Consider the following 57,671-nt stretch of genomic DNA (forward strand, 5'->3'; position numbering starts at 1 on the left):
CGTCCCGGTACCCAGGCCGCCACCGCCAGAACCGGCCATGCCGCTGCCCTTGCCCGCGCCGACGTTGAACCCGTCGTTACCGGCCTGGGCGTCGCCATCGATCTGCATCGGGTTGGCCAGGTCATCCGCCGGTGACGGCGGCGCTTCTTCCTCGGGCTTGACGTCTTCGGGCTCCGGTGACGGCTCGGGCTCAACCACCTTTTTTTCCACCTGCGGCTCAGGCTCCTTGGGTTTTTCCGGCGGCGGTGGCGGTGGTGGCGGCAACGGGATAATTGTTGGCACCTTCGGCGCCTCCCGGCGTACGCCACTCATGTCATTGGCCCACTGCCAGATAAACCAGGCAGCAACACCGCCCAGCAGCAGGCCTGCGCCCCATTTCAGCGGGCGCAAGAGCGTGTTTGGAGTCTGTGCGCTCATGTCATATCAGCCCTGACTCGGTTTGCCGGTGACCAGACCGACCTGGGACAACTCCAGGCGGCGCAGCAGGTCGAGCACTTCAATGACTTTCTGGTACTGGACCATGGCGTCACCGCGCACGATGACCGGAAAATCCGGGCTTTGTGCCTTCTCGATACGCAGGCGCTCTTCCAGTTCGCTCAAGGTGACCGGGTAAGCGTCGAGGAACACCTGCCCGGCATCGTTCACCGAAATCGCCTTGGTCTTGGCTTCGGATAACGACACCGAAGCACTGGCTTTAGGCAGGTGGATCTGGATGCCCGACACTTGTGCGGTGGCGGTGAGGATGAACATCACCAACACCACCATCAGCACGTCCACCAGGGGCGTGATATTGATGCTGTCGACGGCGGCATCATCGTCATCGTCGTGGGCGGCGTTTACAGAAGCCATGACGTTTCTCCTCAGGCCGGCAAGGCGGCGTTGGCGTGATGGCCGCGCTGATGCGCTGCTTCACTGAATTGGCTCTCGCCGTGCATTTCCGCCAGGCGGGTGATGAACTCATCGACGAACACCCGCATGTCAGCGCTGACTTCCTTGTTGCGGGTAATCAGGCGGTTGTAGCCAAACAGTGCCGGGATCGCGACGAACAGGCCCATGGCCGTGGCCAGCAAGGCGGCCGCCATACCCGGTGCAATCGCGTTGATGTTCACGTCACCGGCCATCGCGGTGCCGAGGAACACCACCATGATCCCCATGACCGTACCGAGCAGGCCGATGTAAGGGCCGCCGGCGATGGCATTAGAGAGGGTCGAGAGCTTTGAGCTCAGTTGCTGGTTTTCACGGGTGCGCACACCGTCCATGGAGCAACGGATGGCTTCGATGGTGGCGGCAGACACCGACGAGGTATCAGCGCCCTGGGCACGGCGGGTACGGATTTCCTTGACCGCCACCAAGTACAGGCGCCACAGCGGCGAATGGGTCAGACGCTCGGCCAGGGCCTTGTCATCGGCAAACATTTCCAGACGCGTACCAACTTGGGCGAACTGCTCGCGGAACACTTCGTTGGCCTTGCTGACGCGAGTGACCATGCGGTTCTTGCGGATCATGATGATCCACGACTGAATCATCATGCCCACCAGCACCAGAATGATGATCCAGGCATCCATCGGCACGGCATTGAACAGGAAACCCAGGCTGCCGAAGCCGAAGCCCGACTGTTCTTCATCAACGCCATAGGCAACCAGCTTGGACTCGGAACCCTGCGCAGTCGCATCTGCCAACAACAGGCTGGCCGGGCGTGCGACCTTGGACAGGCGCAATTCGTCAATGGCCCCGTTCAACGGTTGGTAGTGGCTTGGCTCAGCGTCAGCGGCCTGCGGCACATCAGCACCAATGGCCATCGGCGAGTTGAAGGCAGGCATGGCCACTGCCAGGCTGGCGGCTTCACGGCCGTTGACAAACAACGAGGTTTTTTCGCCTTCGCTAGTCAGTGCCAGGTGTTGCCATTGGCCCGGGTTCAGGGGCTGGTTCGAGACGGCACGGTGGCCGTCGATTTCAACAAAAGGCACGCCCTGATCGGCACCGACCAACAGGCTGTGACCGGCTTCACGGCGGGCCAGCAACAGTTGCTCACCGGCCGGCTGGTCCAGACGCAACCAGGTGCTGAAGGTGAACGCAGCGCCCGCGTTGTGTTGCAGCGACGGGCTGGCAGGCAGCAACACAGGTTGGCCGCCAAACTGCAAGGCACGCCCGATAACTCCGTCAATGCTGGTGCCGGTGGCGTTTTGTGCAGTGTTGCCGTACGCCGTGGTGTCACGTGCCGGTGTGCCGTTAGCGCCTTCAAAATGGTAAAGCGCGGTGTAGTTCGGATCGAATGTCAACTGACCGTTCGAAGTGGCCGCGGCTTTCTGATTGCCGTAGTACATCCACAGGTCTTGACGCTGGCCGCCTTCGACCTTGGGTACATCGACCCAGATCAGCGCCATGCCCATCAGCGGGTCAAAACTTTCGATCTGGTGATTGAACACCGTCTTGTCGTCAGCACTGACAAAGCGCAGGTCTGAACCGTCTTCCTTGACCCCGTCAAAGGTGAAGTTGCCGGTGTGCAAACGAACCAGCAACGCTGTGCGGCCCAGCGAGTCATTAATGGCCGCGCCTTGTGGCGTGGTGTCCACCGAAATCTGTTTGCGGTAGTGCCAGTCATCCTGCCACCAGGCATGGGCAGTGGCCGGGAGCGCGAAGCCCAGGCAAATCAACAGACTCATTAATATGCGTTGCATGTGAACGGATCTCCGTGAAAGCGAATCAGAAAGTCGCCTGCACACTGAAGTGCAGTCGAGAGTCATGTTTTTGGGTGTTCGGGCCATCGACCAGCGGGTAGCCCCAGTCCAGGCTGCCGGACAGCCACTTGCTCAAACTGGCGCGGGTGCCGAGGCCGACACTGGCCAGGCGGTAGTCGTCTTCTTGCTCTTCCAGCGCGTCGCGCAGGTACAGCTGTGCCGCGTCGGCAAAGGCGTAAAAGCGCCATTCCTGCACGTAACTGCCGAGGTATTTGGCCAGCGACGGGGTGCGCACTTCTTGCGAGAGCAGGTAGCCTTCGTCACCGGTGCGCTCGGCGGCGAGGTAACCGCGCACCGAGGTGGCGCCGCCGGCGGAATACTGTTCGTTGGACACCAGCGGGCCAGAGGCCAACTGGAAGCCGACCTTGGACGCCAGTTGCCAGTCGTTCTTGAACGTAGAAGTCAGGTTGGCGTCGCCCTTGAGCACGGCGAAGCTCGGGCTGGCATCCCAGCGCTTGTCGCGAAACTCCTGGGAGTCGCTGCCGTAACCGAAAAAGGCCCGGGTGCCGATCACCAGGTTCAGGCCCAGCCCCAGCTGTGTTTGCTCGGTGTAGTTGTAACCGTTGTAGCCAAAGGTCAGCGGCGCGTACTTGAGCGGCACCTTGTCGTTGCTTTCGCCAAAACGCAGTTGCTCATCGAAGTCTTTGAAATCGACCCCGGCCGACAGCGAGTTGGCCCACGTACCGCTCGACGGCAGGCTGTAGATAGCCGACACACCGTAAGAATGACCTTTACCCAGGACGTTGCTGCCGCCGATGGTGGCAATGTTGCTGTCCGACTGATAACCCGAGAACTGCAGGCTCCAGCGTTCGCTCAAAGGCGCGGTATAAGAACCGGACCAGACTTTGGCGTTATCCATGTCTTGCGGGGCGGTGAAGAACGTCAGGGAAACGCTGTGGCCCAACTGCCAGAGGTTGTCGTAACCCACGGTGGCGACGCTGCGCAGCCTTTTGGTGTCGGCGCTGTAGTCATTGTTCAGGCCCAGGCTGGCATGCCAGGGGCTTTGGTCTTCGACTTGCAGGTCAATGTCCATGGTGCCGGGGCGTTGCCCTTCGTGGACCAGTGGCGTGACCTGGCGCCCGGCGTTGCGGTTGATGCCCGCGAGCTGGGTTTGCACGCTGGTGAAATCCGGCACGGTGCCTTCCTTGAGGCCCGGCACTTCTTCCCGGATTTCGACAGGCGAATAGTGCTTGGCGCCCACCACCCGGACCCGCCCGACTTTGGTTTCGCTGACTTGCAGGTACACGATGCCGTCGTCGACTTTCTGCTCGGGCAGTTCGATAAACACCGATTGATAGCCGCGGTCCTGGTAAGTCTTCTGCAGGGCATCGCGGGCGCCCTCGATATCACTCAAGGTTTTTTGCGGCCCCAGGAAGGGATACACCGCTTCTTCGATGGCCTGCGCGTCGAGCACGGTATTGCCGCGTACGAAGTACTCGTTGACGTCTACCCGCCGCTCTGCACCTTGCGCCTGCGCGCCTTGCTCTTGCGCCAGTACCGGCTGCGCCAGCGCCAGCCAGCACAGCGCTGCGCCGCCGACCGGCCTGATTGACTTGAACAAATGCTCCACACCGCCCCCTAAATTGCCGTAATAAAACCCGTTGCCTAGCGCGTTACACAGGTAAGACCGGCGTGGTCGGGGGCTACCGAACTGATGTCATAAAAGCTTCATTCATCTTTTTAAACAGGACCCAAAGTCCCTGTAGGAGCGAGCTTGTCTCGCGATCTTTTGATCGTTAAAAGATCGCGAGACAAGCTCGCTCCTACAGCGAAATGAGGAGCCCAAAAAAAAGGGGTGATCAATGATCACCCCAAGGTCGAACTACAAAAATGTGCTGCGGTTACAGGCTGATCTGACCCCGCTCCTCGTCGGTCAAGCTCGCACGTGCCTGTTCACTCAATGGCCCGGCGCCCAGCACCTGCACTGGGCTGTTGGGGTTGTAACCGGGCTGCGCCCGGGTTTGTTCCGGCCCGTGTTGCACCGGCTCACTGCCAAAGCTCAAGACTTCAACGGTGACGATTGATGCACGTTGCTGCCGCGCCGCCGCCTGCTGGTTGCGCGCGGCGTTGTCGGCTGCCTGGGACGCTGCCGCGCCCGCCGAGCTGGCAGAAGACAAGGCTCCAGTGTTGACGGTTGCCGACACCGGCACCCCGGACGATTTGCCTTGGGTCTGGATGTTCGCAGCGTTGACGACACGCAAGGCGGCGATGTTGATGTTGCCCGATACGCGAATCCCCGCCTCGCCCGCGTCAATGGTGCCCAAGGGTGCAATCAGGTCGATGTCGCCTGCCGGGACTTCCGGGATCGGGTTAAGCGTGGCAATACCCGCACCGGTACTTGGCACCGAAGGCGACAGGGCGACGTTGCCCCAGTTGTCATAGGTGCGTTTCGGCGGTGTGTAAACCACAGTGGTTTTCGAGCCCCGGCCGGCGTTGATGTCACCCTCGGCTGACCAACCCATGATCGAACCCCCGAAGGTGGTCATGATCCGGCTTTGGCCCAGCAGGATGCTGCCCTGTGAGTACAGCTGGATATTGCCCGCGCCCTGGGTGATGACGCCCGCCGAAGCTGGCGGTGCGACACCCTCGATGCCGAATGTCTGGCTGCCGCCCGGGGTGAGCATCTGGATGGCGCCACCGAAGTCGGTGTGAACCCCGGAGCCGCCAAACATGCGGATGTCACCCTGATAAGCGATTGGGTTACCCGCCACGTCCTTTTCCGGGAACAGCGCCGCAATCGCAGCCCGGCCACGGGCATAGCTGCCTTCACGCACGCCACCGGCCTGGTTGTACTCGCGACCGCCTGCCTGCAGCTCGGCAAAATACACCTCGCGGGCAAACACGCGCTGCTGCTCGCCTGGCAATTGGTTGAAGTAAGCCACTGCCTGCGCGCTGTCACCGGCAAAACCGAAGCGTTCAGCCAACCATGCCACCAGCTCTTTCTCGTAGGTCTTGGCCACTTTACCGCCCGACACTGACAACGGTTCACCCGCAGCCAATTGGTTAGCCGGATTGAGGTAAGCCTCGACAAAACGCTGGTAGTCCACACCGTTGGCGCCCGTACCGGCCTGCATGGCAATGCTCGCACCTTGACGCAAATCACCGGCAATGATCGGCCCGATGCTGGTCACGCTGACCTTGTCGTCCATGACGATGCTGCGCCCGGCGGTGATCTCCAGCCCGCCCGGGCCGGCAATGTTGAAGCTGCTGTAAATGATGTCGCGCCCGGCCGAGACGATGGAGATGTCGGTCGCGTTGTTATGAACGAACAGGTTACCCGTGGTGATCACACCCGGATAAATCTCGCCATTGTCACCCGGGTTGGCACCGCTGCTGACAATATCGCGCCCTGCCATCATCCACACCGGGCGACTGCCTTCGTACCAGGTCTCGCCGACATGGGCCACGTTGGCGTTTTGGTACGCAATGATCCGGCCGCTGTTGACGCCCACAAGGTCACCCTTCACTGCATAGAAGCGCGCAGGATCAGCGCTATTGCTCAACGCTTCAGAGGCTGTACCCGGACCAAACGTAAACAGTGACAGCCCGCCATTGCCGTAAGTGCCGTAGTTGCCGGTTTGTGACAGGTTGCTGTAGTTCTGCCGCCCAAGTGTGGCAAAAAAGGCCGGATTCCACGGGGTAGCGATGCTGCTGAGCGCTGTACTGGATTGGGTAACGCTAAAGCCACCGGCGTAAATCGAGTCCTGCGCAAGGAACTGCAGCTGCCCGTTTTTGCCCGGTGCCAGGAGCAGCGGGTAGGTGTAGCTCGCGTAATCACGGGTGGTGCCGGCCTTGCCGTAGTAAAAACTGCCGCTGGCGGCGGTCGCCCTGAGGATTGATGGGTACACCACTGCCATGTCGGTGTTCGAGCCCACCATGAACGGCGTCAGGTTGCCCCCTTCGGCATACAGGTCGACGGCCGTATCAGGCGTCCACAAGGTAAACCAGCTGCTGGAGCCGCCATTGAGACCATCACGGCTGAAGGCCGATCGGTTGTACTGCGTCACACGCCCTGCATCCTCAACCGTTTGTACCACCAGGTCGCCCAAGGTGTGCAGGCTGAACGTGGCATCGCCTGCCACCAGGGTTATCCCGCCTTGCGGTTTGCTGCGGCTGGCGCGCAACGGTTCTGCTGCACGTACATCACCCGGCACCTGGGCCGAAGTGCCGTAGACAGTGTCGATGCGCCCGATACTGCCGGCCTGCACTTGCACATTGCCTCGCGTGTTGACCAGCACACCGTCACGATTGCCGAGCGTTTCGATGAGAGCCTGAGGGTTAAGCGCACCGCTGACTTGCAGACGCAGGTCGCCGCCACCGGTGAGTTGCAAGCTGCCATCGCTGCTCACCCGGCCCGTGCTGCCAACGGCCAGCACCAGGCCCTGGGTGCGTTTGTTATTGCCATCGGGCGTGGGTGTCGGTGCTTTCAAGGAGCCCGCGTCGCCCCCTACGGTCACGTCCAGGTCACCGCCACCCAAGGTACCGAAGCCGGTGAAGCCAATCAGGTTGTCAGAAATGATGTTGGTGTACGTACCAAAGTTGATCCACCAGGCCGTCGGCTGCGCCTGCCCGCCCGTAGCCACGTCGCCGCTGCCCTGACGCCAGAGCCAGTTACCGACATCCGCCCGGTTGTTGCCGTAGTCATCGGGGTTGGGTCTGAACTGGCTATAGCGCCCGCCGTTGTCGAGGTTGCCGGTGAGGTTGCCATTGACGTTCAGCGTCAGGTTACCGCCCGCCTCGGGGTACCAGGCGCGGTACAGGCTTTCGCTGCCACCGTTGACGAACTGCTCGAAGTAGCTGGGGTTTTCCTTGAGCACAGTGCTGCCGCCCAGCAACGCCCGTGGCTGGTTGAAAGGATCGCCCGCGTAAGTACCGGTAGACGAAGTACCCGCCGTGTAAACGCCGTAAGACGAGTCCACGCTCAGGTTGCCACCGCTGAGCAATTGCAGGTCGCCGGTGCCGGTACGCACGACGCTGAAGCTCGAACTGGTAGGCAGCGGTGCATACTCCTTGGGGCTCTTGGACAAGCAATAGTCCGGTGAATCTACACAGAACTTAGACGCGCCGCCTTCAACCCCCAGGTCCGCAAGGAACTGGTCATCGATCACACCGCCCACCTCAACGATGATACCGATGCTCTCAAGGTCGGCCGCGGCGTACTCGGTCCACACATAGGTGGTTTTGGCCTGGCAATACTCCGCAAAGTTGCTGCAGAACTCGGCAATCGTGCCCAGACCAAACTCATCCAGAACCGATTGATCTATCGGATCACCTTCCTTGACCACAACCCCCGCATCACCAAGATCATTGACCGCGTAGGCAGTCCAGACCAGCACGCCTTTAGGTGGCAACTCTTTGGCAAACATGCCGTAGTGGCTGTCGGCCAGGCGCAATGTACCGGTACTCGGGTGCGGCTGAAGCAGGCGGCTGTCGGCTGCCTCCGTGTCCGCCCCGGCAACCAGACGCAACGACCACGACTGCGAGCCCTCGGCCAGCATCGGTGCAATGGCCCAGACTTTACCCTGACGCCCGGCCACTTCAGGGCGCAACTGAATCGAATCCACGTCGCCCACCAACTTGACGTTGGTGCCCACCGGAATCAGCGCACCGCGCGCCAAGGTCATGTCGCCATCCAGGGTGACGGTATTTTCAATCGTATTCAGGGGCCGTGCCATGCCAGGCAATGGCACCCCTTTAGGCCAGGTCATGGCGTGCAGCGAAGCGGACTGACCCAACAAGGTCCCGGCTTCCAGTTGAGTACCGGCTTGCAAGGTGTACGGCTGGTTCAGCAAGGTGCCTGCTGCCAGCAGCGTGTTGCCCGAAGCGTCGAGTACCGCAGCCGCCAACACGGTGCCGGCAGGCAAGGTCAGCGCTTGTGCCAATGTTGCCCGCGCAGGCAAACGCGTACCGGCCTCCACGGTCATGGCTTTGATCGGCAAATCGTAGTTCAGTACCGAGCCGGCCATGTAGGTGGTGCCATCCGCCAGAACCACGCCATTGCCCGGCACGATGGTATCGCCGCTGGTAAAGTCTCGACCTTTCAACAACACCCAGCCGTTGTCATCCATTGTTTCCGGCGGTGGCGCGAAGCCATCGTTGATGCTGCCGTAGATGCTCAGGTCGCCCCCGGCACGCAAGGTCAGGCTGCCGGACTCACCCGAGCCGTACACCGAGGTTTTCTGGCTGTTGCGGTTGAGACTGGCGTAGCGATAGCCGGACAGGTCGACATCGCCCTGCACCACCAGATCGCCATTCGCGGTGTTGCTGATGATTTCCACACCCGGACGCAGGTGGAAAGCGTCGGCGTAGGTGGCGTTGTTCAACCCGGCCAGCTTGTTGTTCAGCAGGTTGCTGTTTTGCAACGCGGCATTGATAAACGCCGTGCTCAAGGCGTGCTTGCCATCCAGATACGCCTGATCAATCACCTGATACGGCCTGCCGCTGGCGGTCGGATCGGTCATCACGGGGGCGTCGTCGTAGGTCGCCATGCCGTTCAGGGTGATTGCCCGCGCGCCTTGAATGTCCAGACGCCCGCTGGCATCAATGGCGATGTCGTTGTTGTTCAGGCGCGGCGCGTTCATTTCCAGGGTGCCGCGGTTGCGCCCGTCATTGCCCGGCGTGCCCGCAGTGCCGTGACGCAGGTCGATGCGCACGCCGTCCGCCAGGGTCAGTTGTCCGGTGCCGGAACCCAGCACCACCATCGCCCGGTTCGGTGAATCGATGATTTTGCCGTAGCTGTCGACACGCACCTGGCTGCCGTGGGCATCGAGTACCGCGCTGCCGTCCAGGGTCAGGCCATGCTTGCCCGCAAGGTTGATGCTGCCTACGCGTTCACCGCTGGCGTCCACCATGCCTGTGACACGCAGCGTGCCGTTGTCGACCGAGACGTTGATGGTATTGGCTTTGAGTCCGTTACCGATGGTCAGGTCACCCTGCTTGAGCTGGAAGCTGCGGGCGCCGAAAACTTCGCCGTCATTGAGACGCTGGTTGAGCGCTGCAAACTGCTGATCCTGCGAGCCTGTGGCAACCAGGCGCTGGGCCTGGACTTCGACGCTGCTGCCCTGATACGGCACAAGGGTGCCACCGGCATTGTAGTAACCGCTGTTGCCGCCCAGGATCTTGCCTTGCAGATCGACCATACCGCCCGCCGCGTCAAGCGCCACGGCGCGCAGTTTGCCACCCTGGTTGTGTTTGGCTGACAGGTCGATGGTCGAGCCCGCCGCCTGGCGGATATTACCGTGACGGCTGTCGAGTAATACATTTCCGCCTGCGCCGTATTTAGTGATGTCGTTGAACACCACGGCACGACCGGCCACGTCGATCAACGATTCATCGGTCAACACCACATCGCCTGTGGCGTCCAGCGTGACTTTGCCGCTCGGCAGCACCACCGCCGAGGCCAGGCGAAGGGTGTCGCCCTTGAAGGAGAGCTCGCCACCGTAGCCGTTGACCGCGCCACGAGGGCCGCCAGATGAAGAGATATCAATCGCACCGCCCGCGGTAATGCGGTTCAGTGAACCACCTTCACCGGTCATTAATGGCGTCACGATGTTGAGATTGCCGCCGCTATAAGCAAAGCCTGTGACCGGGTCATACGCGCCCTGGCGTTGGTACACCGACAGGCTGCCTTTGTAATTGGCGGTGATGCGATCGCTGGCATTCAGGTTGACGTTGGCAAAACCCAGCACCAGACGGTCAAACACGGTGTTGCTGCTGGGCTGGGCGAACGGACCATAACCAAACTCGATACGCTCGGCGTTGATATCCAGGCGTCCGCTGCCGGTCCCGGCGCCGTCAGTGATGACCGCGCCCGGTGCGCCCGTGGCACCTTGCCAGATCAGATTGGCGGTGTGGATGGTCGCGACATCTTCGGCATTGCCCAAGCCGTAGATCGCCGGGGTCGACAGCACCAGATTGTTCAGCAACGACTTGCCGGTCTGGGCGTCGTAGGTGTCCAGCAGCGTGCTGCCATAGAAGTTGAACGCCTGGCCCGCCGACAGTTGCAGGGTTTCCAGCGCCGGGGCACCGGTGCTGGAGTCACCGCGCATCAAGCGTTCGAGCACTTGCTGGTTAAGGGTCAAGCCCGCTGGCAATACCTTGCGCGCGGCCGCATCCGCCAGCCCGGCTGTGCTGCCGACGTTGATGTTGCTCAAGGCCAGCGTCAGGTGGCGAGTGCCATAACGCACGGCATCGTCCAGTTGCAGGGATTTATCGGTGGCGGCAACGATACTGCCCTCGGAATAGATCGTGGTCTGGCCCGAACAGTTGCCGCTCGGGCACACACCGATCTGGATATCGCCCGTCGGGTCGCCGGTGCGGTTGACATAAGGCAGCACATTGATCAGGCCATTGGACACGGCCAGCATGCTCGGCACACCCTCGTAAACAAACCCGTCGCGAGCGTCATAGGCGGCTGCACCGCGACCCAGGGTGGTAATCGAAGCCCCCTGCTCGATCACGATGCTGCCGGGGCCTGCCACGATCATCACTTCAGGTGCCGAGAGGGTCGCACCGCTGCGCAGAAACACCGAGTTGCCCGGAGTGTTCACGCCATAAGGGAACTTGACGATATTACCGTTACGGCCATATTCCACTTGGGGCAATCCGCCAACAAGGATGCGCTTGGCATTCAGATTGTTAAGGCTTTGCGCCGTCAGCGTCAGCCCTTCGAAAGCCTCCAGGGGGCTGTTGGCATCGACGATTTGGGTGTACCGGTTCTCGAGGGTCGCGCCGCCCAGGTTGATAACGCCCACGGTGCCGCCGTAACCGCCTTTGGCCGCTTCAAACTTGCCAATGCCGTCGAAGGTGAAGGTGTCTTTGCCGCCACCGCCGGTAAATGCCAACTTGAGGGTTTTAGCGTCCACTTCCAGCATGGGCCGTGGCACACCGAGCCTGGCCGCATCGGCCATGGCGAATTGGGCGTAGCTGGTTTCGTTGAACTGCGAATAACGGCGCAAGGTGTCGGCCGAGGTCAGGATCACCTGGCTGTTAATGCTGTTGTGAATGCCCGTATTGATAATCGACAGTTGCCCTGCCGTTGACCAAGAACCGTTGCGCATCAGTGTGGTGGCACCATCACTGCCCTGCCCGGCAAGGCCGTTGATCTCTACCCGGAAAGCCCCCGGTTTCAAGGCATACGTTGACGGCATCAAGGTGTAGGTGCCTGCGGGCAAGCCCGGTACGCCTGCGCCGATAGTGATTTGCTGGCCCACCAGCGGCGTGCTCGCGCCGGCTTCGCCCGTGGCCGGTGCATAGCCGGCTTGAACGCCCGGGACAATGGCGTAGACCGGGTTGGTCGCGAGGCTCGGCAAGGTAAAGCCGCCGTTGGCACCAAACTGCACCAACGGGTTAAAACGTGCATCGGTCGAACCGCCGCGTCCGGAAATAAAGCCTGCGCCCAACAACTCACCGCCGCCGGACAAATCCAGTGTGGCACCAGGCATTACCGTCGCCTTGGCCCCCCCAAAAATGACCCCGACCGTTAGCTCGCCGCTGCCGGTCAGTCCCAGGCCACCCTGGCCGACGAAGACCACGTTTTTACCCTTATAGCGATAAACCTGATCATCCACGGTGCCGCCATACGGCAGTACCAGGCCTTTGGCGCTGACCGACGTCAGGCTGCCCGGCAACAGTTCAACCCGGGAGTCGCCCACGTTACCGAGCTCAATCATCCCCAACGGCGCACGCAATACGCCGCCCTGCTTGATGGTGTAAGCCCCCAGTTGCAGACGCCCGAACACCGAGTCCGGGGCCACGCCGTGATCATTGCCGACCTTTTCGATGGTCAGGGTGCGGGTCGGATCGAAAACCAACCGATTGTTAATGATGTTGACGTCGCCCACCAACACTTGGGCGTTGATTTCAGAGCCGGGGTAGATTCTTGCGGCACGCAGGGTCAAGTCCCCCGCCGTACGCAATTGGGTACTGAAGCCACTGGAGGTATCGCCGCCATCGCGCCCGGCGAGAAAGCGCAGGTCGCCGCGGCTGTTGAGCTGGACGTTATCAAAGCTCAGCGTGTCGCCGAAACCAACGCGATCGCGAATGTCCAGCAGGTCGCTGTCAACGATTAGCGTGCCCTGGCTGCGAAACCCCGGCGACGTGTCAGCGATGTAAGGCCGCGTCCAGGCTTCCATGCCGGATTTATCCGGTTCCAGCAGGCCGCTGAGGACCACATGCGGGGCACTGAGGTTAACGTGTGACGTCGGGTTGGCGTTGCGTGTCAGGCTGACGCCACCGGTGTACAGGTGCAGGCTTTGCCCCAGGTTCAGCGAAATATCACCGTCAACGCTGAACACACCCCGGACCAGCAACGTCAGGTTGTCGAAACCACCTGCCTTGACCTGATCTACACCCAGTGCGCCGTGGCCGTAGACCAACGAATCTGCCGCTACTTCGGCACTGTCAGCCAAGGCAATGGTTTTATGCTGCTGGCTCAAGACCAGTTCACGCACCGGCAACACCCGGTTGGTGACGTGTTCCTTCAGGTAATACGGAGCTTCCAGGGCCAACGACAGACGCCCGCCTGCCGCACCTGAACCGCCGGCATTGGCGTTGAAGCTGCCGTCCAGGTACAGGCCATTATTGGAAGCGAAGGCAATGTTACCGCCATTGCTGGCCACGTTGACGCGGCCCTGCCCCGGTATGTCCAACAGGGCTTGAGTACCGGATGCATCCAGGCGTGCGCCTTCGCGCACCACCACAAACAGATCGCTGGCCTTGACGATGCCGGTGTCTGGATTGACATCGCCGCCGACAATGATCTGCCCGCCATTGCGCACCTGACCATAGACACGGCCAAGGCTGTCAACACCCGTCACGGCACGCGCGGCTACGTCAATGACCGCCTGCTCGCCGATCCAGATCGAACGGCCATGGCCGATGGCGTCAATTTTATTGGACTCGCTGTTGGCCAGCCCCGCGAGGCTGACAGTGCCGCCCCAGGCGTTGAGCGTGCCATCGACCGTCAGTTGTCCGATGCTGCGCAGGTTAATCGCCTGGCCGGGATCAACGTTTACCACTGCACCTTTGCCCACCGTCAGGGCGGTGCTCGCAGCCAATGCGCCCGAGGCGATGGTGGTGCCCGCATTCAAGTTAAGGCTGGCGCCACGGCGCTGGGTCAACACACCCTTGAGGGCGTTTTCCTGGTACAGCGCCGGGGTCCAGCGCTCCAGCGCGGTGGTCGGGTCGCTGCCCGTTGGCGTGGTCGCAGCCTGTTCACCCTGATGGTAGACCGGCATCGAAACATCAACTTGTGTACCGTCGGTGACCAGCAGGCCTTCGTTACCGGTGATGTCGTAGGCCGAGAAGCCTTTTTTGAAGAAGTCACCGGACACATGCAAGGTGTCGGCATCGGGTGCCGTGGTGGTGTCGCCGATCTGCACCTTGCGCGCCTGTACCGCCAGGGTGCCGCCGCCCGTGATCCCGTAAGCGCGCAGCTCACTGCCCAACTCAAGTGCCTGCATGGCCGCCAGGGTTGCACTGCCGCCCTTACCGCCGATGAGTTTACCGTCCAGGCCAATGGTGGCCCCGGAAGACACATCGATCACACTGCCTTGCGCCAGCTGCAGGTCGCCGGTGGTGCGCAGTGACACCTTGCCGCCATTGATCCAGGCCGCGGCAGGGTTGTTCGCAGCGTCCTGCGCCAGGTTGTTCCAGCGCCCGGTCGCGTCGAGTTTGACCCCGTCAGCCACCTTGACCCACGCCGGTGTGCCGTTGCTTGGCCGCAGGTAAACATCCCCCACCGCCATGTCACGCTCCCTGTCGGCCTGCAGGAAAATGTTGCCGGCATTGATGCTGCCTGCGTGAGCGGTCAGGTTGGCATTGATGGCAGCCCGTGGGGTCAGCAGCGTGATATCGCCGCCATCGGCCACTTTTAGCGCGCTGTTGACCGTGATTTGCTGCTTGGCAGAACCTTTGATTGCGCTCAGCTCAAAGCCATTGAGCTGATCACTGTCGAGAATGATTTTGCCCTGACGCTCAGTCGGCAAGGCAGCCAAAAGGTCCAGGCCGTTGGCGATTTTTTCGACGCCCGTGTCGAACACGATCTCGCCGGTGACCGGGTTCAAGCTGTAGCGCAAGGTCCCTGTGCTCTTGTTGAACACCGGCGTGTAGCTGCCGATGATCAGTTGCGCCCGCTGCGCCGCAGCTTTCTGCGACTGTTGGTAAGCGTCGATGTTGATGATCGGGGTTTTGATCTGGCGATCGCCCTGGAACACATCACTGATCAACTGGCCTTCGAGCACGGCGCTGGTGGTGCCGATGACCAGCTTGCCGGCGTCACTGCCCACGGTATAACCGGCTTCGTAGCGGCGCTGCGAAGCAATCAACGGGTTGTAGTAATAGTCTGTGCGGCCCCAGCGTTGGCTGGCGTCTTCAAAACCTTTGTAAAATCCGGAATACAAAATGTCGCCCGGCGCCCGGGACAGCTCGTACAGGCGGCCGTCCGGGCCTTTGAGCCAGCTCTGTTGAATGTAACCGCCCTGCACATCAACCGTGCCGCCCGACAGGTTGAACTGCGCGTTCTTCTCCGTGACCACTTCATTGCCGGTAAAGGTCAGTGTGCCGCCTTGAGCCATCCACTCGCCCACGGTATGCCCTTGGGTACCGAGGTAGCCGCCCACTTCCAGCAAGCCACCGGCGGTGTACCAACGATCCGTCGCGTAGCCGTTGGTGCCTGCCGGGACAAACACCAGTTCGCGCAAATCAACCCACACATCGTTGTTGATCAGTTTGCCGCCGTCACGGTTGACCGGCGCGTCTCGCTGCTCGTTACCCTGCACGTTGATCTTGATGTTGTTGGATTCCATCGACACCTTGACGCCCACGGCGCCCGAGACGTCGATCATCGCGCCGTCGCGGACCAGGCTGCGCTGAGCCGCGGTGACCGCGACCTGGCCGCCGGTTGCCAAGGTGATGGAACCGTCCTTGAATTCCACCGTGCCGCCGCTGACGATCTCGACCCGGGACTGATCGATGCGGTCGCTGATGGTGCTGAGGTGGTTGAACTGCCCGGTGGGCATATTGACCGCGTTCGGGCGGCCATCAAGGTTGATCAGGCCACTGTCACGCTGACTGTTAAGCGCGGTATTGCCCGTGGCGTCCAGCAGGATCGCGGTGGTACTGCCCTGCCCCAGGCTCACGCTGCCGGTTTTATCGGTGACCGAGTTCAGCAGGTGGATCGTGCCGCGCGTGTCCACCGAGGTACTGGCCAGCGCCACGCCGTTTTGCTCGACCTTGTGCCCGGTCAGCGTCACGTCACCCATCGACGCCATGATCAGGCCATTGTTGACGACCGTGCCTGCCGTGCTGCCCGCCTTGAGGCTGGTCGCGACTTCGTTGCCACGGGTGGTGGAGTTCTGGTTACCCGAGGTCCCGACGCCACGGCGGATATAAAAACTGTCGCCTGCGGCCAGGGTGGTCTGGCCCTTGGCGGTGATGATGGTGCCGGCGTTTTCAACCTCTGAGCCGAGCAGCAAGGCATAGCCACCGGACTCGGTGGACAGCGTGGCGGCGTGGGTCTGAATCACCGCGCCGCGCTGTACTTCAACCTTGCCTGCGGCGTCGGTAAACGTCGGTTTTGAGCCGTCAACATCGACATAAATCCCGCGCTGGGTGAACTGGTCATCCGTGATGCTCGCCGCACCGGCCACCAGATTACGCACGTTGACCTGGCTGGTACCGCTGAACACCACGCCGTTACGGTTCATGATCATGACCGTACCGGCGCCCTTGATCTGGCCCTGAATCTCGCTGGGCTTGGCGTTCGGATCGTTGACCCGATTCAACGCGGCCCAGTTTGACTGCTGCTGGAAATCGACCGTGGTGTTGCGTCCGACGTTAAACGTTTCCCAGTTGAGGATCGCCTTGTCAGCGGTCTGTTCGATGGTCACGGTGGTTTTACCACCGGCCTGGGTTTGCGTCGGGCCTTTGGCGTTGGTCCAGCCTTGGGTCAGGCTGTTATCGACTTGCAAACCCCCTTTGCCCAGCCCGTCCGGGATGTTCGACACCTGCCCCAACGCCGCTTGCCGTCCGGCAGCCTGCGCGGCTTGCTGCGCAGCAATCGCCGCCACACTGGTGTTGAGGGTGGTCAAAGACCGTTGCAACTGCTGATTGGCCTTGGCCTGCTGATTCAGCGTCGGGATCTTCGGCATTTGAGCATTGTTGCGCGCAGCGGTTGCAGCCTGAGACGCACCCTTATCGGCAAACCAGCCGGAGCTGAACGCCGGGGCACCGTGGGCAGTACCCGCCACCATCAGCAAGGCAATGGCATGGGCCAATGGCTTGAGGCGCACGGTGAGTTGGCCGCCAGGGCCTTGGGCTTTCGGGTTAACCGGTGGTTTGCAACGGACCATCTGGAATCATCCTCATTGGTTCTCGCTTGAAAGCGAGCTTCACGTTTAGGAGATAGGCAGTTGGCAGAGGGCGGGACTGAACCATTGTCATTGAAAGTTCATAAACAACGCTGTTGCTTCGGAGTCGATACGGTGCTCAGGTTTACGCCAAGCGTGGCGCAGCAAACAGGCGACTGTAGTCGCTGACGAGGTACGAAGGCTGCGATCGGCCAGCGTGGTTTAACGGAGCCTCTTAAATCAAGATCAAAAGATCGCGAGGCAAGCTCGCTCCTACAGATCTTTTAAAATCAATGACTTAGTTTGTGTTTGATAAGAACTGCCGAAGATTTTAAAAGATCGCAACCTTCGTGCCTCGGCAGTTCCTCAAGGTCTAGGAATTAACTCAACAACACCACGCCACCCGGCAGTTCGGTGCATTTGGCGCCGTAGGCATCGCGGATCATTACGGCTACACCTGGCAGTTGTTGCAGGCTGAAGCGTGCCTGCACGCGCCGTTTTCCCAGTTCAGTGTTGAGCAACACCAGCATGCCGGGGCGGTAGCGGTTGATCTCGTTGACCATGTGCGCCAACGTCGCGTTGTTGAACACCAATACCTGTTCGCGCCAGGCAGTCACCGCTTGGGTATCAACCGCCACAGGCTCGTCGACCTGAGTCGCGGTGTAGGTCAGTTGACGGCCACTGTCCAGACGCAGGTCGCGCCCGTTCACCTGCACCGCAACGGAACCGTCCAGGCACGTCACGCAGACGCTGTGGTCAGTGTTGCGTACGTTAAAACGCGCTTGCGCAGCACTCAGCCAGCCTTTGCCCGCATGTACCTTGAGCGGTTGAGCAGCGTTGGCCAGCACCTCCACTTCGCCTTCCAGCAATTCGATGCCCTGGTCGCGCTGACTGACGCGGGTCTGAGTGTTGAGTTCAAGACGAACACCTTCACTCAGATCAACCCCGCGCTGCTCTCCGACCGCTGTGCGGTAGTCAGCGGTGAGCCCGTCAAAACCACCCGGCACACCGACCCGCACCATGACCACCGCCGCCGAAGCGGCAATGGCCGCGCCCAGAAATGCACGGCGGCCAAAATGCCGTGGCGGCTGCTGGACCTGGGCGGCGGCAGGCGCCATCTGTTGCCACAACACCTTCGCCTGCTCAAATGCCTGGGCGTGCTCGGGGCTCTGTGCGCACCAGTTTTTCAGGGCCTTGGCATCAGCAACCGTGGCCTGGCCGGAGGTCAGCAGGATCAGCCAGTCCCGGGCTTCTGACTGAAGCTGGCTGTTTGACCGATCCCGGGAAGCGGGGAAGCTAAAAATGTTCAAGCGCGTCAATTCTCACGGATTATCAGGGACTCATTACTTAAGACGGTTTTCCGGCCCCGGGACCGAACCGCTGAATGACTTTTCTTTCGAGGCGCTGCGCACAAAAGCCTAAAGCTGCCTTGATTTCCTTTTCAACCATGCGCGTTGAGATACCGTAGCGCTTGGCAATTTCCAGATGCGGGGCTTCTTCGACACGTGCTGCGAGGAGGATTTTGCGCTGGCGGGGTGGCAGCGCATAGAGGGCTTTGACCAGGCTCTGGATTTCTTTTTGGCCGCCGACCACCCGTGAAGGGTCTAGGGCTTCGTCGCTGGGTTGCAACAGGTCTTCGATTTCACTGCCGGTGAGCAGGCGCGCATCGGCCTGACGGCGATCAGCCGCAATATTGAGGGCCATGCGGTACAGGTAGGCGTTGGGTTGCAACAGGTTGGGCGGCACCTCCATGCGGTCTACCCGCAAATAGGTCTCGTGCAGCACATCGCTGGCCAGGTCTTCAGAACCCAGGCGCTTGCGCAAACGCACCTTGAAGTCCTCGTAAGACGCCAGAAACAAGCTGACCATCGTACTCTGCCCGGAATTTTTCATGACCCCGAGGCTCCTTTCCCTGCTGTACATTCCATGCGTGTTCCTGCGGTTTCAGGCATCAAAAGTAAAGTCACCGGTGAGCGCAGTGAGCTGGGAGCCGGTCGATTGACACGGGTGGCCCCCAGGCTGCGAACCAATGCTTCATCGCGTTGTACATCACCGGTGGTGCTGACCAGCCGGCTGTGTTCGATCAAACCTTCACGATTTACCCATACCTGCACCAGCGCACGAAAGGTGCCGGGACGGGTCAGGGGTGAAGCGCACAAGCTGCGCTCAATGGCCGTTTGCAAAGCTGCGGCGTAGCTGTTGTTGATCCGCGCCGCAGCCGCCCTGCCCTTGGCGCCGTGCGGCTCAACCTGGCGACTGACTTCAGGCACTTGCAAGGTAAACGCGTCGCTGCTGGCGTATCGAGCCATCAGACCACTCCCTGTCAGTAACACACCCAATGCCTGCTGGGCGGTGTAACGACCATGCACGCCGATTGAACGCCGCCCGCGGGTCAGTTCCCGGTCCACCAGCACGGCCATGCCAGTGGCCTGGCTGAACGCTTGCAACGCTTGCTCAAGGTTTTGCGCGGGCAGGTCCATTTCCAGCAGCGGCGCGGTCTCTGCCGTCATTGCGGGCGGTGCCCACAGCAACACCCACAGCAATGCCAGGCAACTTGCTGCGTGAGTCCAAGCCCTGCGCTCGCCCTTTGCTCCGCTTCGCTGCACTGCTTGCGCGCCCTAGAAAACCGTCATCCTGAAGCGCGTTTATGAAACTGACGTTACAGTGATGGCAAAAAAACATCGCACGACTGTCACACAACCTGCTCTAGACTTCGCCCTGATAGCGGCCCTCTTTCCTCGGGCCCGCATGGAGGCCCCGATGAAATTGCTCCCCGCCCTCGCCGGTGTTTTTTTGTGTGCTGCGTTGCCTCTGGTAGCCCACGCTGAAGACGCGACCAAAGGCTGCACTGAAGTGAAAGTGGATGGTTACCGCTCGCCGGACTACGACTGTTTGAGCCAGCAGTTGGGCACGGGCCAGAACGCCGACAAAGCTGCACAGAAAAACACCGAAGCCCAGCAGGTGCCGGTGGAAAAGCGCCAACCGAATCAGATCGGGCTGTCGACCCCTGCAGCCACCAGCGTACGCATGGGCAATACCTTTGGTATGTCGGTAAAGCCGCAGAGGCCTTGAGAGGTTAAGCGCTTACGAATGCTGCGCGTAGAACTCGGCGATCCGGCGCCACATGTCGGTCGGATTGGAGTACATGGGGAAGTGTCCGCAGGCCGGTATCTGCGCCAGTTGCACGCCCGCACGTTGAATGGATGACAGGTACGACAACGAGGCGTTCTGTTCGCCATACATAAACAGGCGCGGGCAACTCAGACTGAGGAATTTGCCCATCAGGTCGGCGTTATCAGACAAATCGACTATCGACTCGAATATCCCGCGCACCGCCTCAGCTCGTACCTTGTGGCGCAAGCTTGCTGAATAAAGCGCGCTGGCAAATGCCGGTACCTGGCGGGTGCGTTCGATAAAGGCATTGAAAAACGCCTGCGGATCCTGGGCCGGGTAATCCACGATCTGGCGGCTGAGAAAACAGTCTTCGGGGGCAATATTGCCTTCGATATCGACAAAGCTCAGCACTCGCTCAGGGTACTGGTGGGCCAGTAACAGCGCATTCAGCCCGCCCATGGAATGGCCGACCACGTGAAAGCGCTCAATACCGAAATGCTCCAATACCTGAAGGGCGGTTTGTAGCTGGAATGGAATGCTGACCCGCGACAGGTCATCGCAGCGGGTTTCACCACACCCCGGTGCATCGAAGGCCAGGAATGGATGCCCGGCGAATGCTGGCTGCAGGGCAATGTCTGCGTAGTCTTCTTTGGTGGAGCCAAAACCATGCAGGAACACAATCGGGGCCAAATGGCCTTCGCGGTGGATGGCGGCGACATTCATCGGCACGCCCTGGACGTTAAGCGGCAACTGGTGGTGGGTAAAGCTGGCAAGGGTTGGCACGTAAAACCTCTGGTACAAAAAACAAAGCGCCAATGTCGGGGCAATTGCTGCGGCTGTACATTCCTTATTCCGTTAGTTTTTTATAGGCCAAACCTATCAAAACCACAGACCCGGATTCATACCTTGTCGCGGAACCTGGCAATGATTTCATCGATCAGCGGGTTGGCACGCTCGGCATTCCAGGCCACCGCGGTGGTCACCACATTGAGCTTCTGGCTCAACGGGCGAAACACCACATTGGCCGGGGCCAGTTTTTTCAAGGACGCCGGAACCAGCGCAATGCCCTGCCCATAACTGACAAAGGCAATTTGTGACGCCACCGAGCGTACTTCGTGCAACACCCGTGGCGAAAAACCGCTGGCCTTGCAGGTGGCGATCAGGTTGTCGAAATACACCGGGCTGACTTTGCGCGAGAACATCACCAACGGTTCATTGGCCAGGCTGGACAGGTTTATCCGGCTGCGCGAAGCCAAGGGGTGATCCGCGGCCATCGCCACCACCAGTCGGTCTTCGAGCAATGGCAACGACTTGATCGACGCGCCCAAGTCACCGTCCAGACGGGCAAACGCCAGGTCAATGTCTGACGTTTCGAGGGCCGGTACGGCTTCAACACTGTCGATTTCACGCACCGAGACGGTCAGGTGCGGGTAGTCGTTTTTCAATTGTTCAATCAAGCCCGGCAGTACATCGAACATCGCCGTAGAAATTGCCCCAATGGTCAGAACCCCCGACTGGCCGGCCACGGCTTCTTCAACGGCCAGTTCCAGACGCTCCAGTTGCTCGGCGAATTTACGCACCGCCGGCAGGATCGCCGCGCCCACCGGGGTCAATTTGGCACCGCGCCGGGAGCGATCAAACAACTTGACCTTAAGCGCTTGCTCAAGCACCTGAATCTGCTCGCTTAAGGGCGGTTGCGACATGCCCAGGCGCTTGGCGGCGCGGCCGAAGTTTTGCTCTTCAGCCACGGCGAGGAACAACCAGAGGTGACGGATCAGACGGAAATTGATCATGGTTTATCCATAGGTTTGGCGTATCTAACGCTTATTTGATTCGTAATATACCTATCAAACACACTCCTCGACACTGGGCGCCTTCGTCACCACCGAGGTTCCCCCCATGAAGCCCCTCTGCTTGCTTGACCGTTTGGCCGCATTGGACACCAACACGGTGTCTGATGCCCTCGATTTCCTTGGCATCAAAGGCGCCACCGCTGGCCTGCGGCCCTTGTGGAACTGCCCCAAAATCGTCGGCCGCGCCAGCACCGTGCTGCTCGGCCCCAAAGGCGACAACCTGCCCACCGTGCACCTGATCACCCCGGTAGTTGAACGTATCGACAGCGATGACCGGGTGCTGGTGATCGCCGGAGGCCTTGAGGGCATCTCGTGCTGGGGCGACACCCTGGCCAATGCCGCTGTCAGCAAACGTGTGCGCGGCACGGTGATTGACGGCTTCAGCCGTGACATCGACGGCAACGCGTCCATTGGTTACCCGGTGTTTGGCCGTGGCGTAACCATGATCAGCGCACGCAACCGGGTGGTGCAGATCGACTCGGCGGTGACGATCACGGTCGCAGGCGTCGAGGTCAGTGAAGACGACTACGTGATCGCCGACAACTGCGGCACGGTGTTTGTGCCTCAAGCCTCCATTCAGCAGGTTGTGACGATCGGCGAGCGCATCACCCGACGCCAAAACGCCATGGTCGATGCCATTCGCGCCGGCCGCTCAGTGGCCGAGGTCATGCACGACAGTCAGTTCGATGCCATCAATGCGGAGCACGCACAATGAATGATCAGCAGTTGGTAGCCCTGTTTGAAGGGCTGGACACCCCCGGCGTCTCTGATGCCCTGGACAAACTCGGCTTGCCCGGCCAGTGCCTGGGCATCGCCCCCCTGGCCAACTACACCCAGGTGGTTGTGGGGCCTGCATTTACCGTGCAATACGTTTCGGCCAGCGTTCCGCCGGGGACGGTGGGCGACTTTATTGATGACGTAGCTCCCGGCGACGTGGTGGTGATCGATAACGGCGGGCGCACCGACTGCACGGTCTGGGGCGACATCATGACCCAGTACGCAGGCAGCCGGGCCATCGCCGCCACGGTCATAGACGGGGTTTGCCGGGATGTCAGCAAAGCCTTGCATGACGGCTACCCGGTGTTCAGCAAAGGGCGTTTTATGCGCACCGGCAAAGACCGCGTGCAAGTGCAGTCGGTGAATCAGCCCGTGTCCATCGGCAGCGCCCGTGTGTGCGCCCGCGACATCGTCGTGGCCGACGCCAACGGCGTGGTCATCGTGCCGCGTGCCCGCGCCGCAGAAGTTGCCGCGTGCGCCCGTCAGATCGAGTCGGTAGAAGCCGAAATCCGCCAGCAGATCGCTCAGGGCAAATCCTTGAAAGACGCCCGCGCGGCGCTGGGCTATCACCACTTGCAGAGTAAGCACGGATGAGCCTCAGTACTGACATCCAGCGCCTGAACCAGCGACTGGCCAGCGCCCAACCTTCGGCTACTTACCGGATCATGGACCGCGTGGCAGAACGCCGGGCGCAAGGGGCGACGATCATCTCGCTGTGCGCAGGCGAGCCGGACTTCGACACCCCGGCGCATGTGCGCGCCGCTGCCATCCAGGCCATCGAGGCGGGCCATACCCGTTACACCCAGGTGGCGGGCGTGCGTTCATTACGCGAAGCCGTTGCGGCCAAGTTCCGCCGTGAAAACGGCCTGCAAGTGACCTGGGCCGACACCCTGGTGTGCAGCGGCGGCAAACAAGTGATCTACAACGCCCTGGCGGCCACCTTGAATGAAGGTGACGAGGTCATCGTACCGGCGCCCTACTGGGTCAGTTACCCGGAGATGGTTCAGTTGTGCGGCGGCCAAACCCGTATTGTCACCTGTGATGCCGAGTTCAAATTGACCCCGGACTTGCTCGCTGCGGCAATCACGCCGCACACCCGCTGGTTGATCCTCAACTCGCCGTCCAACCCGACCGGCGCAGTGTACAGCCCGGCGGAGCTCCAGGCGCTGGCCGAGGTGCTGCTGGCCAACCCGCATGTGCTGATCCTGGCCGACGACATCTACGAGCATTTGATATTCGATGACCAGGCGTTCTTCACCCTGGCCCAGGTTGAACCGCGTCTGGCCGCCAGAACCTTGACCATGAATGGCGTTTCCAAGGCCTACGCCATGACTGGCTGGCGCATTGGCTTTGCCACCGGGCCACGCTGGTTGCTGGAGGCCATGGAAAAACTCCAAGGCCAGCAGACGTCCGGGGCGTGCTCTGTGTCGCAACAGGCGGCGCTGGCAGCATTGGAGGGGCCTAAGGATTTCATCGGGCAGAGCCGGGCCGCGTTTCAGGGCCGACGGGATTTGCTGGTCGAACAGTTGAACACGACACCCGGACTGGAATGCGCCATACCGGCAGGTGCGTTTTACGTGTTTGCCAACTGTGCGGGGCTGCTTGGCAGAACGTCTGCCGGTGGGCGCGTGTTGCACACCGACGAAGACGTCGCTCATGCCCTGCTCGACGAAGCCAATGTGGCGGTGGTGCCGGGCAGCGCGTTTGGCCTGGCGCCTTACATCCGCATTGCCTATGCACTGGATGAGGCGTCGTTGCTGGCCGCCTGCAAAGCGATTCGCAAGTTTTGCGAAGCTGTCAGTGACTAGATAACCCTTTTTGTGGGAGCGGGCTTGCTCGCGATAAGGCAACACGATGTAACTTTTACACCGCGTCGGTCCAATCGCGAGCAAGCCCGCTCCCACAACAAGCCCGCTCCCACATAAGTGTTTTGGGGCTGGGGTTAACGCACAAACAGTTGTGAGGTGGTGATGGCCATGTCGCCACCCGGCAATTTGATGCTGCCCACTTGTTTCAGGCTGTCGGCATCAAACACCGCCACGTCGTTGTAGGTCCCGGCGAGGTAGATTTTGCTGCCGTCCTTGTTGAACGCGATGCAGTAGTACGAGTGATCCAGCGGCGCCGACTGCAAGAGTTTTTGTTGCTTGATGTCGTACTTGGACAGACGGTTTAGCAGGCCAAACATCAGGTTCGGGTCTTTCGGTGAACGCATGCCGGTGAAGTAAATTTCGGTCAGCGGGCCAAAATCGGTGGTTGTCGCCTTACCGGTTTTAAGGTCAACGCTGAGCTGGCCGTACACGTAGTCGGCGGTGGCCAGATCCTGTTTGTCATCCTTGAATTTGGCGGCGGTGTAGAGCAGCGAGAAATCGTGCAGGTAGCTCTGATGGTTCCAGAAATACAGCACGTCCGGAGAGCTGTAGCCTGGGCGGTTCCAGTGGCGGGTGGGGAGCAGCACATCGAACTTGCCGGTCTGCGGGTTGACTTTATAAAGGTCTGGCCCGGCCACGTACAAGCTGCCGTCGTCACCCGCCTGCATGATGCTTAATTGCCGGGGTGCCGGAAAACTGCGGATCGGCTTGGCATTCAGACCGGCATCGGTGGCGTACACATCAAGCCGCGGTTGCTGCACCTCGTAATGGTCGTTGAGCATCAACGTCGGGTTGGCGATGGTGTACAGCTCCTTGCCGTCCGGGCTGAGGGTGAAGCTGAACATGGCGCGGGCCTTTTCCCCCGGTTTTTGCGTGATGCTGGCATGGAACACCTGCTTGCAGGTGTCCAGCTCGACGCCATACACATCGGCGTAGTGATTATTGAGCACGTACGCGGTTTTATGGTCCGGCGATATTTGCACCGAGCCCGGCCCGAATGCGTCCGGCATCTTGCAGGTTTTAAACAGCGTGTCGGTAGCCGCATCCACCACGTGCAGGTTGTTCGGGTAGTTGGTGAGCACCATGTACTCATGGCCGGTTTGCAAGGCGCGATTGTCATCGGCCAACACGGTCAGCGAAAAGGCGCTGAGAACGGCAAGCGCGGCCTGGCCGCAGGTTTTGATGCTTGGCATGCTGGAATCCTTATTCTTGTTTACCCAGGCAAGTCATTTGTCTTTTGGAAAGACAGTCCCAAGGTTGCGCCAGTTTTCGTTGGACGCCTGAGCGTCCTTGTTCCAGTCCGGGTAGGTGCTCATCATGTCGGGCACCTGGGCTGGCCACCAACACGGGTCGGAACAGCCGTACAAGTCAGACTCCATGGGCTGGCACAACGACGAGACGCCGCCAAACGCATCAATTTCCCAACCTGGGTCGGTGGTCGAGGTGCACCCCGCCACCGAGTTCATCGCTACCACTTCCTCGATCCGGTTTTCGGCCGCAGCCTCATCGAGTTTCAACGCTTTGTTATTGATTGCCTTGAGATGTTTCATATCAGTGAGCCTTGCGCGGAGTGATGTAACTGCTGATGAACGCAGGGTTTTGGGCCATGATCCGGGTGTACACCTCGATGCCGAAGTCGACCCAGTCACGCATCAGTTCGCAGTAGTGATAAGTCGGGTGCGTCGCATCGCCATAGCGGGCGTAACTCTCGTGGTAGCAGCCACCGGAGCACAGATTACGGATCTGGCAGTCATCGCAGCCCGTGTTGCTGCGGTCCAGGCGTTGCGACAAAAAGTCGTTGAGTTCCACTTGTTTCACCGCGCTGTGTACGTTGCCAAACGTCGGCAAGGTCGAGCCGGTAAAGCGGTGGCACAGGTTGAGTTCGCCCTTGTAATCAACGGCCAGCATTTTCAGGCCTGCGCCGCATGGCAGGGCTTTTTTGTGGCCTTCATGGATGTCGGTAATCAACTGGTGCAAGTTGGAAAAACCAATGTTGCGGTGCTCCAGTGCCGCCTCCAGATAACGTCGGCCAAGGCGTTTCATGCTGGCAAAGACTTCGACCAGTTCGTCATTGCTGAGGTTGAAGCTGCTGATGTCACCGGATGTCACCGGGGCAAAACCGACTTCGGCAAATCTCAGTTCGTTGAACAGGTGGTCCCAGATGGTTTCGACATCGGTGACGCCGGTGGTCAGGGTCACCCTCGCACCGACCGGGCGGCTGTTGTAGCGCGACAAGAGCATTTCGGCCTTGCGCCGCACCACGTCATAGGTGCCCTGCCCGCCCACGGTGATGCGGTTGCGGTCGTGCACGGTTTTTGGCCCGTCAATGCTCACTGACAACCCGAAACGGTGGGCGTTGAGGTAGTCCACCGTGTCTTCGTTCAACAGCGTGGCGTTGGTGGTCATCACGAACTCCACCGACTTGCCCGCCTCGGCAAAGCGCTTCTCGCAGTAATCGACCATATGCTCGATCAGCTTGCGGTTGCTCAACGGCTCGCCGCCAAAAAACACCACGGTAAAGCGCTCTTCGTCCGGGGACTCGCGCAAGAGCATTTCAACCGACGCCACGGCGGTGTCGATGTCCATTTTCTTGCCCTCGGAGGGCTTGTCCAAGTCTTCCTTGTAGCAGTAGGTGCAGCTCAGGTTGCAGCCGGTGTTGACGTTGAGCACCACGGTGTTGATGGCCGTGCGCTCAACCCGCTTGGCGGCTATGTCCGGGGTCAGAGGCGAACCGTCGCTGACCAGTTCCAGGGACATCAGCTCACGCAGGGTTTCGGTGATTTCTTCACCGTTAAAGCGTGAAGCCAAGCGCTGGATCAGGTCATCCGATGAGCAGCCGGGGCCGCGCAGCGTATCGATGATGGTGCCGGTCAGCTCATCGCTGGCAAACAGCGATGAGCTGGGTATGTGAAACAGCATGCGGTCAGCATCCACGTGCACTTCGTGCAGGTTGCGTTCGACCAGATTCAAGATTGCGCCCATGCCAAACCTCCAGTGCGAGCCCCGTCGGCGGGGCTTGCGGTCATTCCGAAAAGTGTTTGTCGCCAGTGCTTGCAAAGGCCTTGCTTAGGGAATGGGCGGATTGTTCCAGCGTTGCACGGTGACGATCATATGGCCCTCGCCGGTCAGCGCGTTGCCTGCGTCGTCGACCGCTGCAATCACTTTGAGGTTGCCGGCATTGTTGGTAGACATTTTGCGTGCCGGGTTAGGCCCGGCATCGCCCGGGGTGAAGATCCCGGTTTCAGCCTGCATGACACCCGCGAACTTGACGTCTTCGTCTTCCTTGGCTTGTTCGTTGAACGCCTCTACATGCCATTTTGCCGGCACTAGACCGATGCGATAGGGCTTGCCATCGGCCCCTTTGCCCCACGCTTCAGCGTCAAAGCGGCCTTGAACCTTGGGCGTCGAACCGCCGCCACCGCCAATTCGTGCTACCGAGAACTCGGGCACCACCTTGACCTCGGCGATCTGGTTGTACACCGCCAGAGCTGGCCCCTTGAGCGCGCCCACGCTGACCTCACGCAAGCCCGGTTGCGCATCGGCGCCAGCCTTGACCTTCAGCTTGATACGCGACGGGCTCTGCTCCAGCACTTCAAGCACCTGTACGCCCTGCCCCAGATTCGGGGTGCCGCTGAGGCCGCTGCCGATCAGGGTGATTTCGCTTTCACTGCCGGCTTTTACGTAGCCCGGCTGCACCGCAAGCACACGGTTGCTGCCCTCTTTGGCGGCGATAAAGTCCAGCCCGCGCTCGTCGTGATCGGCTTCAAACATGCGCCCTTGCAGGGTGTTGTCCTTGGAGGCGAACACCTGATGCATGTTGACCCCGTCGATCTTCACGTTGCCGCGCCATTCGTAGCCGCTGTAGAGCAAGGCGCTGCCTTCGCCGTTGAACGGCGCACCATCGGCATATTGGCCGGTGATCTTGACCTTGAAAGTATCCTCGCCGTCTGGCGCAACAGCCATCACCCCGGCCACTTCCCCTTTGCCCGTCAAGTGCCCGCTAAAGCTCCATTTGCCTGCCAGGGTTTGGCTTTTGGGCGCAGTTTTCAGCCATTGCTGCCAGGCCGGGTTGTCCAGCGGATAACGCTCGGCCAGCATCGGCACCATTTGGGTTCGTGCCAGATCAAACCAGTCACGGTCGCGGGACAAGGCCTGGTATTCCAGCGACGGCCATTGCCCGAGGTGGAAGTTCACCAGCCGTTCCCATTCCTGGGCCGGACGCCGTTGCAGGGCAATCCGCGCGCCGGAGTGGCAACGGGCGCACATTTGCGTGGTTTGTTCGTCGAAATGTTCGACCGTGTTCAAGCGTCGCTCCAGGGCATATCGCACGCCGTCCGTTTCGCTCGGCGCCAGGCCTTGAGTGTCGGCCAGGTATTTGACCAAGGTGCGCCGATCCTCATCGCTGATCTGCAAACCGTGCATGGTCTGCATCCGGGCAATGCTCATCAGCCAGCCTTCCGGGGTTTTGCGCTGGTGGCTGATACGGCTCAGGCCGTTGTTGGCTTCGGGGATATGACAGCCCATACAGTTTTGCTGGAGGATGCTCTTGGCATCGCGGGCAGCCTGGCTGTCCGGTGCATGCAAGCCTGCGCAAACGGCCAGGGCCAGCAGGCTGGCGTTCAAGCCTGATCGGAGTTTTATCTTCATCAACGTCGGACCTCGCACGGTGCTTTCTTATTGTTGTGGCTTATCGTTTTGAAACGTCTGAACGGAGTAATACACGGAGCGTGCCAGCTTACGAAAAGCCCGGTAAATCAGCGAGATGGGCGGCGATACGAGTTTTGCCCCCCGTGTTTACAGGCATTGGGGCGTTTTATATCGAGACAGCTGTTGCACTCTGAGACGCGGCCCGAGGGCGCCCTTGTTGCGAAAAACGTCTCAAACCTGTCGCAGATTGCGACAACTGGCCATGCCGGGCAGAAGCTGTATGGCCTCAAAACCCTGCAAATACGGGGTAATAGCAAACTGGCACAACCGTTGCGAATGCCCTCGGACACTAACAAGACGAGGACTCATCATGTCGCTTGCTGCTCTGCTTCCTGCCACTACGGCTTTTATTCAACGCGCCCCGCGCATGCTGGTTGGCGGCGCCTGGGTCGAGGCCGCAGACGGCCAGACCATGCCCTTGCACAACCCGGCCACCGGCGAAGTGCTTTGCGTCGTACCCAAGGCCACGCCTGAGGACGTTGACCGCGCCGTTCTGGCTGCCCGCCACGCATTCGATGACTCCGCATGGACCCGTACACGGCCACGGGAGCGGCAAAACCTGCTGTGGAAACTGGCCGACCTGATGGAGCGTGATGCGCAGTTACTGGCGCAACTGGAATGCCTGAACAACGGTAAAAGTGCTGCCGTGGCCCAGGTCATGGACGTGCAGTTGTCCATCGATTTCCTGCGTTATATGGCCGGTTGGGCAACCAAGATCGAGGGTTCTAGCGTCGAGGTGTCGTTGCCGCTGATGCCCAACGATCAGTTCCACAGCTTTATTCGCCGTGAAGCGGTGGGCGTGGTCGGCGCTATCGTGGCCTGGAACTTCCCTCTGCTGCTGGCCTGCTGGAAACTCGGCCCGGCGTTGGCAACCGGCTGCACGGTGGTGCTGAAGCCTGCCGATGAAACCCCGTTAAGCGCACTCAAACTGGCCGAACTGGTGCAAGAAGCCGGTTACCCCGAAGGCGTATTTAACGTGGTGACCGGCACCGGGATAACCGCAGGTTCGGCGCTGACCCACAACCCGCTGGTGGACAAACTGACCTTCACTGGCTCCACCGCCGTGGGCAAACAGATCGGCAAGATCGCCATGGACTCCATGACCCGCGTGACCCTGGAACTGGGCGGCAAGTCCCCGACCATCGTCATGGCCGACGCCGACCTGAAAAGCGCCGCTGCCGGGGCGGCCAGTGCCATCTTCTTCAACCAGGGCCAGGTCTGCTGCGCCGGTTCGCGGCTGTATGTTCAGCGCAAGCATTTCGACAATGTGGTGGCCGATATTGCCGACATTGCCAACGCCATGAAGCTGGGCAACGGTCTGGATTCCAGCGTAGACATGGGCCCGCTGATTTCCGCCCGCCAGCAGGAACGTGTCGCGCATTACATTGAAATGGGCCGCGAAAGCGGCGCCACCATTGCCTGTGGCGGCGAGCAATACGGGCCCGGTTTTTTTGTTAAACCGACCGTGATTGTCGATGTGGACCAACAGCATTCACTGGTGCAGGAAGAAATCTTCGGCCCGGTATTGGTGGCGATCCCGTTTGACGACGAGGCTGACGCACTGCGCATGGCCAATGACAGCCCCTACGGGTTGGGTGCGAGCATCTGGTCAAACGACCTGGGCGCGGTGCACCGGATGATCCCGCGTATCAAGTCCGGTTCGGTGTGGGTCAACTGCCACAGCGCCCTCGACCCGGCGCTGCCGTTTGGCGGCTACAAAATGTCCGGCGTGGGCCGTGAAATGGGTTATGCGGCGATTGAGCATTACACCGAGCTGAAATCGGTGTTGATCAAGCTGTAAGGTCAAAAAAACCCTCACCCCAACCCTCTCCCGGAGGGAGAAGGAGCTGATGTGCGGTGTTCTTGAGTCCGCGTGCGCTCAGTTCCCTCTCCTTCCGGTTGGTAGCCCTGGCTTACTAACCAGCTCTTGAGCGCGCGGGTTTGCTCCTGGGTCAGCCCCGCCAACACGTTTTGTGCAGGCTCAGCCTGCAAACGCCGCAGCACAGGCGCGACTTCTACCCCTTGCACATGCCAGATCCCCAGTGGCTGGTCCGGGCTGATCACAACCTCGGCTTCATCGACAAAGCCATCGCGCAACACCGGCGCCCGTTCTATTCGCAGTGCGGCAAAATCTGCCTCGGCATGGGCAATCTGGCTGTCCGGCCAATGGCGCCGTGCAGCCCAAAACGGTTGTTGCGCCCAGCGCTGTTCTTCGGCGTAGAAATCCCGGCCAATGCGCGCAAAGCGCATAAACAGCTGTTCGACCCGCTGCTGGTGAAAGCGCTGGGCCAGGGCCGCTCGTTCAGGTTTACGCAGGAGCGTGTTGATCACCGCCGGTGCCTGCAACGCCGATGACAAGGACTGGAAAATCCCGTTGCCCGACAGCGGGTCAACCGCCATCGCCGCATCCCCGACCCGAATCCAGTTTTCGCCGCACACCTGCGGGCTCAAGATTGCCGTGCTGCTGCGGGCATGCAGTTGCACGTCGTGTTGCCCCGAATCGGCAAAAAATGCTCGGGCCAGCGGCGAGGCCATTCGCTGCTGCTGGCAGTATTCCAGCAATTGCGCCTTGCCCGGCAGTTCGGCACTGGCCACGTCCACGGTCCATTGCCAATAACACTGGCCGTCCGCCCGGCGTGCCATCCATGACCAGCCCTGCGCCAGGCTTTCAACGGCACTGGCGGTGTGGCCCGGCGTCGCTTGCCAGCGATTGAGCAAACTCACCGTCTCCGGGCCGCGCAGGCCTTTGCCTACGGCAGGCGCCTGACGCCCTCGGGCTTCCACCAGAAAATCTGCCTGCAGCGGCTCGCGCCCTTCGAGGCTAATGCTGTGGCCGGTGGTAGATGACGCCACTGCCAACACGCGGGCCTCGACCACGTCTACCCCGGCCAGACGCAGGTCTTCACGCAGCCCGCGATCAAAACACGGTCGATCCAGCAACCACTCGATGTTTTGTGCGTGCTGCTGGCCGTTCCACGACACTTGCCGCTGTGAAGGCAGTACCGCGTCGGCCACCGCCCGCTGTAAACCCGCTGCACGCAAAGCTTCCAGCACTCGCTGCGAAATACCTTCCAGCGCGGCAAACCGGCGCCACTCGCTGACCAGCGTCACCGGGTAGCCCAATCGCCGCAAACCCATGGCCACTGCCGCACCCGCAGGGCCTGCACCCAACACCACAATCGCAGTCATGAGCCCACCCGCCTCTCAGGCCCGTGATAGTGGGCATTGGTTTTGAGCCACTCCAGCAATTGCACATTGGTTGCCTGCGGCTGTGCAAGCAGTTGGCTGGCAAGATGACCGCTCAAGGCCGCGCAACCGAGGCTCGCCCCCGATTGCCCGGCTGTGTTTGAACGTACGCAGGCGGCAAAATCCGCCTGTGCGGTATTCAGCCACGACCATTGGTCTTGCGTGCAACGGGCATCGCCGGTCACTCGCAGCACCTGCGGGTAACTGGCCGGGTACACGCCCTCGCCCTGCGCCGGGCTTGAGGCACACAGCAACACCCCGCGTGCCACCGCCAATTCACACGCCTCGCGCAACAAGCTGCGGTCCTGGCGCAAGCCAAGGCTCAGGTTGATCAGCCGCACGTTTTGCGTCAGCAGCCAGTCAATCGCCGCCGCAATCTGTAAGGTGCTGGTGACCCCGCGCTGATCGAACACTTGCGCCACGCAAAACACGGCCTCTGGTGCCCGCTGGGCGATGGCCTGAATGACCGCAGTGCCGTGCCCCAAGGGATCGTCCTGCAACTCGCTGTGCAACAGTTGCCCATCGAGCAGGGCAAACCTGCGCCCTGCCACCACCTGCGGCTGTTGTGCGGGGGCATGGCCGCTGTCGACCACGCCAATTCTGAGTTCAGGCTTCATGCAGCACCTTGTTTGCTGTCAGTTGGCCGCCCTGCAAATGCAAACACAGGTCGGCGTTGGCAAGGGTTGAAGGCCGGTGGCTGATCAGAATTCGTGTACGCCGCGCAAACAGGCGGTCGATGGCCTCAATGACTTCGCGTTCAGTGGCCTCATCGACGGCCGAGGTGGCTTCGTCCAGCACCAGAATCAACGGGTCTTGCAACAACGCCCGGGCAATCGCGATCCGTTGCTTTTGCCCGCCCGACAACTGCTGACCACGCTCGCCCAACGGGCTGTCGAGGCCTTCGGGCAGGTCGGCAATCAAGCTGTCGAGTTGTGCCAGCCTGGCAACTGCGACCACCGCTTCACGGCTGGCCCCCGGCACCGCGTAAGCCAGGTTATCGGCCAGACTGCCGCGAAACAGCACGATGTCCTGGCTGACCACTGCAATCCGGCGGCGCAGCGCCAGCAAGTCCAGTTCGCGCAGGTCAACACCGCCCAACAACACCCGACCGGACTGTGGGTCGTGGTGGCGTTGCAGCAGGTCAACCAGGGTCGACTTGCCAACCCCGGAGCCGCCACTGAGGGCGACTTTGCTCCCGTAGGGAATATGCGCATTGATCCCGTTCAGGGTGCTGGGACGGCCGGGATGGCTAAAGTGCACGGCCTCGAAACGCAAGTCGCCCTCGTCTGGAAGCGGTTTGGGGTTCGAAGGGCTTAGCACGGCAGGCTGTTCGCCGCGCAATTCCATGACCCGGCCGAGGCTGACGGTCATCCGTTGAATCGCCACATACAGCCCGAGCAGGCTTTGCACCGGCCCGATGGCCATGCCCAGATACGTTGAAAAGGCGATCAGCGCACCGAGTTGCCAGGTGCCCTGCACGACCCAATAGCCGCCAATCAAAAACACGCAGGCCCGTGACAGCGAGGTCAAGGTGCCCGGCACGGCCTGGGTGAAAAACTCGGTGACTTGCAGGCGCAGGAGTTGGCTCATATAGCCTTGGCCCAGGGTTTCCAGGCGCTTGGCTTCGCGCTGCTGCTGACCGGCCGACTGAATAAACTTCATCACCGGCAGCGTCTCGACCATAAACGATGAGACGTCAGCCGAGCGCTCGCGCAATTGCCGAACATCACGTTCCACTTTGCGCCGCATCCAGCGCAGCCAGAGCACATCAAGCGGGATCAGGATCAAGGCCAGCAGCGACAGCTTCCACGACAAGGCCAATAACATGCCCAAGGCCACCAGCAAGCCAATGATGCTGGACACTGCCGAGAACAATGAGTCCACGGCAAATCGCTGGATTTCGGCGACATCGCCGTCGATCCGCGACATCAGATCACCAATACGCCGTTGCCCGTAGAACCCCGGCGACAAGGTTTGTAGGTGCTGGTACAGGTCATCACGCAGGGCAAAAAGAATCCGCCCGGACAACCGGGTGTGCAGGTAACGATTCACCCCCGAGAGCGCCGTGCCCAATAGCCCGGCAACGATCATCAGCCCGGCCACCGTCGCCAGTACCGGGAAATTGCGCGCGAGCAAGCCGTCATCAATCAGTTGTTTGGTCAGCCACGGCTGCACCAGCACCAGTAACGAGGCACACACCGACAAGCCCAGCAGCCCGGCAATCGCCAAGCGGTGCGGGCGAACAAAACCGTACAGCCAGTGCAGCGCCTGATGCAACGCTTGCGGATTGGGGCTGTCGATCAGCCCGACGATAAGGCGCCGCATCACACGCGCAACTGTTTGAGTTTGCGGTACAGGGTGGCCCGGCTGATGCCCAGCGCTTCAGCGGCCGCAGACACATTGCCCTGGTGGTTATCCAGGGATTGGCGAATCAGTTCCAGTTCGTTTTCGCGAATGCTGCCCGCCGGCGGGCGCTCGCTGGCGCTCAGATCATCGAGCAGGCTGTCGGGCAGATGCTCAAGGGTCAGCTCTGACTCGTCAGGCTCGCGCATGGCCAGCAGCGTGCGCAGGACCATTTCCAGTTGGCGGATGTTGCCCGGCCAGTGGTAACCGTCGAGCAAAGCTTGCAAATCGGGGTGCAAGCTCACGTGCGGGGCCTGCAATTTGCCCAGCAAGCGGGCAATCAAGGCGCCGAAATCCTCGCGCTCGCGCAGGGCCGGCAGCATCACGCTGATGCCATTGACCCGGTAGAACAGGTCTTCGCGAAAGTGGTGTTCGAGCACCAGTTGTTTGAGATCACGGTGGGTGGCGCAGATCAGCGCGACGTCGATGTCCTGCTCTTCGCCTGCGCCCAACGGTGCGACCTTGCGGTCTTGCAGCACCCGTAACAGGCGCGCTTGCAGGGCCAGCGGCATGTCGCCGATTTCATCCAGAAACAAGGTGCCGCCGTGGGCCTGTTGCAGGCGGCCGATCATGCCGCCACGGCGCGAGCCGGTGAAGGCCCCTTCGCGATAACCAAAGAGTTCGGACTCAATCAGGCCTTCAGGGATTGCCGCGCAGTTAACCGCAACGAACGGCTTGGCGCTGCGGCTGCCGGCCATGTGCAAGGCGCGGGCGACCACCTCTTTGCCGGTGCCGGTTTCCCCCAGCAGTAACACCGGCAGCTCATTGGCCAGGCCCTGGCGCGCCATGCGCAAGGCACGGGCGTAACGAGCGTTGTTACCGGCCAGCGCCTCCAGATCAGGCGCGGGCGGCATGGTTTTCGGCGCCGTGCGTGGCGCCGTCAGCACATTCGGCGAACGTTGTGGCGCACGCAGGGTTTTGTAGAAGAATTCGCCTTGGGCAGTTTGCAGGCTGCCCAGGGCGCCTTGTTGCAGACGAGCCAGCAGTTGCAGGCCATCGAGCCCGAGGAACGCTTCGCAACGTTGCCCTACCAGCGCCGAGCGTTCAGCGCGCAACAATTGGCAGGCCTGGCCACTGGCCGCGAGGATCTGCCCGCTCAGGCTGACCGCCAACAGGCCTTGCCACGGGGACTCCAGGTACTGGCAGCGGCTGTGGAAGGCCAGCACGATGTGCTCCGAATAGCTGGTGTTGAACACCCGGCTTTCAATCTGGCTGACAGCCATGCCCAGTAACGCGGTGCTGTCGTGCACGCGACCGAGCGGCCCTTCGCGGGTCAGGTCGAGCACGCCGAGGATGTCGCCTTGCGGGCAATGAATCGGCACTGAGGTGCAGGAAAAACGGCTCAGACGATCCAGATAGTGCTCGCCACAGTCGATCAACATGGGTCGGCCTTCGACCAGCGTGGTGCCCAGCGCATTGGTGCCGCGTGCGGCTTCGCTCCAGCAGGCGCCGAGGGTAATGTCCGGCACCCCGCTGCCTTTGAGGCGGTCGGCGCGGCCCTCCACGGCCAGAATAGTGGCGTCGGCGTTGGCCAGAATGATCAAGCCGTCCTTACCCTGACGCTGGTTCAAGTAATCAATGGCCGGCATGGCCGCGTCGATCAGTAACTGGTTGTTGGCCAATAACAGGTCAAGGCTCGCAGTGGTTTGCAGGCTCAGTTCATGCTGGCCACTCACGGGCACACCGTGGTTGAGGCTGCGGCGCCATGAGGCGTCGATTTCGGCACGCAACACGCCACTGGGCACCAAACCTTCGAGGTGCAGTTTTTCCCGGGCCAGGCGAACTTCGCGAAGGGGCTTGGGCTGAAGTGTTTTTGTAAGAGTCATCAGGTGCTCCACAGCAGTGAGCTTTGCGATTTTTATTTTAGATCTGCGCACTGTTACCAATCTTTACGTTAACGTAAGGGGAATGGCAAGATTTGAAATCCAGTAAAGGACGATCACGGTATGCACCACATCTCCCCTTCCTTGCAAGACACCGCTGCGCCTGAAGGCGTTTGCTATGGCTGTGGCAGCAACAATCCCCATGGCCTGCACATCAAGAGCTACTGGCATGAAGACGGTGTTCACGTTGTAGCGGAACATTTGCCGGATGCGCGTTATTGCGGCTGGCCTGATCTGGTGTACGGCGGGTTGATTGCGATGTTGGTGGATTGCCACTCGAACTGGACGGTGATGGCGTATCACTACCGCGCGGAAGATCGCCAGCCAGAGAGCTTGCCGAGGATCAATTGCGTCACCGGCAACCTGGGCATCAAGTTCATCAAACCCACCCCGATGGGCGTCCCGCTAACGCTGCGTGCCTGGGTTGAGGGGGATGTCGGACGCAAGAGCCGGGTGATCTGCGAGGTGTATGCCGGGGACGTGCTGACGGCGGTCGGGGATTCAGTGTTTGTGCGGGTCGATGCCGGGAAGTTGGCGGATAAGGCTCACGATCGCAGTTAACTCTTCACCTTAGATTTACTTCCCATCTATCTGATTTATATAAATCTCTGTAGGAGCGAGCTCGCCTCGCGATCTTTTAAAACATCAAAAGATCGCGAGACAAGCTCGCTCCTACAGTTCGTATGTTCATGAATAATTATTCATGTTCATGGTTGACGCATCGGGTGACCAATGGTCAGATGCGCGCCTGTTTCAGGTGTCCTTGGCCATCGCGCCCAGGGTGAAACGGGAAGCCGGTACGCCTTTTCAGGTCAATCCGGCGCTGCCCCCGCAACGGTATGCGAGCGAAACATTCAAGTAGCCACTGTGCTTTGGCATGGGAAGGCGAATGTTTCATGACCCTCGTGAGCCCGGAGACCGGCCTGATCCAACATATGGCACTCCGCGGTGGGCGGATGCAGGCCTTGGCGCGCGCAAAGTCCCTCCCTGCCCGTCATTTTTCTGCGTGAGTTCCCCTGAGTGCCCGTTTTGGTTCAACCCGACGGCGCCTCCATGACCCCTGCAACCCAACTGCCCGCTGCTACCCCTTTTGTCTGGCCCGACCGTGAGGCTGCGTTTTATGCCGAGCATCTGGCCGCCTCCAATTATGTGGAGCGCGTGGGCGGACGCTTGCTCGAGCTGCTCGGCCCGCAACAGCAATTGCTGGATATTGGCGCCGGCTCGGGGATTCTCGGTCGCCACTTGCTGATGCCCTGTGGGCAGTGGACGGTGGTTGAGCCCAACGCCTTTATGCGTAGCAGCATTGAGCAACTGGCAGCCCAGGCACCCAGTGTTGAACTGCGCCTGCACAACGGCCTTTGGCAGGACTTGCCAAATTTGCCGCTCACCCCGACCACAACCGTGTTGTGCGCGAATATCCCGGTGGCAGACGGCCAGGCACTGGCGTTTGTTCAGCAGGTTAGGCCGCTGGCCACGCGCACCCTGGTGTGGAACCTGCCCGCGCAGGAAGGCCCGCGCACCTATTGCCTGTCCGGCTTCTTGCCGCCGCAACTGCACCGCAGTGACATGACCCCCGGCTACCAACTGACGCTGGCTGAGTTGCCGGATCGCTGGCAACCCGACCAGATCCACTTCACCGACTGGGCCTTCAGCACACTGTTTGCTTCACCGGATGCGGCCTTGATGCACTTTATGGAAAAACTCGGCGCCCTGGATGGCGCGGCGCAAGGGCTGCTTGAACGCCACCTGCAAGACAACCTGCAAAAAGTGCCAGGGGGTTGGCTTGCCAGTGCCCCGAAACGGGCGGCCAGCTTGATCTGGCACGCGTAAATAACTCCTATAAAAATGCCTTCGGACTTCTCCATGCTCAACCTGTGCAACGCCCCCCTGCGCCATTCGTTCAGCGCAGCCGTGCCGCTTTGGCTCGGTGTCAGTCTTGCGGCCTTTGCCGCAGAAAACCCGTCGGTCCTGCATATGGACTCGACCCTGGTCAGCGCCCCCCGCGCCGGTGAGTCGCTCAAGGATGTCACCAGCACCGTGCAGGTCATCGACAGTGATCAGATCGAGCGCTCCTCGGCACGCAATCTCACCGATTTGCTGGCCGAGAACGCCGTGGGCTTTTTCAGTGAATGGACGCCGGGCCAGACCTCGATCAACATCCGTGGCGGCAACACTGATGGCCAGGGCCGAGATTACCGTAGCCAGGTCACGGTACTGGTCAACGGCCGCCGCGCAGGTACGGCGAATATTTCCAAGCTGTCCCCGGCGCAAGTGGCGCGCATTGAAGTGATTCGCGGCCCGGCCTCGGTCATTTATGGGAGCCAGGCGATTGGCGGGGTGATCAATATCATCACCCGCAATGGCCGCAACACCCAAGGCGGTGGCGCAACGTTGCAGGGTGGGTCCTGGGGGCTGGCTCAGGGCAGCGTGTACCAAAGCGGCAGTTCGGGCCCGCTGGATTACTACCTGGGCCTGGATAACGGTCGGCGCAATGACTACCACAGCGCCGACGGCACCCAGAAAAACACCTCATGGAAACGTCGTGGCGGCCTGTTGGCGCTGGGGTACGAGCTGTCAGAAGACCAGCGCCTCGACCTGACCGTGCGTTCAGACGGCATCTATGACGCGGGTTTTCGCGGTTCGCAGTGGAACTATGGCAACTACGACAATCGCTACAACCAGTCGGTAGAGCTCGACTGGGTCGCCAAACCCACCGAGTGGCTGAACTGGTCTTCGCAGGCTTATGCCTTCCGTGACATTGACGATCTGCACTGGGGTTCGCCGGTGCTGGGCAATGGCAGTCCGGGGTTCAGCAAGGACCACATCGAGCGTCGTCTTGAGGCTTACGGTATCAAGCTCACGCCGCAGTTTTTACTGACGCCAAGCACTGATCTGTTGGTGGGGCTGGACCTGGAAAAGAGCAAGCTGCGCAATGATCGCTTCCGTATTGCCGTCAACGGTTCTACCAGCAGTCAGGTGGCGCCCTACGACATCAACTCCGATGACCTGAGCGCGGCGCTGTACGCCGAAGTCGTGCAGCGGATGATGGACGACCGCCTGACCCTGCGCGCGGGGGCGCGCTACAGCTATGGCCAGTCGAGCACGGTCAAGACCGATTACATGCCGCTGCTGGACGAGAAAACCCGAGACTTCGACAAAGTCACCTACAGCCTCGGCGCCGCCTACGAGGCCATGCCGGGGGTCAAGCTGCGGGCAGGCGTTTCGACCGGGTTCCGTGCGCCGCTGGCAGGCGAGCTGGCAGCAGACTTCACCACCATCAGTGGCACACAGACGCTGGGCAACGCCAACCTCAAGCCCGAAACCAGCCTGCAATTCGAAACCGGCGTGACCCTGACCAATGCCAACCAGTTCTTTGACTTGGCGCTGTTCCAGAACCGCATTCAGGACCGCATCACCACGCAGCCGCTGACCAAGAGCATCAGCCAGTACGTCAATGGCGACGGCGACGCGGTGATCCGTGGCCTTGAAGCGCAATGGCAATATGATCTGGCCAGCGCCCTGGCCCTCGGTGACGAACGCATCCTGCGGCTCAACACCAATGCGGTGTGGAACTTCGACATGGACGACAAAGGCGCAGCTTCCACCTTGACCGGCCCGTACCGCGACAAGATCCAGCGCATGTATCAATACCAGGCCAGCCTGGCGCTGACCTATGGCCGCGAACGTGACTGGGATGTCGGGGTCAATGGCATTTTGCGCGGCCCGGTGTACTACCGCACCGAAGAAAAACTGCTCAACCCGGACACCAACTACGTGTACCGCAAGGCACCGTTCTGGGTCTTTAACCTGCGTGGCAATTACCACCTGAGCGAGCAATTGAGCCTGTTTGGCGGGGTCAATAACCTGTTCGATATCGAGCGCAGCACGCTGTTTATCGCCACCGGCAACGATTCGCCCTTGGCCGATCCTCGGGCCTCCAACGGCGGTTTGGGCAACAGTAATCCGGGGCGTGAGCTGTACCTCGGCGCGCATTACCGGTTCTAAGCCGTATGCGCTGGCTTGTGCTGTTGTGTCTGCTGGTGAGCCTTGCGTCCAGGGCCGATGACGGCTTCCCGCGGACTGTGGTCGATGCCCTGGGCCGCGAGGTAACACTGACGCACCCGCCCAAACGGATCGTCGCCATCTTCGCCAGTAACGTCGAGATGCTGGCGGCGATCGGCGCCGGGGATGCCATTGTTGGCGTCGAGGCGTTTACCCGTTACCCCGCCGACATTGCCGAACGGGCCAAAGTTGGCGGACGTCTGGGGTTTTCTGTGGAGGCCATCGCCCGCCTGCAAGCTGATCTGGTGGTCATGACCCCGGCCCGGCAGGCGGCAACCCTGGTGGAGCCGCTGCAACGCATCGGCATACCGGCGCTGGTGCTCAACCACCGCGATCTGGAGGCCGTGCTGGCCAATATCCGCCTGCTGGGCCAGGCCACCGGCCATGAATTGGGCGCCGAACAACTGATTGAACACATGCAGGCGCGACTGGATGCCGTGCAAGCGCGCTTGGCCGGACAGCCTGCGGTGCCGGTGTACCTGGAGACCGGAAGCAATGATCGCGGCCACTACCTGACCTTGCGCGGGCACAATTACACCAGTGATATTTTGCGCCTGGCAGGCGGCACTAACCCGTTTGTTGACAGCCGCCTGAGCCAGGTGGGCGGCGAATCAGTGTTTCAGGCAAATCCAACGCGCATTATCGTCGCGGGCAGCCCGCAACAGGCCGCCAGCCTGGCTGTGCGTCCGGGATGGCAAAGCATTCCTGCCGTCGCAGCCGGCCGTATCGACAGCATCCCCAGTGCCTTGTTGCTGATACCCGGCCCGCGTGTGGTCGAAGGCGTCGAGCAGTTAGCCGCGCTGCTGCACCCTGAACTGTTCCCGCCCCTTGCCGAGACCCCGCCATGAGCGCCGCCAACAGACGCTATCGCCTGCTGTGCCTGACCCCCTTGCCAGCGATTTTTATTGGCCTGTGGCTTGGCGCCGAACTGGCGCACTGGAGTGACTGGTGGGCGCTGTGGCGAGGCGATGAAACCCCGTTCGCGCAACTGCTGATGACCTGGCGCCTGCCCAGGGTACTGGCGGCCTTTTGCGTGGGAGCTTGCCTGGGCTTGGCCGGGGTGATCTTTCAGGGGGTGTTCCGTAATCCGCTGGCCGAGCCGTACTTGCTGGGCAGCGCGCCCGGTGCGGCGGTCGGTGCAGCCATCGCGTTACTGGTGCCCTTGCCCTTGGCGATGTCGTTGAGTTTGCCGCTGCTGGCCTTCGCCGGTGCCTGGGGCGCGACGTTATTGGTGCTGCTGATAACCCGCCTGACCCGCATCAACGACACCAGCGGCTTGCTGCTGGCCGGGATTGCCGTGGCGGCGCTGCTCGGGGATTTGCGCAGCCTGGTGTTGCTCGCTTTGTCTGATGAAACGGTGAATTTGCAGGTGGTGTTGAGCTGGACACTGGGCGGGATTCACACCCCGGACTTTCCCGCACTGGGTTTGCTGGCCTTGCTGACCGGGCTGGCCTTGATCTGCGCACAGCGCCTGGCCCATGGCCTGGACCTGCTGGGCCTGGGCGATCATGTGGCCTACAGCATGGGCTTGCGCCCGCAGCGCTTTATCAATGTGTCGCTGTTATTGGCCGCAGCGATTACCGCATTGGCGGTGTCCTGGGGCGGGCTGGTGGGTTTTGTCGGGCTGGTGGCTCCCCATGCGGTGCGCTGGCTGATTGGCCCCACCCATAAGCGCCTGATTATCGCCAGCGCCCTCACCAGCGGCGCCTTGCTGGCGTTGCTCGACGGCTTGGCGCGCAGTGTCTTGCCGCCTGCCGAAATCCCCTTGGGTTTGCTGACCGCCTTGTTGGGGACACCGTTTTTTCTGCTGCTGTTGACTCGTGCGAGGCCCGCTGCATGAAGGTGAACCCGGTTTTACAGGCGCATGGCTTGAGCGTGCACCACGCTGGCAAAGCCGTGCTGCACGATTTTGATCTCGACTTGATGCCCGGCGAACTGCTGGTACTGGTGGGGCCCAATGGTTCGGGCAAAAGCAGCGCCTTGCGGGCGCTGGCCGGCGTGCAGGCGCTGAGTGCCGGGCACGTGCAGTTGCAGCAGCGGGCGTTTCAGCACTTGCCCGCGCCACAGCGTGCGCAAACGTTGGCGTATCTGCCACAAGACTTTCGCAGCCAATGGGATTTACAGGTCCAGGAACTGCTTGAGTTGGGCGCCCGGCGCAACGCCGCCCGTGTCGGGCAGCCGGTGTCGGCGCAATTGATTGAATCGCTGGATATCGGCCACTTGCTGCAACGGCGACTGTCGCAGTTGTCGGGCGGCGAGCGTGCCAGGGCGGGCATAGGCTGGGCGCTGGCGGCGGATTCACCGATTTTGCTTGCTGACGAGCCGACCGCGGCACTGGACATAACCCATCAGCTCAACCTGCTGAGCTACCTGCGCAGCCGCTTGGCGCATTGCGCGCAATTGCTGGTGCTGCACGATCTGGGACTGGCCATGCGCTTTGCCGACCGTATTGCGGTATTGGCTGACGGGCGTTTACTGGGACACGGCAGCCCGCAGGTAGTGCGGGAAACGGGCTGGCTGAAGCAGGCCTTCGGCCTGGAGTTCGCCTGGCATGACAGCGCTCATGGGTTGTACCCGATTCCGCTGGGGTGAGCCTTTCTGTGCGGCAGTTCAATCTGTAGGAGCGAGCTTGCCTCGCGATCTTTTGATCTTTAAAAGATCGCGAGCAAGCTCGCTCCTACAGTTGAGGTTTATCGGTTTCGAGCATGTCGTTGATCAGGTTGAACACAGTCTGTTTGACCGCGCTGTTCAGGTCCAGCCAGGCCAGGCCGGTGCTGGCTTTGTAGCTGCCCAGTTCCAGGGGCCGGGAGACCACGTTGCTAGGCAATGCGCGGCCTGCGTTGGCTGGGAGCAAACCTATGCCCAGCCCGGCTGAAACCAGCGCCAACATGGTGGTGAATTCGCCTAGCTCGGAACCGATCTGCAGTTGCACCCCCTGGTTGCGCAGGGCTTGCATCAATTCGTCGTAGAACCCCGGTGCGTAGCGTCTGGCGAGGATAAACACAGGGACATTGGCCAGCGCTGTCGCCGGAATGCTGGCACAAGCTGCCAGCGGATGATCACTCGGCAACGCGACCACGAAGGCCTCTTGCAGTACCACGCGGGTATGGATGCCAGGAATCACCGCCGGTAAACGCATCAGCCCGAAATCCAGCTGGCCATTGTGCAAGGCGCTGGCCTGATCCGGGCCGGGCATGTCCTTGAGTTCCAGTTCGATCCGCGGGAAGCGCGTATGCAAGGTGCGGATCAGGGTCGGCAAGAGTTCCGGTAGCACCGAAGAGACAAAACCAAAGCGCACCCGGCCAATCTCCCCTCGCCCGCTGGCTTTGGCCACATCGCTGGCGTGGGCGGCTTGCTGCAGGGTGGCGCGCGCTTCGGGCAAGAAGATCGCGCCCACCTCGGTGAGCATCACCGAATGCCGATTGCGTTCAAACAGGCGCACGCCCAGCTCCTCTTCAAGCACCTTGATCTGCATGCTCAAGGCCGGTTGCACGATAGACAAACGGTGTGCGGCCCGCCCGAAATGCAGCTCTTCGGCCAAGGTGACAAAGGATCGCAAGTGCTTGATTTCCACTCTCAAACTCCAAACAGAAGGCGCGCTGACACGTGGTTATCAGCGTTTTTGATCACGAGATCATCAATGACGATTGGACGCACTGCAAGGCCTGGGGTGAACTGGCTAAAACAAGATCATCTCTGCCACCCACAAAGCCTGCATCGGCAGAGATAACACACAGGTGGAATACAGCATGTCATTCAATTTCAGCAGCTTTCGACTGGATGGCCGTCGTGCCTTGATCACTGGCTCTGGCAAGGGCATTGGCCTTGAGCTGGCACGCGGTCTGGGGGCTGCGGGCGCCACGGTGGTCATCAATGATCGCAATATCGAAAAAGCCCACGCTGTTTCCAGCCAATTACGCGATGAGGGGCTTAAGGCCGAGTTCGCGGTGTTTGATGTGACCCAACGCGAGCAACTGCTGGACGCGATCAACGCCTTTGAAGCCGAGACCGGGGCCATTGATATTTTGGTCAACAACGCGGGCATTCAGCGCCGTGCGCCACTGGAAACCTACGACGCCAACGATTGGCACGATCTGATGCGGGTCAATCTGGACGGTGTGTTCTATGTCTCGCAAGCGGTTGCGCGGCACATGATTGGTCGTGGGCGCGGCAAGATCATCAATATCTGCTCGGTACAAAGCGAACTGGCACGCCCGACCATTGCGCCTTATGCCGCCTCCAAGGGCGCAGTGAAAATGCTCACCAAGGGCATGTGCGCCGAATGGGCACGCCACGGTATTCAGGCCAATGGCCTGGCGCCGGGCTACTTTGCCACCGAGATGAACCGCGCACTGGTGGACAACCAGGAGTTCTCAGAATGGCTGTGCAAACGCACACCGGCCGGGCGCTGGGGCCGTGTCGAAGAACTGTGCGGCGCTGCCGTGTTCCTGGCCTCCCCGGCTTCGGATTTCGTTAACGGTCAAACGCTGTTTGTCGATGGAGGCCTGACCAGCGTCGTTTAAACCTGCATCTAAAAAAAACAATAACAGGGGGAACCCCATGAGCACTCTCAAAGAACCCGCAGTGCCGCTGACAGGTACTCGTGAGCAAACGGTCAAGGCCAAGGGCTTTGCGCCCAAACGCTGGCTGTACCTGATCCCGATCATTTTCATCACTTACAGCCTCGCCTATCTGGACCGGGCCAACTACGGCTTTGCCAGTGCTGCCGGGATCGAGCATGACCTGGGCATTACCAAAGGCATGTCCTCACTGATCGGCGCGCTGTTTTTTCTCGGGTACTTTTTCTTCCAGGTGCCGGGGGCGATTTACGCGCAGAAATACAGCGTACGCAAACTGGTGTTCTGGAGCCTGATTCTGTGGGGCTTTTGCGCCATGGCCACGGGGCTGGTGACCAACATCCCGATGCTGATGTTCATTCGGGTGTCGCTGGGCATCGTCGAAGCAGCCGTGATGCCCGCCATGCTGATTTTTATCAGCAACTGGTTCACCCGCAAGGAGCGCTCACGGGCCAATACTTTTCTGGTACTGGGTAACCCGGTGACGGTGCTGTGGATGTCGGTGGTGTCGGGCTACCTGATTCAGGCCTGGGGCTGGCGCGAAATGTTTGTCATTGAAGGCGCTCCGGCCGTGCTATGGGCCTTCGTCTGGTGGCGCATGGCGCGTGACAAACCCGAGCAGGTCAACTGGCTGACGCAACAGGAAAAAGCCCAACTGGCCGCCACCCTGGCCGACGAACAAAAAGGCATGCCGCAAGTACGCAATTACCGCCAGGCCTTCACCAGCCCGGTGGTGATTCAGTTGTGCTGTGTTCACGCGCTGTGGAGCATCGGCGTGTACGGTTTCATCATGTGGCTGCCGAGCATCATCAAACAGGCAGCCGCAGCTGACATCGTCACCGTCGGCTGGTTGAGCGCGGTGCCCTACGTGGCCGCTGTCGCCGCCATGTTGGCGGTGTCCTGGGCCTCGGACAAATCCCAGCAACGAAAACACTTCGTCTGGCCGTTGCTGGCACTCGGTGCGCTGGCTTTCCTCGGTTCCTACCTGCTGGGCTCTGAGCATTTCTGGCTGTCGTTCGTGCTGTTGACGTTGGCCGGTGCCGCGCTCTATGCACCTTACGGGCCGTTTTTTGCGCTCATCCCGGAGATCCTTCCCGCTAACGTCTTCGGCGGTGCCATTGGCCTGATCAATGCGTGCGGAGCCTTGGGCGCCTTTGTTGGCTCATGGATCGTCGGCTACCTGATTGGCCTGACCGGCAACCCCGGCGCGGCTTACATCTTCATGTTCGCCGGGGTGCTGTCGTCAGCGATCTTGATGGCGTGGGTCAAGGTGCGTCGCTGATCGCCAGCACGCGCAGTATTAATTGCGAATAGTTCTCACACGGGTGACAGGTACGGATCGAATGTTATAAGGTAACGCAACTTATGACATTCACCTGCCTGTGATCTCTTCAATGCCAAACGCAATTCAAGCCCCGCCTTCAGGCCAACGCCTGCTCTCCATCGACGCTCTTCGGGGGTTGGTGATCATCTTCATGCTGCTGGACCACGTGCGCGAGACGTTCTTTTTGCATCGCCAGGTGGCCGACCCTATGAACATTGATGTGACTGACCCCGCCTTGTTTTTCAGCCGGACCCTGGCCCACTTGTGCGCCCCGGTGTTTGTGTTGCTGACTGGTTTATCGGCGTTTCTGTACGGTGAAAAATATCAGGGCACCCGTGACGTCTCGGCTTTTCTGTTCAAGCGCGGGCTGTTTCTGGTAGTGCTGGAATTCACCCTGGTGAACTTCGCCTGGACCTTCCAGTTCCCGCCAAGCGTGATTTACATGCAGGTCATTTGGGCCATCGGCGTGAGCATGATTGCCCTGGCCGCGCTGGTCTGGTTGCCGCGCCCGCTGCTTCTGCTGCTCGCCGTGGTGATCATTGCCGGGCATAACCTGCTCGACAACGTGCACTTTGCCGCAGGTTCTGCGATGCATGTGCCCTGGGCGATTTTGCATGATCGCGGCTGGATCGAGTTTTCGGACAACCTGCGCTTGCGCACGTCGTATCCGGTACTGCCGTGGATCGGGGTCATCGCGCTGGGCTACTGCCTGGGACCGTGGTTTGCACGTTCTGCTTCGGCGGCCTTGCGTCAGCGTTTTCTGCTGCTTGCGGGCACCGGCGCGCTGCTCGGCTTTGTCGCCCTGCGTTTGCTCAATGGTTATGGCGAAGCGCAATGGGTGGGCTACAGCAACGTAACGCAAACCCTGATGAGCTTTTTCAACATCACTAAATACCCGCCTTCGCTGCTGTTTCTCACCTTGACTCTGGGTGTCGGCCTGCTGCTGTTGCTCGGCTTTGAACGCGCCGGCCAGCAACGCTGGATCCGTACCCTGGCGGTGTTTGGCGCCGCGCCGATGTTCTTCTACCTGCTGCACCTGTACGTGCTCAAAGTGCTGTACCTGGTCTGCGTGGGCCTGTTTGGTTTGAATCAGGGCGATTACTTCGGTTTCGACGGCATCGGCGCCGTGTGGCTGACGGCTATTTTGCTAGCCGCGGCGCTGTATCTGCCGGTGCGCTGGTTTGCCGGGCTCAAGGCCCGTCGCCGAGATGTTTCATGGCTGAAATACTTCTAATGCGGACGGCGCGGCGTGTTGCTCTAACATGCCGCGCATCCCGCGTTTGGGACCCAGACTCTATGGATAACCAGATATGCGTATTTCATCCCTGACCGTGCTGTTGACCACTGCCCTGCTTGCCCCTGCTGCCATGGCCGAGACCCATGAAGTCAAAATGCTCACTCGCAGCCCGACCGCCGGCATGGTCTACGACCCGGATTACCTGCAGATTGCCCCCGGTGATACGGTCAAGTTCGTGGCGGCGCAAAGCGGCCATAACGCAGCGACCTTGCCGGCCATTTGGCCAGAAGGCGTTCCGACTTTTGTGGGCAAGATTGATCAGGAAATCGAACAGACCTTCACCGTGCCCGGCCTCTATGGCATTCAGTGCACGCCGCATCTGGCCATGGGCATGGTGATGCTGATTCAAGTGGGCGAACCACCAGCCGAGGCGCCAGTTTTACCTGCGTCACTGCCCAAGCGTGCGCTCGACCGCATGAATGCCGCCCTCGCCCGACAGGCTGCGCCATGACCACCATACGCTCCCGCTCAGCCATTTTGCTGGCCCTCGCCAGCCCCGCAAGCATGGCCGATTCGGCCCAGTCCCAGGCCAATGGCTTTATTGAAGACAGCACCTGGGCGGTGCTTAATCGCAGCGTCTACGACCGCCGCGATTACCAGCATGGCAGCAGCAACAGCAGCGCACGTAATGCCTACAAAACCAGGGCTGAACGCAACGATTACGCTGAGGAGTGGGCGTACGGCCTGATGGGCACCTTGCAATCAGGTTTCACCCAGGGGCTGGTCGGCGTCGGCATTGATGCCCACGCCTACCTCGGGGTCAAACTGGACAGTGGCGGTGGTCGTGCGGGCAAGGCCCGGTTGCTGGGGCTGGATAACGAGGGCTACCCCAAGGACGACTACGCCCGGGGCGGCGCCGCGATCAAGCTGCGCATGTCGAACACTGTGCTGTCGTACGGCGAGCAGCGGGTCAAGACCCCGGTATTCAGTTCATCCGACAGCCGCCTGCTGCCCGAGACCGCCACCGGGCTGTTTGTCACCAGCAACGAGTTCAATGCCCTGAAAATGGTCGGCGGGCACTTCACCGGCAGTACCGATCGCAACGCCAGCAGCCATAACCAGGAGTTTGTGGTGAACTACTCCAACGGCCGCAAAGGCGACGCGTTCGACCTTGCGGGTGTGGTCTATACCCCCAGCAAACAGCTGAGCACCAGCCTTTATACGTCTCGCTATGAAGACACCTGGAACCAGCAATACGTGGGCGCCCTGTTCAACCAGCCGCTTGATGAAAAGCGCTCGCTGGCATTCAACTTCAACCTCTATCGCACCACCGATGAAGGCAAGGCGCTGTCGGGTACCATCAACAACACCACCTGGAGCTTGATGAGCACCTATGCCCAAGGCCCGCACAGTTTCAGCCTCGGGTATCAAAAGGTGCATGGCGACACGCCGTTCGACTACGTGACCCGTGGCGCGATCTTTATCAGCAACGCCGTGCAACTGTCTGACTTCAATGCGCCGAACGAACAATCGTGGCAAGCCCGCTACGATCTGGACATGTCGCCCTGGAACCTGCCGGGTTTGATGTTCAGTGCCGCCTATGTGCGCGGCAGCCAGATCAACGGCACGCAGGTTGATCCTAAAGGCGGCTATGCCTATTTGGGGTATGGCAAAGGCGGCAAACACTGGGAACGTGATCTGGAAGCGCGCTATGTGGTGCAAAGTGGCGCGGCCAAAGGCACCACCCTGTCACTGCGCTATAACGTGCATCGCGGCAATGCGGCGCAGGCAGAGCTGGACGCTGACCAGCTGCGGGTCGCGGTGGAATACCCGCTGACGGGGAGGTTTTAAGCAGAATCTGTAGGAGCGAGCTTGCCTCGCGATCTGTTGATTTAAAAGATCGCGAGACAAGCTCGCTCCTACGGTCTGATGGGGGATTAGTGCGCGGTGCCGTGGTCGTGCATGTCCATTTCCATGTGCATCGTGTTCAGCGCACGTGCCTGGGCTTTGACTTCGATCGACTCTTTGGTGCCTTTGGCATCTTCGACAATCAAGGTCAGCGGCACGTGATCACCGTCTTTGATCTGACCTGTCAGGTCCATCAGCATCACGTGATAACCCTCGGGCTCGATGTTGACGGTCTTGCCGGCTGGCAATGCCACGAAAGGAACGGCCTGCATGCTCATGACGTCGTTTTTCATGGTCGACTCATGAATCTCAACGGTCTTGGCCACCGGGGATTTGACCTCAACCAGCTTGCTGTCGCTGCTCGCGGTGATGTGCATAAAGGCACCGGACGAAGGCTGGCCAGGAACAGTCGCGCGCACCCAGGCGTCATCGACAACGGTCTGCGCAGAAACGTTAAGGCTCAAGCCTAGCAACGACAGCAACATCAAGCGATTTACAGTTTTCATAAGACGGGCTCTTTCAAGGGAAGCGGAGATCAGCAGACCGACATCACCGTCAGCAGGTCTTCGGTGCACTGCTTGGCCGTCAATGAAGGCGACAAGCCCAAACGCAGTACGCCACGCGTATCAAACACGAAGCTGGTGGCCGTGTGCGACAGGGTATACGACGATCCGGTCGGGATCTTTTCGTAGAACACCTTGAACTCTTTGGCCGTGGCAGCGGTTTCTTCGAGGGTGCCAGACAGCGCAATAAAGCTTGGGTCGAAGGCTTTGACATAGGCATCGAGCATTGCCGGCTTATCGCGTTCCGGGTCCAGGGTGATGAACACCACCTGCAGACGATCGCCGTCCGGGCCCATCATTTTCTTGATTTGCGCAGCACGGGCCAATGCGGTCGGGCACACGGCCGGGCACTGGGTGAAACCGAAGAAAATCATCGGCATCATTCCGCGAAAGCTGCCGAGCATCATCTCGTTGCCTTCAGCGTCGCGAAGCTTGAACTTGCGGCCCAGAATCTCGTTGCTGAGGTCTTTGCCGTATTTGTACGACAAACCGCTGCCGGGGTCACAACCGGCCAGCAAGCCGAGACTGAGCAAGCCAAGACCGGCAACGACATGGCGGCGAGTCAGTAATGCATTCATGTCAGGTTCCTTTAAGCGGTCTGGCCTGTAAGCCTGACCTTTGCCCTGCGCAGTCAGCACAGGTGTGCGCATGACTCGACCAATGGACCCGCCATTAGCAGCAGCGCACGATTGCTGTGGGGTAAACGCGTTTCATGGGCGCTGAATCTACCACTGTCACGCACCTGTCGCACGGCAGGCACGCCCCGTTGTGGTGCGCATATAAGCCCAACGCCAGCAAATCCGGGCAACGTGGCGGCGGTGCGACAAATCGACTCAGGCAGGCAGCACACCCCCTGATTGTCATAAGCGCCGCAGTGGCGATCAGGTTAATTAATGTAAAGGCGCGTGAAGTTTCGCTTTTTGACGCAAGAGAGAATCTATATCATTTGCCTTTAAGTTTGCACGGACGCCGACACTTCTCTCACTCTGCGCGGAATTCTGATGCCGACCACCCTCGCCCCGTTTCGTTTGACTTCACTGGCTGCCACCTTGCTTGGCCTGCTGGGTACCTCGCTGTGCAGCGTGGCTGCTGCCGATCAGGCCCCGTCCTCCGTGCTGACCCTGGACAGCACGGCCATTTCAGCCGATGAGTTACCCAAGAACGCCCTGCCAACCGTGTTCAGCGGCGGCCAGGTCGCACGGGGTGGTGAGCTTGGTGTGCTGGGCAATCAGGACATGATGGATGTGCCGTTCACGATGTCGAGTTACACCGCGCAACTGATCGAAGACCAGCAAGCAGAAAACATCGGCGATGTGCTGCTAAACGATTCATCGGTGCGCCAGTCCTTTGGCTACGGCAACGCGGCGCAGATTTTTGTGATTCGGGGCTTGCCTCTGAACAGTGACGATATTTCTTATAACGGCTTGTATGGCGTATTACCGCGCCAGGTGATCAGTACCGACAGTCTTGAGCGGGTTGAAGTGTTCAAGGGCCCTAATGCCTTTATTAATGGCGTAACTCCGACCGGTTCAGGCGTCGGCGGTGGCATCAACTTGCAGCCAAAGCGTGCGCAGGACACCCCGACCCGGCGCTTTAGCACCGATATCTCCAGCAGCGGCCGCGTGGGTGAGCATCTCGATCTGGGCCAGCGCTTTGGCGACAACAATGAATTTGGCGTGCGCATGAACATCGCCCAGCGCGAAGGCGATACTGCCATCGACGATGAAAACCAGCGCACCAAGCTGTTTGCCCTGGGGCTGGATTACCGGGGTGATCGCTTGCGCTTGTCGACCGATTTTGGCTATCAAAAACAGCGCATCAATGGCAATCGCAACACGGTGTATATCCCCGCCACATTGACCGGCATCCCCCACGCCCCGGATGCCGACACCAATTACAGCCAGAAGTGGACCTTCACCGAGCTTGAGGACACCTACGGCATGGCCCGTGGCGAATATGACCTCAACGACCAGTGGACCCTGTATGCCGCCGCCGGGGCCAAGCACACCCGCGAAGTAGGCAACTATTCCACCCCGACCCTGCGCAGTACCGCAGGCGCGACCACCGCTTCAAGCATGTTTGTCGCCCATGATGAAGACAACCGCAGCGCCATGGCCGGCCTGCGCGGCACGTTGCAAACCGGCCCGGTGAGCCATCAAATCAACCTCGGGGTGACGGGTATCTGGACCGAGCAACGCTCGGCATATGAGTTGAGTGGCAGTTTCGCCAACGACTTGTACCACCCGATCGACGTGGCCAAGCCAACGGTTTACCCGTACGTGGGCGGCGATATCAACGATCCGGGCATCGTCGGCAAGACCATCAACCGCAGCATGGCGATTTCCGACACCCTGGGCTTTATGGACGACCGTATTCTGGTCACCTACGGTCTGCGTCGGCAAAACCTGAAAGTCGACGGCTGGAGCTACGCCGGCGCGCGCACGGCCACCTATGACGAGTCCATCACCACGCCGGTCTACGGCATCGTCCTCAAACCATGGGAACACGTGTCGCTGTACGCCAACAGCATCGAAGGTCTGGCCAAGGGCCCGACCGCTCCGGCAACCGCTGGCGGTGCTGAAGTGACAAACCGCGGGCAGGCCTTTGCGCCTGCACGCTCCAAGCAGGTTGAGGCCGGGATCAAGTACGACAAAGGCACCTTTGGCGCGAGCTTTGGGGTGTATCGCATCGAGCAGCCCAGCGACGGCTATGTCGACGCGCAAAACACCTACGTCCGCCAAGGCACCCAGCGTAATCGCGGGGTTGAGCTGAACATCTATGGCGAGCCACTGGACGGCTTGCGTTTGCTGGCCGGTGCGACCGTGATGGACACCGAACTCAGCGGCACCAAAAACGGCGCCAACAATGGTAATCGGGCGATCGGCGTGCCGAACTTCCAGTACAACCTGGGTGCCGACTGGGATGTACCGGGGCTTGAGGGCGTCGCATTGAATGGGCGCATGCTGCGCACTGGCGGCCAATACGTCGATGCGGCCAACACCCTGAGCATTCCGGCCTGGAACCGCTTTGATCTGGGCGCACGTTACAGCTTCGAGGTTGAGCAGCGTGCCGTGACGCTGCGGGCCAACCTGGAAAACGTCGCCAACACCCGCTACTGGGCGTCGGCCAATGGCGGCTACCTGAGCCAGGGTGAACCGCGCGCACTGAAAGTCTCGGCTACAGTCGACTTTTAAACCCGCCCGACTCGTGTGGGAGCGGGCTTGCTCGCGATGCAGACAACACGGTGTGCCTGACACACCTTGTCGGTCAAATCGCGGGCAAGCCCGGCTCCTACAGGTTTTGCAACGCCCGGCAAGCCTGCACTTTTTTCACATTGAGTTCACCTCCCCTCCACCCACAGCCCTCTAACGTGCCTTTAAACACACACGGCGCGATGCAGATTCAGCTCAGCGTAAGGTTGAGATCGCTAACATCAGCGATTGAAAGTAGCCGTCTAGTGATCCCCTATCTCCTCAGGCCAACCCTGAATGACCGTTATCCAACGCTGGACCTCAGAACACCGGGCGCTGCTGCTGTTGCTGGGCGTGTCTGCCTTGATGCTTTTGCTCGGTCTGGGTTCGCGCGAACTCTGGGGCCCGGAAACCCGTTGGGCCAACATTGCCCTGCAAATGCTGCAAAGCGGTGATTACCTGGACCCGTACCTCAAGGGCTCGGCCTATTACGACAAACCGCTGCCCTCCTACTGGCTGATCACCGCGACGGCCGGGGTGCTCGGTGACTTGAATCACTGGTCATTGCGCCTGCCATCGGTCATCGCCGCCTGGTTGAGTGTGTGGCTGGTGTACCTGATCGGCAAACAACTGTTCAGCCAGACCGCAGGCCTGATCGCCGGCTGGATGCTGATCAGCACGTTTTACTTTGTGTTCTGGGGGCGCGTCGCTACGGCCGACATATTGACCGTGTGCGGCTTGCTCGCCGCCGTGTGGTGGTATTGGCGGGGCCCTGATGACACCCGTTTTAGCCGCTACAGCGTGTTTTTCATGTTGCTGGCCGTGAGCTCATTACTCAAAGGGCTGATCGGTTTTGTGTTGCCGGGGCTGATCTTGCTACCCCATGTCCTGAGCGAGCAGCGTTGGAAGCAACATGTGAATTGGCGTTTGTGTGCGGCCCTGGCCATCGCGCTGGCGGTGTACCTCATACCTTTTGCCCTTTCGGACCTCTATGGCGCTGCCAACTACGGGCAAAGCGGGTTGGGCCTGGTGCTGCGTGAGAACGTGGTGCGCTTCTTCCAGCCTTTCGACAACCTGGGGCCGATTTACACCTACCTGCTCTACTTGCCGGTCTACACCCTGCCCTGGGCGCCGGTCTGGATCATTGCTCTGTGGGTTGTGCTGCGCAACTGGCGGCATATAGAGCCAAACGCCCGCTGGCTGGTCTGGGGCCTGACCCTGTTGTTTGTGTTCTTTACCGCCAGTGGCAGCCGCCGCAGTTATTACGTGCTGCCGCTGGTGCCCTTCGCGCAACTGCTCGGCGCCTGGTGGGTTGCCCGACGCCTGCAGCAACGCAAAAAAAACGTGGGCCGAGGCTGGAAAATAGCCTTCGGGATGAGTTGCGGCTTGCTGCTGTTGGTACTGGGGGTGTTTTACCCGTGGTCCAACGGTGGCGGCGGCGTGATGCAATTTGGTCAGGACGTTAAAGCCCAAGCCAGCGCCCAAGCGCCGTGGGACGACTGGCGCATGGTGATGATTGAAGTCGACAACAAACTGCCGCTGTATGTGCAGAACGACAATCAGCCGTTTTACTTTGTCAGCGAAGACCAGGACTACCCGCGCCAGGGTGACAGCGCCGCCCTGATGGCCTGGCTGGATAAAACCAGTGGCCATCACTTTGATCCAGAACGCACCTTGATATTCGCCCAGCACCGCAGCGGCGACCCGTTACCGCTGGGCTATTTGAGCGTGGATCACCAGGTGGTCAGCAGCCAGGTCGATAACGGCGACCGCCTGCTGCACCGCCGCCAGACTGAGAGCGTGGCGTATATTCCCGCCGTTGGCGGGAGCTTGTAGTTAGAAGCTGCAAGCGGCAAGTTTTAAGCGGTTGGCTTGTGGCTTGTGGCTTATCGCTTGCGGCTGGATTCAAAGAATCCTGTACAACAGGCGTTCGATTCGTACCCGGCTGACGCGGCGCAGGAACTTGGCCACGGCGGGTGGGTAGTCTGTCAGGGTTTCGAGATTTTTGAAGTGATCGATGCGCTGGGTGTGGGCGAAGATCGCTTCCAGTTCCTTGCGCCGGGGTTCGAGCAATTCGCGACGCGGGTCGTCGATCAGCAGGCCGTTTTCCAGGTCCAGGCGGAACGCTCGCGGGTTGAGGTTGTTGCCGGTCATCAAGGTGTAGCGGTCATCAACCCACATGCCCTTGAGGTGATAGGTGTTGTCGCCGTCACGCCACAGGTGCAGGTTGAGCAAGCCGCTGTCGATCTGGCGCTGATGGCTTTTGGCAAAACGGCGCAAGCTCAGTTCGTACAGGTAAGGCAACGCCGCGATCACCCTGAACGGTTCACTCGGCGGGATATAGAAGTCGTTGGCGGTCTTGTCACCGACCACGATGTCGATCTTCACCCCACGCTCCAGCGCACGGTTGATCTCGCGGGTGACGGGCAGCGGCAAGTTGAAATACGGCGTGCAAATGGTCAATTGCTGCTGACTGCTGGCAATCAACTCGCACACCACCCGGTTCAGCGGGTTGTTTTTGCCAACGCCCAGCAGCGGGCTGACAGACAGGCCAAAGTGCCCGACCGTGCCGTGTGTGGTGTCGTAACTGGCTTTTTTCAGATGGCTGCGCAAGTTGCCGATGGCGCTGCGCAGGCTGCGCGTGGTCGGCAATGACGGCAGATCAAGGCGGTGCACGGCCTTGGCTTCAATCAGGTCATGCTGAACAAAGTGCTGCATGGAATCCGCCAGCGCCTTGTTGTTCAGCACGTGATAACGGTCGTAGCGGTACTTGTCCAGCTTGTGCAAATACACGTTGTTCAGGCTGGCGCCGCTGTAGATCACGCAGTCGTCGACAATAAAGCCCTTGAGGTGTAGCACCCCGAACAGTTCACGGGTTTGCACCGGCACGCCGTAAATCGGCACCTCGCTGTCGTGAGCCGCCGTTTGCGCCTGATACCAGGCCGCGTTGCCGGGCTGCTTGCCCGCGCCAATCAGCCCGCGCTGTGCCCGCAACCAGTCAACCACCACCGCAATTTCAAGTTCCGGACGTGCCGCTTTGGCAGCGTGCAAGGCGTCGAGAATTTCCTGGCCGGCTTCGTCCTGTTGCAGGTACAAGGCCACCAGCGTGATCCGATGACGAGCGCCAGCGATATGCGCCAGCAGGCTGCGACGGAACTCGGCAGCGCTGGGCAAAATGCTGAACGCATCGGCAGACAATGGAAAACTGCGCAGTTTGGGCAACAAGGAACGTTTGAAGAGCGACGGCATAGGGCTCGCAAGGGTCGAATGCAAAAGACCGCACAGCTTACACGATTCTTGGCAACTGCATTAACTGTAGGAGCGAGCTTGCCTCGCGATCTTTTTAAAGATCAAAAGATCGCGAGGCAAGCTCGCTCCTACAGAGGGCCGGCTGCGATTACAGGTTACGCAACGTCAACAAACGGGCGATGTCGAGCGCGCGGTCGGTGAGCAATTGCGCAGCCTGGGCGCAGGCGTCTTCGAGGCTCATCGGGCCGCTGGTCAAGGCGAAGGCGGCGTGTATGCCATGGGCGTACAGGGCCTGATAGCCCTCGCCCAACGTACCGGCCAAAACCACCACCGGCACGCCGTGGGCCTGGGCGATACGGGCAACACCAAACGGGGTTTTGCCACGCAGGGTCTGCGCATCAAAACGCCCTTCCCCGGTGATCACCAGGTCTGCGCCCTTGACCGCTTCGGACAAACCAACCAACTCGGCGACCACCTCGACCCCGGCGCGAAATTGCGCGCCAAAGAACGCTTTGGCGGCAAAACCAAGCCCGCCCGCAGCACCCGAACCCGGCTCATCACGCACATCCTTGGGCAAGACCTTGGCGCAATGATCGGCAAAGTGCCCGAGGGCTTGATCCAGC

At 60.6% G+C, this 57,671-nt stretch carries 40 protein-coding genes, 1 pseudogene and 1 riboswitch (1 of these 42 running past the window's edge); of the genes and pseudogenes, 18 read left to right on the forward strand and 23 right to left on the reverse strand.

Annotated elements, in window-relative coordinates; genetic code table 11:
• The 8 genes and pseudogenes from GHO41_RS02920 to GHO41_RS02955 all read right to left on the reverse strand — a co-directional run.
• Nucleotides 1–417 (reverse strand): annotated as a pseudogene (locus GHO41_RS02920) (energy transducer TonB); the annotation flags it as partial.
• A gap of 6 nt (nucleotides 418–423) precedes the next feature.
• Nucleotides 424–849, reverse strand: a complete 426-nt coding sequence (locus GHO41_RS02925; RefSeq protein WP_048372120.1) for a biopolymer transporter ExbD — start codon at nucleotides 847–849, stop codon at nucleotides 424–426.
• An 11-nt stretch (nucleotides 850–860) separates the two neighbouring features.
• Complete coding sequence (locus GHO41_RS02930) at nucleotides 861–2,678, reverse strand: DUF2341 domain-containing protein (RefSeq protein WP_153432911.1); 1,818 nt, start codon at nucleotides 2,676–2,678, stop codon at nucleotides 861–863.
• 25 nt (nucleotides 2,679–2,703) lie between these two features.
• Nucleotides 2,704–4,308: a ShlB/FhaC/HecB family hemolysin secretion/activation protein gene (locus GHO41_RS02935; protein ID WP_178109959.1), complete on the reverse strand. Its 1,605-nt coding sequence runs from the start codon at nucleotides 4,306–4,308 to the stop codon at nucleotides 2,704–2,706.
• Nucleotides 4,309–4,579: 271 nt separating this feature from the next.
• On the reverse strand, nucleotides 4,580–17,089 hold the full coding sequence (locus tag GHO41_RS02940; RefSeq protein WP_153432912.1) for a filamentous hemagglutinin family protein: 12,510 nt from the start codon (nucleotides 17,087–17,089) through the stop codon (nucleotides 4,580–4,582).
• 377 nt (nucleotides 17,090–17,466) lie between these two features.
• Nucleotides 17,467–18,396, reverse strand: coding sequence for a FecR domain-containing protein (locus tag GHO41_RS02945; RefSeq protein WP_153432913.1), 930 nt, complete (start codon nucleotides 18,394–18,396; stop codon nucleotides 17,467–17,469).
• 37 nt (nucleotides 18,397–18,433) lie between these two features.
• Nucleotides 18,434–18,979, reverse strand: coding sequence for an RNA polymerase sigma factor (locus GHO41_RS02950; RefSeq protein ID WP_153332553.1), 546 nt, complete (start codon nucleotides 18,977–18,979; stop codon nucleotides 18,434–18,436).
• On the reverse strand, nucleotides 18,976–19,596 hold the full coding sequence (locus GHO41_RS02955) for an STN domain-containing protein (protein WP_153326358.1): 621 nt from the start codon (nucleotides 19,594–19,596) through the stop codon (nucleotides 18,976–18,978). Before GHO41_RS02955 ends, GHO41_RS02950 begins: the two co-directional genes overlap by 4 nt.
• A 250-nt stretch (nucleotides 19,597–19,846) precedes the next feature.
• On the opposite strand from GHO41_RS02955, the gene GHO41_RS02960 reads away from it, so the two are divergent.
• Nucleotides 19,847–20,158 (forward strand): hypothetical protein, encoded by a 312-nt coding sequence (locus GHO41_RS02960; RefSeq protein WP_153432914.1) that lies wholly within the window; start codon nucleotides 19,847–19,849, stop codon nucleotides 20,156–20,158.
• Nucleotides 20,159–20,170: 12 nt separating this feature from the next.
• Here GHO41_RS02960 and GHO41_RS02965 read toward each other — a convergent pair whose 3' ends face one another.
• Together GHO41_RS02965 and GHO41_RS02970 are read right to left on the reverse strand one after the other, a co-directional pair.
• On the reverse strand, nucleotides 20,171–20,923 hold the full coding sequence (locus tag GHO41_RS02965; RefSeq protein ID WP_153432962.1) for an alpha/beta fold hydrolase: 753 nt from the start codon (nucleotides 20,921–20,923) through the stop codon (nucleotides 20,171–20,173).
• 176 nt (nucleotides 20,924–21,099) lie between these two features.
• The gene (locus tag GHO41_RS02970; protein WP_048387603.1) at nucleotides 21,100–21,993 is read right to left on the reverse strand and encodes a LysR family transcriptional regulator; all 894 of its coding nucleotides are present in this window, start codon (nucleotides 21,991–21,993) and stop codon (nucleotides 21,100–21,102) included.
• 106 nt (nucleotides 21,994–22,099) lie between these two features.
• Between GHO41_RS02970 and GHO41_RS02975 the strand changes: the two genes are divergently transcribed.
• From GHO41_RS02975 to GHO41_RS02985, 3 genes are read left to right on the forward strand one after another with little or no spacing between them, the layout of a single operon-like run.
• The gene (locus GHO41_RS02975; protein WP_153432915.1) at nucleotides 22,100–22,768 is read left to right on the forward strand and encodes an RraA family protein; all 669 of its coding nucleotides are present in this window, start codon (nucleotides 22,100–22,102) and stop codon (nucleotides 22,766–22,768) included.
• Nucleotides 22,765–23,424: an RraA family protein gene (locus GHO41_RS02980; protein ID WP_153432916.1), complete on the forward strand. Its 660-nt coding sequence runs from the start codon at nucleotides 22,765–22,767 to the stop codon at nucleotides 23,422–23,424. Before GHO41_RS02975 ends, GHO41_RS02980 begins: the two co-directional genes overlap by 4 nt.
• Nucleotides 23,421–24,638, forward strand: coding sequence for a pyridoxal phosphate-dependent aminotransferase (locus GHO41_RS02985; protein ID WP_153432917.1), 1,218 nt, complete (start codon nucleotides 23,421–23,423; stop codon nucleotides 24,636–24,638). Before GHO41_RS02980 ends, GHO41_RS02985 begins: the two co-directional genes overlap by 4 nt.
• 134 nt (nucleotides 24,639–24,772) lie before the next feature.
• Here GHO41_RS02985 and peaD read toward each other — a convergent pair whose 3' ends face one another.
• The 4 genes from peaD to peaA all read right to left on the reverse strand — a co-directional run bounded on the left by peaD (nucleotide 24,773) and on the right by peaA (nucleotide 29,345).
• Nucleotides 24,773–25,891: a quinohemoprotein amine dehydrogenase subunit beta gene (gene peaD, locus GHO41_RS02990; RefSeq protein ID WP_048372100.1), complete on the reverse strand. Its 1,119-nt coding sequence runs from the start codon at nucleotides 25,889–25,891 to the stop codon at nucleotides 24,773–24,775.
• Between the two features lie 33 nt (nucleotides 25,892–25,924).
• Nucleotides 25,925–26,248, reverse strand: coding sequence for a quinohemoprotein amine dehydrogenase subunit gamma (gene qhpC / locus GHO41_RS02995; RefSeq protein WP_048372098.1), 324 nt, complete (start codon nucleotides 26,246–26,248; stop codon nucleotides 25,925–25,927).
• Nucleotide 26,249: 1 nt separating this feature from the next.
• Complete coding sequence (gene peaB / locus GHO41_RS03000) at nucleotides 26,250–27,680, reverse strand: quinohemoprotein amine dehydrogenase maturation protein (protein ID WP_048372096.1); 1,431 nt, start codon at nucleotides 27,678–27,680, stop codon at nucleotides 26,250–26,252.
• 84 nt (nucleotides 27,681–27,764) lie between these two features.
• Nucleotides 27,765–29,345, reverse strand: a complete 1,581-nt coding sequence (gene peaA, locus GHO41_RS03005) for a quinohemoprotein amine dehydrogenase subunit alpha (protein ID WP_153432918.1) — start codon at nucleotides 29,343–29,345, stop codon at nucleotides 27,765–27,767.
• 370 nt (nucleotides 29,346–29,715) lie between these two features.
• Between peaA and GHO41_RS03010 the strand changes: the two genes are divergently transcribed.
• Nucleotides 29,716–31,206 carry an aldehyde dehydrogenase gene (locus GHO41_RS03010; RefSeq protein WP_088500402.1) on the forward strand — a complete coding sequence of 497 codons (1,491 nt, stop codon included), beginning with the start codon at nucleotides 29,716–29,718 and terminating at the stop codon, nucleotides 31,204–31,206.
• Between the two features lie 14 nt (nucleotides 31,207–31,220).
• Here the strand turns inward: GHO41_RS03010 and GHO41_RS03015 are convergent, their stop codons facing one another.
• From GHO41_RS03015 to GHO41_RS03030, 4 genes are read right to left on the reverse strand one after another with little or no spacing between them, the layout of a single operon-like run.
• Nucleotides 31,221–32,594, reverse strand: a complete 1,374-nt coding sequence (locus GHO41_RS03015) for an NAD(P)/FAD-dependent oxidoreductase (RefSeq protein ID WP_153432919.1) — start codon at nucleotides 32,592–32,594, stop codon at nucleotides 31,221–31,223.
• On the reverse strand, nucleotides 32,591–33,268 hold the full coding sequence (locus tag GHO41_RS03020) for a S8 family serine peptidase (protein ID WP_048372090.1): 678 nt from the start codon (nucleotides 33,266–33,268) through the stop codon (nucleotides 32,591–32,593). The genes GHO41_RS03015 and GHO41_RS03020 overlap by 4 nt, the downstream gene beginning before the upstream one ends.
• Nucleotides 33,258–34,976: an ABC transporter ATP-binding protein gene (locus tag GHO41_RS03025; RefSeq protein ID WP_048372088.1), complete on the reverse strand. Its 1,719-nt coding sequence runs from the start codon at nucleotides 34,974–34,976 to the stop codon at nucleotides 33,258–33,260. The genes GHO41_RS03020 and GHO41_RS03025 overlap by 11 nt, the downstream gene beginning before the upstream one ends.
• Entirely contained in the window at nucleotides 34,976–36,880 is a 1,905-nt protein-coding gene (locus tag GHO41_RS03030; RefSeq protein ID WP_048372087.1) for a sigma-54-dependent Fis family transcriptional regulator, read from the reverse strand. Before GHO41_RS03030 ends, GHO41_RS03025 begins: the two co-directional genes overlap by 1 nt.
• Nucleotides 36,881–37,000: 120 nt before the next feature.
• Between GHO41_RS03030 and GHO41_RS03035 the strand changes: the two genes are divergently transcribed.
• The 6 genes from GHO41_RS03035 to GHO41_RS03060 all read left to right on the forward strand — a co-directional run bounded on the left by GHO41_RS03035 (nucleotide 37,001) and on the right by GHO41_RS03060 (nucleotide 43,591).
• On the forward strand, nucleotides 37,001–37,498 hold the full coding sequence (locus GHO41_RS03035) for a PaaI family thioesterase (protein ID WP_123749238.1): 498 nt from the start codon (nucleotides 37,001–37,003) through the stop codon (nucleotides 37,496–37,498).
• A 177-nt stretch (nucleotides 37,499–37,675) separates the two neighbouring features.
• A riboswitch (cobalamin riboswitch) is annotated at nucleotides 37,676–37,879 on the forward strand.
• A gap of 111 nt (nucleotides 37,880–37,990) precedes the next feature.
• Nucleotides 37,991–38,767, forward strand: coding sequence for a class I SAM-dependent methyltransferase (locus tag GHO41_RS03040; RefSeq protein ID WP_153432920.1), 777 nt, complete (start codon nucleotides 37,991–37,993; stop codon nucleotides 38,765–38,767).
• 33 nt (nucleotides 38,768–38,800) lie between these two features.
• On the forward strand, nucleotides 38,801–40,942 hold the full coding sequence (locus GHO41_RS03045; RefSeq protein ID WP_153432921.1) for a TonB-dependent receptor: 2,142 nt from the start codon (nucleotides 38,801–38,803) through the stop codon (nucleotides 40,940–40,942).
• A gap of 5 nt (nucleotides 40,943–40,947) precedes the next feature.
• The gene (locus GHO41_RS03050; protein ID WP_178126461.1) at nucleotides 40,948–41,847 is read left to right on the forward strand and encodes an ABC transporter substrate-binding protein; all 900 of its coding nucleotides are present in this window, start codon (nucleotides 40,948–40,950) and stop codon (nucleotides 41,845–41,847) included.
• Nucleotides 41,844–42,839, forward strand: a complete 996-nt coding sequence (locus GHO41_RS03055; RefSeq protein ID WP_153432922.1) for an iron ABC transporter permease — start codon at nucleotides 41,844–41,846, stop codon at nucleotides 42,837–42,839. Before GHO41_RS03050 ends, GHO41_RS03055 begins: the two co-directional genes overlap by 4 nt.
• Complete coding sequence (locus GHO41_RS03060; RefSeq protein WP_153432923.1) at nucleotides 42,836–43,591, forward strand: ABC transporter ATP-binding protein; 756 nt, start codon at nucleotides 42,836–42,838, stop codon at nucleotides 43,589–43,591. The genes GHO41_RS03055 and GHO41_RS03060 overlap by 4 nt, the downstream gene beginning before the upstream one ends.
• Before the next feature lie 85 nt (nucleotides 43,592–43,676).
• Here the strand turns inward: GHO41_RS03060 and GHO41_RS03065 are convergent, their stop codons facing one another.
• Entirely contained in the window at nucleotides 43,677–44,573 is an 897-nt protein-coding gene (locus tag GHO41_RS03065; protein WP_371928823.1) for a LysR family transcriptional regulator, read from the reverse strand.
• Nucleotides 44,574–44,748: 175 nt separating this feature from the next.
• Here GHO41_RS03065 and GHO41_RS03070 point away from each other — a divergent pair, with 175 nt between their 5' ends.
• The 5 genes from GHO41_RS03070 (at nucleotide 44,749) to GHO41_RS03090 (ending at nucleotide 49,988) form a co-directional block, all read left to right on the forward strand.
• Nucleotides 44,749–45,522: an SDR family NAD(P)-dependent oxidoreductase gene (locus GHO41_RS03070; protein WP_153432925.1), complete on the forward strand. Its 774-nt coding sequence runs from the start codon at nucleotides 44,749–44,751 to the stop codon at nucleotides 45,520–45,522.
• Between the two features lie 37 nt (nucleotides 45,523–45,559).
• A complete protein-coding gene (locus GHO41_RS03075; protein WP_153432926.1) occupies nucleotides 45,560–46,858 on the forward strand; it encodes an MFS transporter in 1,299 nt (432 codons plus the stop codon).
• A 112-nt stretch (nucleotides 46,859–46,970) separates the two neighbouring features.
• Complete coding sequence (locus GHO41_RS03080; protein WP_153331972.1) at nucleotides 46,971–48,134, forward strand: DUF1624 domain-containing protein; 1,164 nt, start codon at nucleotides 46,971–46,973, stop codon at nucleotides 48,132–48,134.
• A gap of 76 nt (nucleotides 48,135–48,210) precedes the next feature.
• Complete coding sequence (locus GHO41_RS03085; RefSeq protein WP_153432927.1) at nucleotides 48,211–48,648, forward strand: pseudoazurin; 438 nt, start codon at nucleotides 48,211–48,213, stop codon at nucleotides 48,646–48,648.
• The gene (locus tag GHO41_RS03090) at nucleotides 48,645–49,988 is read left to right on the forward strand and encodes an OprD family porin (RefSeq protein ID WP_153372089.1); all 1,344 of its coding nucleotides are present in this window, start codon (nucleotides 48,645–48,647) and stop codon (nucleotides 49,986–49,988) included. Before GHO41_RS03085 ends, GHO41_RS03090 begins: the two co-directional genes overlap by 4 nt.
• Nucleotides 49,989–50,074: 86 nt before the next feature.
• Here the strand turns inward: GHO41_RS03090 and GHO41_RS03095 are convergent, their stop codons facing one another.
• Nucleotides 50,075–50,551, reverse strand: a complete 477-nt coding sequence (locus GHO41_RS03095; protein ID WP_153389651.1) for a copper chaperone PCu(A)C — start codon at nucleotides 50,549–50,551, stop codon at nucleotides 50,075–50,077.
• A 29-nt stretch (nucleotides 50,552–50,580) separates the two neighbouring features.
• Nucleotides 50,581–51,186, reverse strand: a complete 606-nt coding sequence (locus GHO41_RS03100) for an SCO family protein (RefSeq protein ID WP_048372059.1) — start codon at nucleotides 51,184–51,186, stop codon at nucleotides 50,581–50,583.
• 423 nt (nucleotides 51,187–51,609) lie between these two features.
• On the opposite strand from GHO41_RS03100, the gene GHO41_RS03105 reads away from it, so the two are divergent.
• Together GHO41_RS03105 and GHO41_RS03110 are read left to right on the forward strand one after the other, a co-directional pair.
• The gene (locus GHO41_RS03105) at nucleotides 51,610–53,802 is read left to right on the forward strand and encodes a TonB-dependent siderophore receptor (protein ID WP_153432928.1); all 2,193 of its coding nucleotides are present in this window, start codon (nucleotides 51,610–51,612) and stop codon (nucleotides 53,800–53,802) included.
• Between the two features lie 294 nt (nucleotides 53,803–54,096).
• Complete coding sequence (locus tag GHO41_RS03110; protein ID WP_153432929.1) at nucleotides 54,097–55,635, forward strand: glycosyltransferase family 39 protein; 1,539 nt, start codon at nucleotides 54,097–54,099, stop codon at nucleotides 55,633–55,635.
• A gap of 69 nt (nucleotides 55,636–55,704) precedes the next feature.
• Here the strand turns inward: GHO41_RS03110 and pssA are convergent, their stop codons facing one another.
• Together pssA and GHO41_RS03120 are read right to left on the reverse strand one after the other, a co-directional pair.
• Nucleotides 55,705–57,048 (reverse strand): CDP-diacylglycerol--serine O-phosphatidyltransferase, encoded by a 1,344-nt coding sequence (gene pssA / locus GHO41_RS03115; RefSeq protein WP_153432930.1) that lies wholly within the window; start codon nucleotides 57,046–57,048, stop codon nucleotides 55,705–55,707.
• 148 nt (nucleotides 57,049–57,196) lie between these two features.
• Nucleotides 57,197–57,671, reverse strand: the end of a protein-coding gene (locus tag GHO41_RS03120; protein ID WP_153432931.1) for a glycerate kinase. The gene runs 662 nt beyond the window's last position; 475 of the gene's 1,137 nt are visible here — the last part of the coding sequence; the start codon falls outside the window, past its right edge; its stop codon occupies nucleotides 57,197–57,199.

The organism is Pseudomonas sp. FSL R10-0399 (assembly GCF_009600165.1).
In the GTDB taxonomy this organism is placed as follows: Bacteria; Pseudomonadota; Gammaproteobacteria; order Pseudomonadales; family Pseudomonadaceae; genus Aquipseudomonas; species Aquipseudomonas helleri.

Bases quoted from the DNA above. Each gene is read 5' to 3' on its own strand.
- GHO41_RS02925 (WP_048372120.1), bottom strand. From the start codon at position 849: ATGGCTTCTGTAAACGCCGCCCACGACGATGACGATGATGCCGCCGTC.
- GHO41_RS02930 (WP_153432911.1), bottom strand. From the start codon at position 2,678: ATGCAACGCATATTAATGAGTCTGTTGATTTGCCTGGGCTTCGCGCTC.
- GHO41_RS02940 (WP_153432912.1), bottom strand. From the start codon at position 17,089: ATGGTCCGTTGCAAACCACCGGTTAACCCGAAAGCCCAAGGCCCTGGC.
- GHO41_RS02950 (WP_153332553.1), bottom strand. From the start codon at position 18,979: ATGAAAAATTCCGGGCAGAGTACGATGGTCAGCTTGTTTCTGGCGTCT.
- GHO41_RS02955 (WP_153326358.1), bottom strand. From the start codon at position 19,596: ATGACGGCAGAGACCGCGCCGCTGCTGGAAATGGACCTGCCCGCGCAA.
- GHO41_RS02960 (WP_153432914.1), top strand. From the start codon at position 19,847: ATGAAATTGCTCCCCGCCCTCGCCGGTGTTTTTTTGTGTGCTGCGTTG.
- GHO41_RS02965 (WP_153432962.1), bottom strand. From the start codon at position 20,923: ATGAATGTCGCCGCCATCCACCGCGAAGGCCATTTGGCCCCGATTGTG.
- GHO41_RS02970 (WP_048387603.1), bottom strand. From the start codon at position 21,993: ATGATCAATTTCCGTCTGATCCGTCACCTCTGGTTGTTCCTCGCCGTG.
- GHO41_RS02975 (WP_153432915.1), top strand. From the start codon at position 22,100: ATGAAGCCCCTCTGCTTGCTTGACCGTTTGGCCGCATTGGACACCAAC.
- GHO41_RS02980 (WP_153432916.1), top strand. From the start codon at position 22,765: ATGAATGATCAGCAGTTGGTAGCCCTGTTTGAAGGGCTGGACACCCCC.
- GHO41_RS02985 (WP_153432917.1), top strand. From the start codon at position 23,421: ATGAGCCTCAGTACTGACATCCAGCGCCTGAACCAGCGACTGGCCAGC.
- peaD (WP_048372100.1), bottom strand. From the start codon at position 25,891: ATGCCAAGCATCAAAACCTGCGGCCAGGCCGCGCTTGCCGTTCTCAGC.
- qhpC (WP_048372098.1), bottom strand. From the start codon at position 26,248: ATGAAACATCTCAAGGCAATCAATAACAAAGCGTTGAAACTCGATGAG.
- peaB (WP_048372096.1), bottom strand. From the start codon at position 27,680: ATGGGCGCAATCTTGAATCTGGTCGAACGCAACCTGCACGAAGTGCAC.
- peaA (WP_153432918.1), bottom strand. From the start codon at position 29,345: ATGAAGATAAAACTCCGATCAGGCTTGAACGCCAGCCTGCTGGCCCTG.
- GHO41_RS03010 (WP_088500402.1), top strand. From the start codon at position 29,716: ATGTCGCTTGCTGCTCTGCTTCCTGCCACTACGGCTTTTATTCAACGC.
- GHO41_RS03015 (WP_153432919.1), bottom strand. From the start codon at position 32,594: ATGACTGCGATTGTGGTGTTGGGTGCAGGCCCTGCGGGTGCGGCAGTG.
- GHO41_RS03020 (WP_048372090.1), bottom strand. From the start codon at position 33,268: ATGAAGCCTGAACTCAGAATTGGCGTGGTCGACAGCGGCCATGCCCCC.
- GHO41_RS03025 (WP_048372088.1), bottom strand. From the start codon at position 34,976: ATGCGGCGCCTTATCGTCGGGCTGATCGACAGCCCCAATCCGCAAGCG.
- GHO41_RS03030 (WP_048372087.1), bottom strand. From the start codon at position 36,880: ATGACTCTTACAAAAACACTTCAGCCCAAGCCCCTTCGCGAAGTTCGC.
- GHO41_RS03035 (WP_123749238.1), top strand. From the start codon at position 37,001: ATGCACCACATCTCCCCTTCCTTGCAAGACACCGCTGCGCCTGAAGGC.
- GHO41_RS03040 (WP_153432920.1), top strand. From the start codon at position 37,991: ATGACCCCTGCAACCCAACTGCCCGCTGCTACCCCTTTTGTCTGGCCC.
- GHO41_RS03045 (WP_153432921.1), top strand. From the start codon at position 38,801: ATGCTCAACCTGTGCAACGCCCCCCTGCGCCATTCGTTCAGCGCAGCC.
- GHO41_RS03050 (WP_178126461.1), top strand. From the start codon at position 40,948: ATGCGCTGGCTTGTGCTGTTGTGTCTGCTGGTGAGCCTTGCGTCCAGG.
- GHO41_RS03055 (WP_153432922.1), top strand. From the start codon at position 41,844: ATGAGCGCCGCCAACAGACGCTATCGCCTGCTGTGCCTGACCCCCTTG.
- GHO41_RS03060 (WP_153432923.1), top strand. From the start codon at position 42,836: ATGAAGGTGAACCCGGTTTTACAGGCGCATGGCTTGAGCGTGCACCAC.
- GHO41_RS03070 (WP_153432925.1), top strand. From the start codon at position 44,749: ATGTCATTCAATTTCAGCAGCTTTCGACTGGATGGCCGTCGTGCCTTG.
- GHO41_RS03075 (WP_153432926.1), top strand. From the start codon at position 45,560: ATGAGCACTCTCAAAGAACCCGCAGTGCCGCTGACAGGTACTCGTGAG.
- GHO41_RS03080 (WP_153331972.1), top strand. From the start codon at position 46,971: ATGCCAAACGCAATTCAAGCCCCGCCTTCAGGCCAACGCCTGCTCTCC.
- GHO41_RS03085 (WP_153432927.1), top strand. From the start codon at position 48,211: ATGCGTATTTCATCCCTGACCGTGCTGTTGACCACTGCCCTGCTTGCC.
- GHO41_RS03090 (WP_153372089.1), top strand. From the start codon at position 48,645: ATGACCACCATACGCTCCCGCTCAGCCATTTTGCTGGCCCTCGCCAGC.
- GHO41_RS03095 (WP_153389651.1), bottom strand. From the start codon at position 50,551: ATGAAAACTGTAAATCGCTTGATGTTGCTGTCGTTGCTAGGCTTGAGC.
- GHO41_RS03100 (WP_048372059.1), bottom strand. From the start codon at position 51,186: ATGAATGCATTACTGACTCGCCGCCATGTCGTTGCCGGTCTTGGCTTG.
- GHO41_RS03105 (WP_153432928.1), top strand. From the start codon at position 51,610: ATGCCGACCACCCTCGCCCCGTTTCGTTTGACTTCACTGGCTGCCACC.
- GHO41_RS03110 (WP_153432929.1), top strand. From the start codon at position 54,097: ATGACCGTTATCCAACGCTGGACCTCAGAACACCGGGCGCTGCTGCTG.
- pssA (WP_153432930.1), bottom strand. From the start codon at position 57,048: ATGCCGTCGCTCTTCAAACGTTCCTTGTTGCCCAAACTGCGCAGTTTT.